At 53.1% G+C, this 57,671-nt stretch carries 56 protein-coding genes and 1 pseudogene (1 of these 57 running past the window's edge); 16 read left to right on the forward strand and 41 right to left on the reverse strand.

Annotated features, from left to right (window positions below; genetic code table 11):
- The 9 genes from tuf to fkpA all read right to left on the reverse strand — a co-directional run.
- A partial coding sequence (gene tuf / locus OGX83_RS12850; protein ID WP_286588197.1) for an elongation factor Tu occupies positions 1 to 1,109 on the reverse strand: 1,109 nt, incomplete at its 3' end.
- A 69-nt stretch (positions 1,110 to 1,178) separates the two neighbouring features.
- Positions 1,179 to 3,293, reverse strand: coding sequence for an elongation factor G (gene fusA, locus OGX83_RS12855; protein WP_003023659.1), 2,115 nt, complete (start codon positions 3,291 to 3,293; stop codon positions 1,179 to 1,181).
- A gap of 96 nt (positions 3,294 to 3,389) precedes the next feature.
- Entirely contained in the window at positions 3,390 to 3,860 is a 471-nt protein-coding gene (gene rpsG / locus OGX83_RS12860; protein ID WP_003023657.1) for a 30S ribosomal protein S7, read from the reverse strand.
- Between the two features lie 95 nt (positions 3,861 to 3,955).
- Positions 3,956 to 4,330 carry a 30S ribosomal protein S12 gene (gene rpsL / locus OGX83_RS12865; RefSeq protein WP_003023654.1) on the reverse strand — a complete coding sequence of 125 codons (375 nt, stop codon included), beginning with the start codon at positions 4,328 to 4,330 and terminating at the stop codon, positions 3,956 to 3,958.
- Between the two features lie 125 nt (positions 4,331 to 4,455).
- A complete protein-coding gene (gene tusB / locus OGX83_RS12870; protein ID WP_008786292.1) occupies positions 4,456 to 4,743 on the reverse strand; it encodes a sulfurtransferase complex subunit TusB in 288 nt (95 codons plus the stop codon).
- Positions 4,744 to 4,750: 7 nt separating this feature from the next.
- Positions 4,751 to 5,110, reverse strand: coding sequence for a sulfurtransferase complex subunit TusC (tusC, locus tag OGX83_RS12875; RefSeq protein ID WP_003827771.1), 360 nt, complete (start codon positions 5,108 to 5,110; stop codon positions 4,751 to 4,753).
- Positions 5,110 to 5,496: a sulfurtransferase complex subunit TusD gene (gene tusD, locus OGX83_RS12880; protein WP_008786293.1), complete on the reverse strand. Its 387-nt coding sequence runs from the start codon at positions 5,494 to 5,496 to the stop codon at positions 5,110 to 5,112. Before tusD ends, tusC begins: the two co-directional genes overlap by 1 nt.
- The gene (locus OGX83_RS12885; protein ID WP_003023643.1) at positions 5,496 to 6,218 is read right to left on the reverse strand and encodes a helix-turn-helix transcriptional regulator; all 723 of its coding nucleotides are present in this window, start codon (positions 6,216 to 6,218) and stop codon (positions 5,496 to 5,498) included. Before OGX83_RS12885 ends, tusD begins: the two co-directional genes overlap by 1 nt.
- Before the next feature lie 167 nt (positions 6,219 to 6,385).
- A complete protein-coding gene (gene fkpA / locus OGX83_RS12890) occupies positions 6,386 to 7,204 on the reverse strand; it encodes an FKBP-type peptidyl-prolyl cis-trans isomerase (protein WP_003827768.1) in 819 nt (272 codons plus the stop codon).
- Positions 7,205 to 7,436: 232 nt separating this feature from the next.
- Between fkpA and OGX83_RS12895 the strand changes: the two genes are divergently transcribed.
- A complete protein-coding gene (locus OGX83_RS12895; RefSeq protein WP_003023639.1) occupies positions 7,437 to 7,655 on the forward strand; it encodes a protein SlyX in 219 nt (72 codons plus the stop codon).
- Positions 7,656 to 7,768: 113 nt separating this feature from the next.
- Here OGX83_RS12895 and slyD read toward each other — a convergent pair whose 3' ends face one another.
- The 4 genes from slyD to kefG form a co-directional block, all read right to left on the reverse strand.
- Positions 7,769 to 8,380 carry a peptidylprolyl isomerase gene (gene slyD, locus OGX83_RS12900; RefSeq protein WP_008786294.1) on the reverse strand — a complete coding sequence of 204 codons (612 nt, stop codon included), beginning with the start codon at positions 8,378 to 8,380 and terminating at the stop codon, positions 7,769 to 7,771.
- Positions 8,381 to 8,474: 94 nt separating this feature from the next.
- Positions 8,475 to 8,675 (reverse strand): YheV family putative zinc ribbon protein, encoded by a 201-nt coding sequence (locus tag OGX83_RS12905; RefSeq protein ID WP_003023632.1) that lies wholly within the window; start codon positions 8,673 to 8,675, stop codon positions 8,475 to 8,477.
- Positions 8,676 to 8,684: 9 nt separating this feature from the next.
- Positions 8,685 to 10,490, reverse strand: coding sequence for a glutathione-regulated potassium-efflux system protein KefB (gene kefB, locus OGX83_RS12910; protein ID WP_003827759.1), 1,806 nt, complete (start codon positions 10,488 to 10,490; stop codon positions 8,685 to 8,687).
- A complete protein-coding gene (gene kefG, locus OGX83_RS12915; RefSeq protein ID WP_286588244.1) occupies positions 10,490 to 11,041 on the reverse strand; it encodes a glutathione-regulated potassium-efflux system ancillary protein KefG in 552 nt (183 codons plus the stop codon). Before kefG ends, kefB begins: the two co-directional genes overlap by 1 nt.
- 132 nt (positions 11,042 to 11,173) lie before the next feature.
- On the opposite strand from kefG, the gene OGX83_RS12920 reads away from it, so the two are divergent.
- Entirely contained in the window at positions 11,174 to 13,075 is a 1,902-nt protein-coding gene (locus tag OGX83_RS12920) for an ABC transporter ATP-binding protein (RefSeq protein ID WP_003827754.1), read from the forward strand.
- Between the two features lie 52 nt (positions 13,076 to 13,127).
- Here the strand turns inward: OGX83_RS12920 and OGX83_RS12925 are convergent, their stop codons facing one another.
- Both OGX83_RS12925 and prs read right to left on the reverse strand, forming a co-directional pair.
- Positions 13,128 to 14,618, reverse strand: coding sequence for a nicotinate phosphoribosyltransferase (locus OGX83_RS12925; protein ID WP_286588199.1), 1,491 nt, complete (start codon positions 14,616 to 14,618; stop codon positions 13,128 to 13,130).
- Positions 14,619 to 14,632: 14 nt separating this feature from the next.
- The gene (gene prs / locus OGX83_RS12930) at positions 14,633 to 15,493 is read right to left on the reverse strand and encodes a ribose-phosphate diphosphokinase (protein ID WP_286588201.1); all 861 of its coding nucleotides are present in this window, start codon (positions 15,491 to 15,493) and stop codon (positions 14,633 to 14,635) included.
- 191 nt (positions 15,494 to 15,684) lie between these two features.
- Between prs and OGX83_RS12935 the strand changes: the two genes are divergently transcribed.
- The 4 genes and pseudogenes from OGX83_RS12935 (at position 15,685) to OGX83_RS12950 (ending at position 18,646) form a co-directional block, all read left to right on the forward strand.
- Positions 15,685 to 16,404, forward strand: coding sequence for an NUDIX domain-containing protein (locus OGX83_RS12935; protein ID WP_008786298.1), 720 nt, complete (start codon positions 15,685 to 15,687; stop codon positions 16,402 to 16,404).
- 35 nt (positions 16,405 to 16,439) lie between these two features.
- A pseudogene (locus tag OGX83_RS12940) lies at positions 16,440 to 17,508 on the forward strand (hydrolase).
- The gene (locus OGX83_RS12945) at positions 17,505 to 17,723 is read left to right on the forward strand and encodes a YheU family protein (RefSeq protein ID WP_003023615.1); all 219 of its coding nucleotides are present in this window, start codon (positions 17,505 to 17,507) and stop codon (positions 17,721 to 17,723) included. The pseudogene OGX83_RS12940 and the gene OGX83_RS12945 overlap by 4 nt, the downstream one beginning before the upstream one ends.
- A gap of 53 nt (positions 17,724 to 17,776) precedes the next feature.
- Positions 17,777 to 18,646, forward strand: coding sequence for a phosphoribulokinase (locus OGX83_RS12950; protein ID WP_008786301.1), 870 nt, complete (start codon positions 17,777 to 17,779; stop codon positions 18,644 to 18,646).
- Positions 18,647 to 18,739: 93 nt separating this feature from the next.
- On the opposite strand, the gene OGX83_RS12955 is transcribed toward OGX83_RS12950, so the two are convergent.
- Positions 18,740 to 19,147 (reverse strand): OsmC family protein, encoded by a 408-nt coding sequence (locus tag OGX83_RS12955; RefSeq protein WP_003827750.1) that lies wholly within the window; start codon positions 19,145 to 19,147, stop codon positions 18,740 to 18,742.
- Between the two features lie 308 nt (positions 19,148 to 19,455).
- Here OGX83_RS12955 and crp point away from each other — a divergent pair, with 308 nt between their 5' ends.
- Complete coding sequence (crp, locus tag OGX83_RS12960; RefSeq protein WP_000242758.1) at positions 19,456 to 20,088, forward strand: cAMP-activated global transcriptional regulator CRP; 633 nt, start codon at positions 19,456 to 19,458, stop codon at positions 20,086 to 20,088.
- 51 nt (positions 20,089 to 20,139) lie between these two features.
- Positions 20,140 to 22,227: a YccS/YhfK family putative transporter gene (locus tag OGX83_RS12965; RefSeq protein WP_008786302.1), complete on the forward strand. Its 2,088-nt coding sequence runs from the start codon at positions 20,140 to 20,142 to the stop codon at positions 22,225 to 22,227.
- A 90-nt stretch (positions 22,228 to 22,317) separates the two neighbouring features.
- Here OGX83_RS12965 and argD read toward each other — a convergent pair whose 3' ends face one another.
- From argD to ppiA, 5 genes are all read right to left on the reverse strand, one after another.
- Positions 22,318 to 23,535, reverse strand: coding sequence for a bifunctional acetylornithine/succinyldiaminopimelate transaminase (gene argD, locus OGX83_RS12970; protein WP_008786303.1), 1,218 nt, complete (start codon positions 23,533 to 23,535; stop codon positions 22,318 to 22,320).
- 85 nt (positions 23,536 to 23,620) lie between these two features.
- Positions 23,621 to 24,184: an aminodeoxychorismate synthase component 2 gene (gene pabA, locus OGX83_RS12975; protein WP_048236932.1), complete on the reverse strand. Its 564-nt coding sequence runs from the start codon at positions 24,182 to 24,184 to the stop codon at positions 23,621 to 23,623.
- A gap of 31 nt (positions 24,185 to 24,215) precedes the next feature.
- The gene (locus OGX83_RS12980; RefSeq protein WP_286588203.1) at positions 24,216 to 24,818 is read right to left on the reverse strand and encodes a putative adenosine monophosphate-protein transferase Fic; all 603 of its coding nucleotides are present in this window, start codon (positions 24,816 to 24,818) and stop codon (positions 24,216 to 24,218) included.
- Positions 24,808 to 24,975: a FicA/YhfG family antitoxin gene (gene ficA / locus OGX83_RS12985; protein ID WP_065772013.1), complete on the reverse strand. Its 168-nt coding sequence runs from the start codon at positions 24,973 to 24,975 to the stop codon at positions 24,808 to 24,810. Before ficA ends, OGX83_RS12980 begins: the two co-directional genes overlap by 11 nt.
- A gap of 106 nt (positions 24,976 to 25,081) precedes the next feature.
- Entirely contained in the window at positions 25,082 to 25,654 is a 573-nt protein-coding gene (gene ppiA / locus OGX83_RS12990; RefSeq protein ID WP_003023595.1) for a peptidylprolyl isomerase A, read from the reverse strand.
- 264 nt (positions 25,655 to 25,918) lie between these two features.
- On the opposite strand from ppiA, the gene tsgA reads away from it, so the two are divergent.
- The 7 genes from tsgA (at position 25,919) to OGX83_RS13025 (ending at position 39,253) form a co-directional block, all read left to right on the forward strand.
- On the forward strand, positions 25,919 to 27,100 hold the full coding sequence (gene tsgA / locus OGX83_RS12995; protein WP_032945197.1) for an MFS transporter TsgA: 1,182 nt from the start codon (positions 25,919 to 25,921) through the stop codon (positions 27,098 to 27,100).
- A 271-nt stretch (positions 27,101 to 27,371) separates the two neighbouring features.
- Complete coding sequence (gene nirB, locus OGX83_RS13000) at positions 27,372 to 29,915, forward strand: NADPH-nitrite reductase large subunit (protein ID WP_008786307.1); 2,544 nt, start codon at positions 27,372 to 27,374, stop codon at positions 29,913 to 29,915.
- Positions 29,912 to 30,238: a nitrite reductase small subunit NirD gene (gene nirD / locus OGX83_RS13005; RefSeq protein WP_003023590.1), complete on the forward strand. Its 327-nt coding sequence runs from the start codon at positions 29,912 to 29,914 to the stop codon at positions 30,236 to 30,238. Before nirB ends, nirD begins: the two co-directional genes overlap by 4 nt.
- A 186-nt stretch (positions 30,239 to 30,424) precedes the next feature.
- On the forward strand, positions 30,425 to 31,234 hold the full coding sequence (gene nirC, locus OGX83_RS13010) for a nitrite transporter NirC (RefSeq protein WP_008786308.1): 810 nt from the start codon (positions 30,425 to 30,427) through the stop codon (positions 31,232 to 31,234).
- 11 nt (positions 31,235 to 31,245) lie between these two features.
- A complete protein-coding gene (gene cysG / locus OGX83_RS13015) occupies positions 31,246 to 32,619 on the forward strand; it encodes a siroheme synthase CysG (protein WP_286588205.1) in 1,374 nt (457 codons plus the stop codon).
- A gap of 318 nt (positions 32,620 to 32,937) precedes the next feature.
- Positions 32,938 to 38,886 carry a pectate lyase-fold domain-containing protein gene (locus OGX83_RS13020; protein ID WP_286588207.1) on the forward strand — a complete coding sequence of 1,983 codons (5,949 nt, stop codon included), beginning with the start codon at positions 32,938 to 32,940 and terminating at the stop codon, positions 38,884 to 38,886.
- A gap of 196 nt (positions 38,887 to 39,082) precedes the next feature.
- On the forward strand, positions 39,083 to 39,253 hold the full coding sequence (locus tag OGX83_RS13025) for a YhfL family protein (RefSeq protein WP_008786311.1): 171 nt from the start codon (positions 39,083 to 39,085) through the stop codon (positions 39,251 to 39,253).
- 67 nt (positions 39,254 to 39,320) lie between these two features.
- Here the strand turns inward: OGX83_RS13025 and OGX83_RS13030 are convergent, their stop codons facing one another.
- The 20 genes from OGX83_RS13030 to OGX83_RS13125 form a co-directional block, all read right to left on the reverse strand.
- Positions 39,321 to 40,415 carry an aminotransferase class I/II-fold pyridoxal phosphate-dependent enzyme gene (locus OGX83_RS13030; RefSeq protein WP_235126378.1) on the reverse strand — a complete coding sequence of 365 codons (1,095 nt, stop codon included), beginning with the start codon at positions 40,413 to 40,415 and terminating at the stop codon, positions 39,321 to 39,323.
- A gap of 13 nt (positions 40,416 to 40,428) precedes the next feature.
- A complete protein-coding gene (locus OGX83_RS13035) occupies positions 40,429 to 41,733 on the reverse strand; it encodes a YhfT family protein (RefSeq protein ID WP_008786313.1) in 1,305 nt (434 codons plus the stop codon).
- 11 nt (positions 41,734 to 41,744) lie between these two features.
- Positions 41,745 to 42,098, reverse strand: coding sequence for a DUF2620 domain-containing protein (locus OGX83_RS13040; RefSeq protein WP_003023576.1), 354 nt, complete (start codon positions 42,096 to 42,098; stop codon positions 41,745 to 41,747).
- 10 nt (positions 42,099 to 42,108) lie between these two features.
- Positions 42,109 to 42,987, reverse strand: coding sequence for a phosphotriesterase-related protein (locus OGX83_RS13045; RefSeq protein ID WP_286588210.1), 879 nt, complete (start codon positions 42,985 to 42,987; stop codon positions 42,109 to 42,111).
- Entirely contained in the window at positions 42,984 to 44,210 is a 1,227-nt protein-coding gene (locus OGX83_RS13050; protein WP_286588212.1) for a phosphopentomutase, read from the reverse strand. Before OGX83_RS13050 ends, OGX83_RS13045 begins: the two co-directional genes overlap by 4 nt.
- Positions 44,210 to 45,373 carry a YhfX family PLP-dependent enzyme gene (locus OGX83_RS13055; protein WP_286588214.1) on the reverse strand — a complete coding sequence of 388 codons (1,164 nt, stop codon included), beginning with the start codon at positions 45,371 to 45,373 and terminating at the stop codon, positions 44,210 to 44,212. The genes OGX83_RS13050 and OGX83_RS13055 overlap by 1 nt, the downstream gene beginning before the upstream one ends.
- Positions 45,374 to 45,456: 83 nt before the next feature.
- Positions 45,457 to 45,819, reverse strand: coding sequence for a hypothetical protein (locus OGX83_RS13060; protein WP_020996077.1), 363 nt, complete (start codon positions 45,817 to 45,819; stop codon positions 45,457 to 45,459).
- Positions 45,820 to 45,834: 15 nt separating this feature from the next.
- The gene (gene yhfZ / locus OGX83_RS13065; protein ID WP_008786319.1) at positions 45,835 to 46,740 is read right to left on the reverse strand and encodes a GntR family transcriptional regulator YhfZ; all 906 of its coding nucleotides are present in this window, start codon (positions 46,738 to 46,740) and stop codon (positions 45,835 to 45,837) included.
- Between the two features lie 165 nt (positions 46,741 to 46,905).
- Positions 46,906 to 47,910: a tryptophan--tRNA ligase gene (gene trpS / locus OGX83_RS13070; protein ID WP_003827687.1), complete on the reverse strand. Its 1,005-nt coding sequence runs from the start codon at positions 47,908 to 47,910 to the stop codon at positions 46,906 to 46,908.
- Entirely contained in the window at positions 47,903 to 48,661 is a 759-nt protein-coding gene (gene gph / locus OGX83_RS13075; protein WP_003837920.1) for a phosphoglycolate phosphatase, read from the reverse strand. Before gph ends, trpS begins: the two co-directional genes overlap by 8 nt.
- Positions 48,654 to 49,331 (reverse strand): ribulose-phosphate 3-epimerase, encoded by a 678-nt coding sequence (gene rpe, locus OGX83_RS13080; protein ID WP_003023561.1) that lies wholly within the window; start codon positions 49,329 to 49,331, stop codon positions 48,654 to 48,656. Before rpe ends, gph begins: the two co-directional genes overlap by 8 nt.
- A 17-nt stretch (positions 49,332 to 49,348) precedes the next feature.
- Positions 49,349 to 50,185, reverse strand: a complete 837-nt coding sequence (gene dam / locus OGX83_RS13085) for an adenine-specific DNA-methyltransferase (protein WP_048215408.1) — start codon at positions 50,183 to 50,185, stop codon at positions 49,349 to 49,351.
- Positions 50,186 to 50,302: 117 nt separating this feature from the next.
- Complete coding sequence (gene damX, locus OGX83_RS13090) at positions 50,303 to 51,607, reverse strand: cell division protein DamX (RefSeq protein WP_286588216.1); 1,305 nt, start codon at positions 51,605 to 51,607, stop codon at positions 50,303 to 50,305.
- A 96-nt stretch (positions 51,608 to 51,703) separates the two neighbouring features.
- The gene (aroB, locus tag OGX83_RS13095) at positions 51,704 to 52,792 is read right to left on the reverse strand and encodes a 3-dehydroquinate synthase (RefSeq protein ID WP_003827681.1); all 1,089 of its coding nucleotides are present in this window, start codon (positions 52,790 to 52,792) and stop codon (positions 51,704 to 51,706) included.
- 57 nt (positions 52,793 to 52,849) lie between these two features.
- Positions 52,850 to 53,371 (reverse strand): shikimate kinase AroK, encoded by a 522-nt coding sequence (gene aroK / locus OGX83_RS13100; RefSeq protein ID WP_003023552.1) that lies wholly within the window; start codon positions 53,369 to 53,371, stop codon positions 52,850 to 52,852.
- A gap of 404 nt (positions 53,372 to 53,775) precedes the next feature.
- Complete coding sequence (gene hofQ / locus OGX83_RS13105) at positions 53,776 to 55,023, reverse strand: DNA uptake porin HofQ (protein WP_186412916.1); 1,248 nt, start codon at positions 55,021 to 55,023, stop codon at positions 53,776 to 53,778.
- On the reverse strand, positions 54,926 to 55,339 hold the full coding sequence (locus OGX83_RS13110; protein WP_186412915.1) for a HofP DNA utilization family protein: 414 nt from the start codon (positions 55,337 to 55,339) through the stop codon (positions 54,926 to 54,928). Before OGX83_RS13110 ends, hofQ begins: the two co-directional genes overlap by 98 nt.
- Positions 55,329 to 55,784 carry a HofO family protein gene (locus OGX83_RS13115; protein ID WP_032945211.1) on the reverse strand — a complete coding sequence of 152 codons (456 nt, stop codon included), beginning with the start codon at positions 55,782 to 55,784 and terminating at the stop codon, positions 55,329 to 55,331. The genes OGX83_RS13110 and OGX83_RS13115 overlap by 11 nt, the downstream gene beginning before the upstream one ends.
- Complete coding sequence (locus OGX83_RS13120; RefSeq protein WP_186412914.1) at positions 55,768 to 56,307, reverse strand: PilN domain-containing protein; 540 nt, start codon at positions 56,305 to 56,307, stop codon at positions 55,768 to 55,770. Before OGX83_RS13120 ends, OGX83_RS13115 begins: the two co-directional genes overlap by 17 nt.
- Entirely contained in the window at positions 56,304 to 57,086 is a 783-nt protein-coding gene (locus OGX83_RS13125; protein WP_286588220.1) for a type IV pilus biogenesis protein PilM, read from the reverse strand. Before OGX83_RS13125 ends, OGX83_RS13120 begins: the two co-directional genes overlap by 4 nt.
- 120 nt (positions 57,087 to 57,206) lie before the next feature.
- Between OGX83_RS13125 and mrcA the strand changes: the two genes are divergently transcribed.
- Positions 57,207 to 57,671, forward strand: partial view of a peptidoglycan glycosyltransferase/peptidoglycan DD-transpeptidase MrcA gene (gene mrcA / locus OGX83_RS13130; RefSeq protein WP_003827669.1) — the start only. Its footprint extends 2,088 nt past the window's final position; only the first 465 of its 2,553 coding nucleotides appear in the window; the start codon lies at positions 57,207 to 57,209; its stop codon lies beyond the right edge, outside the window.

Here is a 57,671-nt window from a genome sequence, read left to right on the forward strand (position 1 = left end):
TCCATCGCGATTGGGTGGATCAGGGTAACAACCATTTTGATGTTGTCGCCCGGCATTACCATCTCTACGCCTTCCGGCAGTTCGATGGTACCAGTCACGTCAGTAGTACGGAAGTAGAACTGCGGACGGTAGCCTTTGAAGAACGGAGTATGACGGCCGCCTTCGTCTTTGGACAGAATGTACACTTCAGATTCGAACTTGGTGTGCGGCTTGATAGAGCCCGGCTTAGCCAGTACCTGACCACGTTCGATTTCTTCACGTTTGATACCACGCAGCAGAACACCAACGTTCTCACCAGCACGGCCTTCGTCCAGCAGTTTGCGGAACATTTCAACGCCAGTACAGGTAGACTTAGCAGTCTCTTTGATACCAACGATTTCAACTTCTTCACCAACTTTGATGATACCGCGCTCTACACGACCGGTAACAACGGTACCACGACCGGAGATGGAGAATACGTCTTCGATAGGCAGCAGGAACGGCTTGTCAATCGCACGCTCTGGTTCTGGGATGTAAGAATCCAGGAAGCCAGCCAGTTCGATGATTTTCGCTTCCCACTCTGCTTCGCCTTCCAGCGCTTTCAGAGCAGAACCACGAACGATCGGAGTGTCGTCGCCCGGGAAATCGTACTGAGACAGAAGTTCACGAACTTCCATTTCTACCAGTTCCAGCAGCTCTTCGTCATCAACCATGTCGCATTTGTTCAGGAACACGATGATGTACGGAACGCCTACCTGACGACCCAGCAGGATGTGCTCACGAGTCTGCGGCATCGGGCCGTCAGTCGCAGCAACAACCAGGATCGCGCCGTCCATCTGCGCAGCACCGGTGATCATGTTTTTAACATAGTCGGCGTGGCCCGGGCAGTCTACGTGTGCGTAGTGGCGAGTCGGGGTGTCATATTCAACGTGAGAAGTGTTGATGGTGATACCACGAGCTTTTTCTTCCGGCGCGTTATCGATCTGGTCGAATGCACGAGCAGCACCGCCGTAGGTTTTAGCCAGTACGGTAGTGATTGCAGCGGTCAGGGTAGTTTTACCGTGGTCAACGTGGCCGATGGTGCCGACGTTAACGTGCGGTTTTGTACGTTCAAATTTTTCTTTAGACACGGCTATATTCCTTACTATAGTGCTCTCCCCTATGGAGAGAGCACGGGACTTAGGTTTTAATCCTGTGGATTATTTACCACGGGCTTCAATAACGGCCTGAGCAACGTTGTTCGGCGCATCGTCGTACTTCAGGAACTCCATGGAGTAAGAAGCACGGCCTTTGGTCAGAGAACGCAGCTGGGTTGCATATCCGAACATTTCAGACAGCGGAACTTCAGCATGGATAACAACGCCAGTGACGTTGGATTCCTGACCACGAAGCATACCACGACGGCGGCTCAAGTCACCGATTACGTCACCGGTGTTCTCTTCCGGAGTCTCTACTTCAACCTTCATGATAGGCTCAAGCAGAACTGGTTTCGCTTTCTTAAAGCCATCTTTGAAGGCGATAGAAGCGGCCAGTTTAAACGCCAGCTCAGAGGAGTCAACGTCATGGTAAGAACCGAAGTGCAGACGCACGCCCAGATCAACAACCGGGTAACCAGCCAGCGGGCCAGATTTCAGCTGTTCCTGGATGCCTTTATCAACGGCCGGGATGTATTCGCCAGGAATTACACCACCTTTGATGTCGTTGATGAACTCGTAGCCTTTCGGGTTTGAACCCGGCTCCAGCGGGTACATGTCGATAACAACATGACCGTACTGACCGCGACCACCAGACTGCTTAGCGTGTTTACCTTCGATATCGGTAACTTTCGCGCGAATCGCTTCGCGGTAAGCAACCTGAGGTTTACCTACGTTCGCTTCAACGTTGAATTCACGCTTCATACGGTCAACGATGATGTCGAGGTGCAGCTCACCCATACCAGCGATAATGGTCTGGTTAGATTCTTCGTCAGTCCATACGCGGAATGACGGGTCTTCTTTAGCCAGACGGCCCAGAGCCAGACCCATTTTTTCCTGGTCAGCTTTGGTTTTCGGTTCTACCGCGATGGAAATTACCGGCTCAGGGAATTCCATACGTTCCAGAATGATCGGGTGATCCGGGTCACACAGAGTGTCACCAGTGGTCACGTCTTTCAGACCGATTGCAGCAGCGATATCGCCCGCGCGAACTTCTTTGATCTCTTCACGTTTGTTAGCGTGCATCTGTACGATACGGCCGAAACGTTCACGTGCAGTTTTCACGGAGTTCAGGATGGTGTCACCGGAGTTAACCACACCAGAGTACACGCGGAAGAAGGTCAGGTTACCCACGAACGGGTCAGTAGCGATTTTGAATGCCAGAGCAGCAAACGGCTCGTCATCGCTAGCATGACGCTCAGCAGGAGTATCTTTACCGTCGTCCAGAATACCGTTGATCGCAGGTACGTCTACTGGGGATGGCAGGTAATCAATTACCGCATCCAGCATCGCCTGAACACCTTTGTTCTTGAACGCAGAACCACAGGTTACCAGGATGATTTCGTTGTTCAGAACGCGCTGACGCAGAGCTTTTTTGATCTCTTCTTCAGTCAGTTCTTCACCACCCAGGTATTTCTCCATCAGCTCTTCTGAAGCTTCTGCAGCGGACTCGATCAGGTTCTGGTGCCATTCTTCAGCCAGTTCCTGCATGTCAGCCGGGATATCTTCATAAGTGAAGGTTACGCCTGCATCTTCTTCGTTCCAGTTGATGGCTTTCATTTTCACCAGGTCAACAACACCGGTGAACGCTTCTTCAGCGCCAATTGCCAGCTGCAGCGGAACAGGGTTCGCGCCCAGACGGGTTTTGATCTGACCAACAACTTTCAGGAAGTTCGCACCCATACGGTCCATTTTGTTAACGAACGCAATGCGCGGAACTTTATATTTGTTTGCCTGACGCCATACGGTTTCAGACTGAGGCTGAACACCACCAACTGCGCAGTAAACCATTACTGCACCATCAAGCACACGCATGGAACGTTCTACTTCGATAGTGAAGTCAACGTGCCCCGGGGTGTCGATGATGTTTACGCGATGCGGTTCATACTGCTTAGCCATACCAGACCAGAATGCAGTAGTCGCTGCGGAGGTGATAGTAATACCACGTTCCTGCTCCTGCTCCATCCAGTCCATGGTGGCTGCGCCGTCATGAACTTCACCGATTTTATGGTTTACACCGGTGTAGAACAGAATACGTTCGGTAGTAGTGGTTTTACCGGCGTCGATGTGCGCACTGATACCGATGTTACGGTAGCGCGCGATGGGTGTTGTACGAGCCATTTGATTCCTCGTTTATCTTTTAGGCGTTCAATTTAAGTAGCCCAAAGCGGGCTGCTTACTAGAAGCGCCCGCCTGGTGACTAAAACTCCGAAGGGATTACCAACGGTAGTGTGCGAACGCCTTGTTGGCTTCTGCCATACGGTGAACGTCTTCACGTTTCTTAACTGCAGTACCTTTGTTTTCTGCAGCATCAGAAAGTTCGTTCGCCAGGCGCAGAGCCATGGATTTATCACCGCGTTTACGAGCAGCTTCAACGATCCAACGCATTGCCAGAGCATTACGACGGACCGGACGGACTTCAACTGGTACCTGATAAGTAGAACCACCAACGCGGCGAGACTTAACTTCGACAGTCGGGCGCACGTTTTCGAGAGCTACTTCGAAAGCTTCCAGTTCGTTTTTACCAGAACGCTGAGCCAGGGTCTCCAGCGCGCTGTATACGATAGTTTCGGCAGTAGATTTTTTACCATCTACCATCAGGATATTTACAAATTTAGCCAGCAGTTCTGATCCGAACTTCGGATCCGGCAGAATTTTACGCTGACCAATGACGCGACGACGTGGCATGGAAATACTCCGTTGTTAATTCAGGATTGTCCAAAACTCTAAGAGTTTAGTTTGACATTAATATAAAACGTTTGGCCTTACTTAACGGAGAACCATTAAGCCTTAGGACGTTTCACGCCATACTTGGAGCGTGATTGCTTACGGTCTTTAACGCCGGAGCAGTCAAGCGCACCACGAACGGTGTGGTAACGAACACCCGGGAGGTCTTTTACACGACCGCCACGGATCAGGATCACGGAGTGCTCCTGCAGGTTGTGACCTTCACCACCGATGTAGGAAGTCACTTCAAAACCGTTAGTCAGACGAACACGGCAAACTTTACGCAGTGCGGAGTTCGGTTTTTTAGGAGTGGTAGTATATACACGAGTACATACGCCACGTTTCTGCGGGCATGCTTCCAGCGCAGGCACGTTGCTTTTTGCAACTTTGCGTGCACGTGGTTTGCGTACCAGCTGGTTAACTGTTGCCATTAAATAGCTCCTGGTTTTAGCTTTTGCTTCGTAAACACGTAATAAAACGACCTCATACAATATGAGGACGCAGAATTTTAGGTCGGTGTCGAAAAGGTGTCAAGAAATATACAACGATCCCACAATTACCAGGACATCTGGCTGGGATGCTTCACCGTAAGTCTGACGAAGTCAGTATAGCTAACCCTGACGACACTGTCTGAAATTTGACCACTCAAACCGCGAGCCTTAATGTCTTCTTCCAGTACATAGACCTTAATGGAGGCATTTTGCAGACTTTCAAGGAAACGGCTGCCTTCGATTGCCGCCGTCACACCATCCTGGAGCAATAAAAGCTCATCGTCTTTATCTACCAGGCGAAGAAGAGAGGAGAAATCGGTAAGCCACGCGGAGCGATGTAGTGTGTGCAGCATGAGAGTCTCAAAACCTTAAAATGACGTCAAAGTTGCCTAACTCACGGCGTAAATCTTCCGGTTCAAGCGCTGTCGCATCGACCACAAAATTAACCCCCTGCTGAAGGCCCCGCTCGCGTAATGAAGCGGCGCACAGCCAACATTGATCGATATCGTACAACCCTAACAGCTTGAAGGTTGCGATATAGTCTCGCGCCAGCACGGCATCCGGTTGTTGTCCCTGGAGGATTTGAAAGACGCCATCGCCGATAAAAAACACGCCGAGGTCTTCCGTTAATGCAGATGTCGCTAGCAATGCATCTAATCCTTCACGGCCAGATGCGCTGCCATGCGGCACGGTAGAAAAGACAAAAGCAACACGTTTCATCAGAACTGCACCACGCGATCGCAGGTCAGGGATGCCTCAGCCAGCGATCCAAGCCCGCTGAGGTTAAAACCTGATTGTAAATTAGCCCCTGCCAGTCCCAGACGCTTTGCCTCAGTTTCATCAACAACGCCGCGACGCAACGCCGCCGCCACGCAGATATTCAGCGTTACACCATGCTGTTGGTTCAGCTGTTGCCAGGCCCGCACCAGATCATATTCATCACTGGCGGGTGAAGTCAGTAAGTTGGCGTTATATACACCTTCTCGATAGAAAAAGACGCTGCATAACTCATGCCCTTCTTCGAGAAGCGCATGAGCAAATTGCAACGCGCTGCTCGCCTGCTGCGTGCCATAAGCAGGCCCTGTCACCATGATGGCAAAACGCATTACTTGTCTTGCCCCTGGAAATCGCCGCTTTTGAACTGACGAATATAGAGGTAGACCGTATGTTTGGAGATGTTCAGCCGATCGGCGACCTGATTGATGGCATCTTTAATATCGAAGATGCCTTTCTCATATAAATTCAGGACGATCTGGCGGTTCTTCGCGTTGTTGGAAACATTGCGATCGGCATTCACTTCTTCGATCGTGAATTCCAGCGTCTGGGTAACCAGATCTTCCACCGAAGAAGCGAAGTTGACGGCAGAGCCCACTTCCGGGGTTTCCGGTGGGATAAAGGTATTCATTATCTGCGAGAAAGGAACATCAAGGTTCATGTTGATGCACAGCAGACCAATCACGCGATGCTCACGGTTGCGAATGGCAATCGTCACCGACTTCATCAAGACACCGCTTTTCGCACGTGTGAAGTAACACTTCGACACGCTGCTATCCGCACCCGTCATATCATGCAGCATACGCAACGCAAGGTCAGTAATCGGTGAGCCAATTTTACGGCCCGTGTGTTCACCGTTAGCAATGCGGATGGCCGAGCATTTCAAATCCTGCAAAGAGTGCAATACGATTTCACAATGGGAACCAATGAGCATCGCCAACCCGTCCACTACCGCTTCGTAGGATTTGAGGATATCGAAGTCGGTTTGATCGAAAGGACGTTGATCCAGCAAATCTAGCTCACTGGTTTCGTTGGTTAAAAGCGACCTGGACATGAAAAAAAGCACTCCTTTTCAGGAGCCTGTCGTTATGTTGTCAGGGCAGGCTCATCACTATTATAGGGGCATCTAAAGTAATACAGCGCACAAGGCGCTTTCCAGTATTAATTATATCCTGTCGATAATAAAAAACCGCCGCCCTGTGGGCGGCGGTTTCTGTTAGCTTATTTTTTGCTGCTGTCGGCAGCTTTATCTGCCGGTGCAGCATCTGGCTGCGCGTCAGCTTTCGGTGCCGGTTTGATGTCTAACAGTTCAACATCAAAGACCAGCGTAGAGTTGGCCGGAATACCCGGGACGCCCGTTTTACCGTAAGCCAGATCCGGTGGGATAACCAGCTGGATTTTGCCGCCTTTCTTGATGTTTTTCAGGCCTTCAGTCCAGCCAGGGATGACACCGTCAAGACGGAAAGACAGCGGCTCACCACGGGTGTAGGAGTTATCAAACTCTTTACCATCGATCAGCGTACCTTTGTAGTTAACTACCACGGTATCGCTGTCTTTCGGTGCAGCGCCAGTACCTTCTTTCTCTACTTTGTAGACCAGGCCAGTAGAAGAGGTTTTAACGCCTTTCTCTTTAGCAAATTTCTCGCGGTAAACTTTACCTTTGGCTTCGTTGTCAGCCGCGTCTTTTTCCATTTTCGCCTGAGCGGAGCTCTTCACGCGCGCTTCAAACGCCTGCAGAGTTTGTTCGATTTCCTGGTCAGACAGTTTGCTCTTGTCTGCAAACGCATCCTGAACACCAGCGATCAGCTGATCTTTATCCAGTTTGATGCCCAGTTTTTCCTGCTCTTTCAGAGAGTTTTCCATATAACGACCCAGGGACGCGCCCAGCGCGTAAGCGGCTTTTTGGTCGTCATTCTTGAATGCTGCTTTGCTGTCAGCAGTAGCGGCTGGTTTCGCAGCATCAGCAGCGAAGGTGATCGGGGCATGCAGAGCAACAGCCATTGTGGTCGCCAGCAGCGTTACTTTAAACAGTGATTTCATCCATATCTCCAGGGCCGGGGCATCTCACCCCAGGGTTAGCTAACATAAAAATGTACTATAAAGCGTTGCAGAACAAATCAACATACAGGCACGCCCTATTATCACCACTTTTCAGACTCTTTTTGTTTAAATTAGTTTCGTTACCGAAGATTGAGTGCTGTGCAAACAAGCAAAGTTAAGTAGAATTCGCCGCAGTCCGCGATCTGCCGGAGAAAAAAGAAAGAGGTGAATCATGCAGGATACAACAATGGAAACTCGCCTGGCTGAACTGGAAAGTCGCCTGGCATTTCAGGAGATCACCATTGAAGAGCTCAACGTGACGGTGACCGCGCATGAACTGGAAATGGCCAAACTGCGCGACCATCTGCGTCTGCTGACGGAAAAGCTCAAAGCAACGCAGCCGTCCCACATTGCATCGCAGTCTGAAGAGACCCCACCGCCACATTATTGAGACGTAAAAAAAGCGGGGATATCCCCGCTTTTTTGTGCCGGATGACGACGTAAACGTCTTATCCGGCCTACGGTAGGCCTGATAAGCGTAGCGCCATCAGGCAATCATACCGATCAGTGGCAACCGCAGCCGCCGCCGTTACCTTTACCGCCACCGCCGCAGCAGCCTTCGCCGCCGTGCTCGTGACCATGGTCGTGACCGTGGCCGTGACCACCGCAGCAACCGTCATGACCGTGGTCATGATCGTGGTCGTGACCGTGCGCACCGTGAACGTGGCCGTGAGCCAGTTCTTCTTCGGTCGCTTCGCGGATAGCAACAACTTCTACGTTGAATTTCAGATTCTGGCCAGCCAGCATGTGGTTACCGTCAACCACAACGTGGTCGTCTTCCACTTCGGTAATTTCTACCGGTACTGGACCCTGGTCAGTTTCAGCCAGGAAACGCATGCCAACCTGCAGTTCGTCAACGCCCATGAAGACGTCTTTAGGAACGCGCTGCACCAGGTTTTCGTCGTACTGACCGTATGCGTCGTTTGCGCCAACAGCAACATCGAATTTGTCGCCAACTTCATGACCGTCCAGCGCTGTTTCCAGGCCAGAAATCAGGGAACCGTGACCATGCAGGTAGTCCAGCGGTGCACTCACCGGAGACTCATCAACCAACACACCGTCTTCTGTACGTACCTGATAGGCCAGGCTGACCACCAGGTCCTTTGCTACTTTCATGATATCTCCTGAGCATGGAAAGAATAGTGGCGCAGATTGTAGCGGAATTCTGCACCCGTGTACCCTCTAGCTTAAAAAAAGCTGCGCCATATCGCTAGTCCGGATGAAAAATCCCGATCACTTGCTCTTCTTTGCGAACGTGCTCGCGCGCCTCTTTATCTGCTTCCCGCATCTGATGACCGCACTTAACACACTCAACAATATCGATATTATTTTCGCGCCACATCGCCAGCGTATCCTGCGACTGGCAGGACGGACATTTTGCACCTGCGATAAAACGTTTACGAATTGCCATGGTTATCCTCTACTCAAATTCATCCCAGCCATCCAGCTGACGTCGCTCTTGCTGCATCTCTCGTTGGAAAATTTCCTCCAGCTCGCGCCGGGCTTCCCTGGCTCGAGAGATTTGTACCGTATCTGTATGCATGGGGATCAGCTCCCGCAGCATGCGCATATCCAGCCGCCGAAAATGAAGCTGAGCGCGCTGAGCCTGGTGCGGATGCATTCCCAGTGTAACCAGCGTCTTACGCCCCAACTCCAGCGCACTGGAGAACGTTTCGCGGGAAAACTGCGTCACACCAGCCTGTAATAACTCATGCGCCTCTACACGTCCGCGCGCTCGCGCAAGAATATGCAAATGCGGAAAATACTGTTGGCACAGTTCCACCAGTTTCATGGTGTCTTCAGGCTCATTACAGGTAATAACAATAGATTGCGCCGCCTCTGCCCCTGCGGAGCGCAACAGTTCCACCTGCGTGGCATCACCGTAATAAACCTTATAGCCATATTTACGCATCAGATTCACCGCGCTGATATCCCGCTCCAAAACGGTAATGCGCATTTTATTGGCCATCAACAGGCGACCAATAACCTGACCAAAACGCCCAAACCCCACCACAATCACCTGCGGTTTATCATCTTCCACCCAGGGTTTTTCGTCTTCCTCATCCGTGCCGTTAAACTGGCGAGAGAGCCATTTATCAATCAACTTCATCACCAGCGGCGTGGTCATCATCGACAGCGTGACGGTCACCAGCAACAACGCCATTTGGTCGCCCTGAAACAGCCGTTGCGAGGATGCCGTTGAAAACAGCACGAAAGCGAATTCACCACCCTGACTTAAAACCCCGGCAAATTGCATCCGTTCAGAGCTTCTCATGCCGTTAAGACGTGCCAGCACATACAGCACCAGCATTTTTACGACCACCAGCACGATCACGCTCGCTGCCACCCACAGAATATGGGTGTAGAGCACACCGAGGTTGAGCGACATGCCAACGGAGATAAAAAACAGCCCGAGCAACAGGCCTTTAAACGGATCGATTGCCGTTTCCAGCTCATGTCGGTATTCGCTTTCCGCCAGCAGCACGCCCGCGATAAACGTTCCCAGCGCCATTGACAGCCCCAGCGCATCCATAAATAAAGCAGAACCCAGCACCAACAGCAGCGTGGCAGCGGTGAACACTTCCCGCACGCCAGAATCCGCAATAAAGCGGAAAACCGGACGCAGCAAATAGCGACCGCCAATCAGCATGCCGGCAAAGGCCAGCACCTTCATTCCCACTTTGATCCAGTCAAAATGTTCGTCAGCAGAACCCGCTAGCAGCGGAACCAGTGCCAGCGCGGGGATCACCGCCAGATCCTGAAACAGCAGCACCGAAAAACCCAGTTGTCCGGATTCACTGCGGTTCATGCCTTTTTCGCGCATTAACTGTAGCGCCATAGCGGTCGATGACATCGCCAGACCAATGCCGCCAACCACTGCCGCCTGCCAGGAGAACGCAGTGAGCATCAATAATCCGGCCAGCACCACCGCGCTCAGCATCACCTGCGCGGCACCGACGCCAAAAATTGAACGCCGCAGTTGCCACAGTTTGGCGGGATTAAGTTCCAGCCCAATGATGAACATCAGAAAGACTACGCCCAGCTCAGAAAAGTGCAGGATTTCATCCACATCGCTGATAAATCCTAATCCCCACGGGCCGATAGCAATACCCGCTAGCAAGTAACCCAGCACCGGACCAATACCCAGCTTTGAGGCCAGGGGAACTGCAGCCACTGCCGCGAAGAGGAACAACACTCCCGCTGTCAATAAATCAGAACCTTCCATCAGCGGCCTCCCACAGGGATCGGATTCGCCAGCCAGTCACCATACGCTTTCGCATGGCTGTCCAGCTCCTGCTTCGTTTGCCGTCTGGCCCAGTAAACGATAATTGGGCTCAGCCAGTGCATGCGGCACATACCGGCCGTTAGCTCGAAAGGACGCAGCACATCGCTCATTGGATAACGGTTTAGCGCGTCATAGCGGTAGGCACTTTCCGGTTCTCCGGTAGTGATAACGCTACGCCAGTACTTTCCCGCCAGTTGATTCCCTCCGGGACCGCTGGCAAATCCGCGGCTCAGTACGCGGTCAAGCCATTCCTTTAACAGCGCCGGACAGCTATAGGTATAGAGTGGGTGCTGAAAAACAATCACATCATGCTCACGCAGCAGCGCCTGTTCATGCGGAATATCGATAAAAAAATCAGGATAGTGCGCGTAAAGGTCGTGCACGGTAACATTGCTGAGCTGCATGGCCGGTTTAAGCAGAACACGGTTCGCGACCGAGTCCTGAGATTCCGGATGGGCATACAGCAGCAAGACTTTCGCTGGCTGGAACATCATCCCCCTCCCGGTTTTGTCTTTTGTCTATTTTCGACGTTTTGGGCTACCATTGCGCCTCGGTGCGGCAAACGGCCCGCACATTACATTATCATAATGATAAATTAACATAGTCTGAACATACGGCGCCTTATGATTGTTTTCTCATCGTTACAAATTCGTCGCGGCGTGCGCGTCTTGCTGGACAATGCCACGGCCACCATTAATCCAGGGCAGAAGGTTGGCCTGGTGGGTAAAAATGGCTGCGGTAAATCTACCCTGCTGGCATTGCTGAAAAATGAACTCAGCGCCGACGCTGGAGGATTTACCTATCCGGGAAACTGGCAGCTCGCGTGGGTGAATCAGGAAACGCCTGCGTTGCCACAGCCCGCGCTGGAGTATGTCATTGACGGCGACCGCGAGTATCGTCAACTGGAAGCGCAGTTGAACGACGCCAACGAACGTAACGATGGACATGCCATTGCCACCGTCCATGGCAAGCTGGATGCCATCGACGCATGGACCGTGCGCTCACGCGCCGCCAGCCTGCTGCATGGCCTCGGCTTCTCCAACGAACAGCTTGAGCGCCCAGTCAGCGACTTCTCCGGTGGCTGGCGTATGCGTCTCAACCTGGCCCAGGCGCTGATTTGCCGTTCAGACCTACTGCTGCTCGATGAACCCACCAACCACCTCGATCTCGACGCGGTGATCTGGCTGGAAAGATGGCTGAAAAGCTATCAGGGCACGCTGATTTTGATCTCCCACGATCGCGACTTCCTCGATCCGGTGGTGGATAAAATTATTCATATCGAACAGCAAACCATGTTCGAGTACACCGGCAACTACAGTGCGTTTGAAATCCAGCGTGCGACCCGCCTCGCACAGCAACAGGCAATGTACGAAAGCCAGCAGGAGCGCGTGGCGCATCTGCAAAGCTATATCGATCGTTTCCGCGCTAAAGCAACGAAAGCAAAACAGGCGCAGAGCCGTATCAAAATGCTGGAACGCATGGAGCTGATTGCCCCAGCGCACGTGGACAACCCGTTCCACTTCAGCTTCCGTGAGCCGGAAAGCCTGCCAAACCCGCTGCTGAAGATGGAAAAGGTTAGCGCTGGCTACGGCGATCGCGTCATTCTCGATTCGATCAAACTGAATCTGGTGCCGGGTTCCCGCATCGGCCTGCTCGGTCGCAACGGCGCGGGTAAATCGACACTGATTAAGCTGCTGGCCGGCGAACTGGCCCCAATCAGCGGTGAGATTGGCCTGGCGAAAGGCATCAAACTGGGCTACTTCGCGCAGCACCAGCTGGAGTTTTTACGCGCCGATGAATCACCCATTCAGCATCTGGCACGCATGGCGCCGCAGGAACTGGAGCAGAAACTGCGTGACTACCTGGGTGGATTCGGCTTCCAGGGCGATAAAGTCAGCGAAGAGACACGCCGCTTCTCCGGTGGCGAAAAAGCGCGTCTGGTACTGGCGTTGATCGTCTGGCAGCGCCCTAACCTGCTGCTGCTCGATGAACCAACCAACCACCTGGACCTGGATATGCGTCAGGCGCTGACCGAGGCGCTGATCGATTTTGAAGGCGCGCTGGTTGTCGTCTCGCACGACCGTCACCTGATCCGCTCCACCACCGACGACCTCTATCTGGTACACGACAAGAAAGTCGAGCCGTTTGATGGCGATCTGGAGGATTATCAGCAGTGGCTGAGCGATGTCCAGAAACAGGAAAACCAGGGCGACGAACCGGCGAAAGAGAGCGTTAACAGCGCCCAGGCGCGTAAAGACCAGAAGCGCCGCGAAGCGGAACTGCGCTCCCTGACGCAGCCGCTGCGTAAAGAGATTACCCGTCTGGAAAAAGAGATGGAGAAACTGCACGCACAGCTGGCGCAGGCGGAAGAAAAACTCGGCGACAGCGAACTGTACGACCAAAGTCGCAAAGCCGAACTTACCGCCTGTTTGCAGCAGCAGGCCAGTGCGAAATCCGGGCTGGAAGAGTGTGAAATGGCCTGGCTGGAGGCTCAGGAACAGCTTGAGCAGATGCTGGCCGAGTAGTCATCATTGCCGGATCCGACGCCAACACGTCTCATCCGGCATTTTTGTTGAATTATCCCTGTGTCGCCAGACGCTGGCGGATTTCTTCGAAATGCTCGCGGTTAAACAGCTTGCCGTTGAGAAAACGAGTTTTCAGCTCCCCTTCCTGCTCTTGCTCCCAGGTCTGTTCGTCATGCAGACGCAGTTCCCCTTGCTCATCACGTGTGACGCGAAGCAGACCACGGGCTGAACGTTTCAGACCATTATCAGTTTTCGGTTCTTTAAAAATCGTCCGGCCTTTGCCGTCGACTTCTCCCCACGTCGCTTTCATCGCAAAACCAAAGGTGTCACGTGTGTTGTATTGATAAGTAAAAGAACCAACGCCAAACACGACGTTTGAACTGGCAAATCCTTTCGCTTCCAGACGACGCAGGATCTCATTCGCTCGCTCAAGGGTGATGGAGTCGCCATAAATCAGTCCGACATGCGGGTCGAGCACCTTGTAACCTTTGGCGTTAATCGTGCCGCCAAAAATCTCCCACAGCACTTCCACGGACCCTTTCTCCTGAGCGGTACGATCGCTGCGGGTATCCTCATCTGCACCAGTACCACACAGGATCTCAACCGGGTTGCCGCTATCCGGACGAAATACCACCCGACCTTCACGCGCCAGAATGATGTTCTTCAGTTCGTGGGTATATTCCGTCAGCACCTGCCAGTAGTCCCAGGTATCAGAGACTATCGATACAAATCCTTGCGGGTAGAGATCGGCAATCAGGCGGCGGAAGGTTTCAATCTCATGCTCGCGCTCACCCATACACATCACGCTGTGTTCGGTAGCCGGAATGCTGGCGCCGATAAAATAGGGCTCGCCGTCGGTGTAGTAATCGCGGGCGTACAGCAGAGATGGAATACTGTCGGTCCCTTTAAAGCTCAACAAATGCCCACTGCCCGCCTGCATGGTGTCCTGTAATCCGGACATACCGCGAAATGAAAAGTCATGGCACTGGAAGTCAAGGTGCGTCAGGTCGCTACAGGTTTTCTCTGCCCAGCGAGCGCAGATTTTGCGGTAGTGGTGGGCTATCGAGGCATTTGTTGACGCCTTCCACAGCTCCGCCGACAGCACGGTCTCCAGATAATTCACCAGCCAGAAAAACTCGGGTTGGGTGTTGATGATAGTTAAAACCGGTACCGCCATCGGGACTTTGCTGCCTTCATCCAGCGCCTTGATGTGCAGCGGCAGATAGCCCAACTGATGCAGTGCACGAATATGGTCCACCGCCACCGCATCTTTGCCCAGATAGCTGTCCATGACCTGTTTGTATTCGCTGACCACCTCGTCTTCCGGACGGGCAAAGAACGCCTCATTAAACAGGTCGACTAAAAACCACTGCATAAAACCCTGCAGGCCGAAGAATACCAGTTTGCCATCCGCCAACGGCGAGGAGAAAAAGCGATCGCTGCGCGGGGTAAAGTTGGAATACACGCGATGGGTACCCTGCGGATACTGTACGCGATGAGAAACTTTGTAGCCGTCGATAGCCAGAATCGGGTTCATTTTCATAATCAGTCTCTCCCTCAGGCGCGGTAAATCGCGTCAATATCGATAAGCTCAAGCTGCGGATGTACCAACGCTGGGGCAGCTAAAGAGGTGGTGGTGTAGATAACGTCAATACCGTTTGCAAACAGGTGATCAACGCCCTTAGAAAAGATACCGTGGGTGACATACAGGCTGACACTGCGGGCGCCAGCATCACGTAATACTTGTGCAGAGCCTATAAACGTACCGCCTGCGTCACACAGATCGTCAACAATCAGTAGATCCCTACCCCTGACGTCTCCGGCCAATAACGCAAATCCCGTCAGGCTGCCGCTTGCCACATCACGTTTTTTGCTCAGGATGGCGTACTGCTCCACACCGGCTACTCTGGCTACAGCATCAATCTTCTTCAGCGATCCCGCATCGGGAGCAACCAGCATCAGCGCGTGTTGCTGAAACAGCCGCGATAATGACGCGCTTTGCATCAGGCAGACCTCCTGGGGGATCGCCACAAAGTTGTCGATTGCCGCCGCCGCCGCATCGCTGTGCGGGTCGAGCACGTTGACCTTGTCAAATTTCAACGTATTGAGCTGACTGGCGAAGACTTTCAGCGCAAAGCTGTCACCCGATACCATATGTCTGTCCTGACGCGCCCACGGCAGCCAGGGGAGGTCGAGATGGCTGATCAGTACATCGGTCTGATGACGTACCGCCTCAACCAGTTGCGCCAGCAGCATAAAATCGTTCATATCGCGCATAGCCGTGGCACGGATGCGCATCAGGCGAGCAAAGGTTGGCAACGCATCGGTGACTTTTAACCAGACAGCACCATCAGGAAAAACACCGCTGGCAACGGCATAGGTCTGGTCGTCCAAAGTTAGTGTCAATTTTATGTTCATCGCGCTCACCCCTCAATTATGTCCCTTCGACACAATTAATAATGTCCCTGTGACACATATTAAGCAAGCATAAAATGAATTATTTTTAAGCCGTGAGCTAATCCACTGATAAGAAATGAGAAAAAACGAACCTTGCCCCCCGGTGTCGGGCTGGTACACTTGTCAGCGTTACAAATCATCGTGAGTACCTTATGACCACCGAAGCCGACTACCTGAATCAGTACGACGCCAGCCGCTTCCCTTCACCTCTGGTGACGGTAGATAGCGTGTTATTTACCCTGCATCAGCAGGCGCTGTGCGTATTACTGGTCGAGCGGGCAAACCAGCCGCAAAAAGGGCGTTGGGGATTACCCGGCGGCTTTATTGATATCGAAAACGATGATTCAACCCGCGCCACCGCGCTGCGCAAACTCACCGAAAAAACAGGCGTTTCGCCTTCGTGGCTGGAACAACTGGATACCTTTTCCGGCCCTGATCGTGACCCGCGCGGCTGGAGCCTGACGGTCACCTGGTTTGCACTAATCGCCTGGGTAGACTGCGCGCCCCATATCGCCAGCGTCAGCAATGCCCGTTGGGTGCCGGTTGATGAACTGAAAAACTATTCACTCGCGTTTGATCACGAGAAAATTATTACCGCGGCGCTACACCGCTTACGGCAAAAAACGATGTACTCGCTCCTGCCCGTATACTGCTTGCCGGAAACATTTACCCATGGGCAACTGCTCGAAGCCACTGAGGTGATCCTCGGCCAGTCGATCCAGCGTAAAAGTCTGATTCGTCGCTTTGAAGCGTCAGGAATGTTTGAAGATACCGGAGAAAGCGTGGCGACAGGGACGCGTAAAGCCCGCCTGTGGCGACGTAAACCCAACGTCGATTTTCATCTTTTCTCGCGTAACCTGCTGACTGACTAGCGACAAAATCACATATTGGCTAACCCGCACGCGCTGTGCGCGGTATAGTTATTCTTTCCGATTATTAATTGCTCCGGTGTTATGGTTGAAATCACGTCCACAGAAATGACCCCACCTACCGACGATTCGCGAGAATTCCGCCCGATGCGCGGTATCAGTAACCGCCATCTGCAGACGATGCTGCCGCGTTTAATTCGCCGCAAGGTGAAGTTCGACGCCCACTGGCAGCGTCTGGAATTGCCTGACGGTGATTTCGTCGATCTGGCGTGGAGCGAAGATCCGCAACAGGCGAAACACAAACCGCGCCTGGTGGTTTTTCACGGTCTGGAAGGCAGTCTGAACAGCCCCTACGCACATGGCCTGATTGAAGCAGCACAAAAGCGCGGCTGGCTGGGTGTGGTAATGCATTTTCGCGGTTGCAGCGGCGAACCCAATCGTCTGAACCGTATTTATCACTCCGGTGAAACAGAAGATGGCACCTGGTTTTTACACTGGCTGGAGCGTGAGTTCGGTCGCGTACCGACCGCGGCGGTAGGTTATTCACTCGGTGGAAACATGCTGGCTTGCCTGCTGGCAAAAGAAGGCAACGATATTCCGATAGATGCGGCGGTTATCGTTTCTGCACCTTTCGTGCTGGAAGCCTGTAGCTACCATATGGACAAGGGCTTCTCCCGGGTCTACCAGCGCTACCTGCTCAATCTGTTGAAAGCCAATGCCTCACGGAAGCTTGAAGCTTATCCAGGTTCGCTGCCGGTGAGTCTGGCCCAGTTGAAATCTTTGCGCCGCATTCGCGATTTTGACGATCTAATCACCGCCAAAATTCACGGTTTCGCCGATGCTATAGACTATTACCGCCAGTGCAGCGCCATGCCGTTGCTCAATCGGATAGCCAAACCAACGCTGATTATCCATGCGAAAGACGATCCGTTTATGGATCATCATGTGATCCCGAAACCGGAAAATCTGCCCTCACAGGTGGAGTACCAGCTTACTGAACACGGCGGCCACGTCGGATTTATAGGTGGCACGGTGCGCCGTCCTGAGATGTGGCTGGAATCAAGAATCCCGGACTGGCTGACAACGTATCTGGAGACGTCATCATGATTATCCCCTGGCAAGATATCTCCCCGGACGCGCTGGACAATTTGATTGAAAGCTTTGTCTTGCGCGAAGGCACCGATTATGGTGAACATGAACGCTCGCTCGAACAAAAAGTCGCCGACGTCAAACGCCAACTACAATCAGGTGAAGCCGTGCTGGTGTGGTCTGAACTGCATGAAACGGTCAACATTATGCCGAGGAAGCAGATTCACGAGTAATCCGTAGCCGCCGGCCGACTTTGCTATAATTACAACCATTTCATGGAGTTGTTATGTCTGCCAAACATCCGGTGATTGCGGTAACAGGATCCAGCGGCGCGGGGACCACCACCACCAGCCTCGCGTTTCGTAAAATTTTCGCGCAGTTAAATCTGCGCGCCGCCGAGGTGGAAGGTGACAGTTTTCATCGCTATACCCGTCCGGAAATGGACATGGCGATTCGCAAAGCGCGCGATGCCGGGCGGCATATCAGCTATTTTGGCCCCGAAGCTAATGACTTCGGCTTGCTGGAACAAACCTTCATCGAATACGGTCAGACGGGCAAAGGCCAGTCGCGAAAATATCTGCACACTTACGATGAGGCCGTACCGTGGAACCAGGTTCCGGGGACATTCACGCCCTGGCAGCCGCTACCTGAACCGACGGATGTACTGTTCTACGAAGGGCTGCACGGCGGTGTCGTCACCCCACAGCAAAACGTGGCCCGGCATGTCGATCTGCTGGTTGGCGTGGTGCCTATCGTAAACCTGGAATGGATCCAGAAGCTGACCCGCGATACCAGCGAGCGTGGACATTCGCGTGAAGCGGTGATGGACTCGGTGGTACGTTCAATGGACGATTACATCAATTACATCACACCGCAGTTTTCCCGGACGCATATTAACTTCCAGCGCGTACCGACCGTCGATACCTCCAATCCCTTTGCCGCTAAGAGCATTCCATCACTGGATGAAAGCTTTGTCGTGATTCATTTTCGTAACCTGGAAGGGATCGATTATCCCTGGTTACTGGCCATGCTGCAGGGCTCATTCATTTCCCATATCAATACGTTAGTCGTACCTGGCGGCAAGATGGGTCTGGCGATGGAATTGATTATGCTGCCGCTGGTACAGCGACTGATGGAAGGTAAGAAGATCGAGTGATGTGGTCTTTTGCCGGATGGCGGTTGATGCCTTATCCGGCCTACGCGTTTATATCCTGTAGGCCTGATAAGTGTAACGCCATCAGGCATGGCATCACGCAGCAGCAACCACTTCATAGGAATGGGTAATATTCACTGCCTTTTCCAGCATCAACGCCACGGAGCAGTATTTTTCCGCTGAAAGATCGACGGCGCGGGAGACAGACGCATCTTTGAGATCGTTACCCGTTACGATGAAATGCAGGTTGATGTGGGTAAACAGGCGCGGCGCTTCATCACGACGCTCTGAAGTCAGCTTCACTTCGCAGTTGGTCACATCCTGACGACCCTTTTGCAGGATCGATACCACATCAATTGCGCTACAACCGCCAGCAGCCATTAATACCATTTCCATCGGGCTCGGCGCTTTATCACCGGAGTTACCGTCCATCAAAATTTGGTGGCCAGAGGCGGACTCACCGAGGAAGGTTAACCCCTCAACCCACTTTACACGCGCTTGCATATTTCGTAACTCCAATGTTTCAATTTTCCTGACAGATTACGCGCACATAACAATTCTCGCAACGGAAGGCGACCTGCGTCATGCTGAAGCGAGACACCAGGAGACACACGGCGAAAGCTATGCTAAAACAGACGGGATGCTACAGTAATACATTGACGTACTGCATGTATGCAGAGGACATCACATTACAGGCTGCAGTATATTTTTGACAGCCCCTTTCCCAGGTAGCGGGAAGCATATTTTTGCAAACCCAGAGGCAGCGTCGTTTTCTGGCTCTGGAGACAGCTTATAACAGAGGATAACCGCGCATGGTGCTTGGCAAACCGCAAACAGACCCGACTCTCGAATGGTTCTTGTCTCATTGCCATATTCATAAGTACCCATCGAAGAGCACGCTGATTCACCAGGGTGAAAAAGCGGAAACGTTGTATTACATCGTTAAAGGCTCCGTGGCAGTGCTGATCAAAGATGAAGAAGGGAAAGAAATGATCCTTTCTTATCTGAATCAGGGCGATTTTATTGGTGAATTAGGCCTCTTCGAAGAAGGTCAGGAACGTAGCGCCTGGGTACGTGCCAAAACCGCATGTGAAGTCGCTGAAATTTCCTACAAAAAATTTCGCCAATTAATCCAGGTCAACCCGGATATTCTGATGCGCCTGTCTTCTCAGATGGCTCGTCGTCTGCAGGTCACGTCTGAAAAAGTGGGCAACCTTGCCTTCCTCGACGTAACCGGTCGTATCGCGCAGACTCTGCTGAATCTGGCGAAACAGCCTGATGCGATGACCCACCCGGACGGCATGCAGATTAAAATCACCCGTCAGGAAATCGGCCAGATCGTTGGCTGCTCCCGTGAGACCGTCGGTCGTATTCTGAAGATGCTGGAAGATCAGAACCTGATCTCCGCACACGGTAAGACCATCGTCGTCTACGGCACGCGTTAACCCCATCGAAGTGGCGCGTTACCCAGTAATGCGCCACTTTTGTTTACTCCGATGTGGCGAAGACTGATATACCACCCAGAGATCAACTACGCACTACGACAAACGCTGGTGCTATGTTTACCTGTGGCTGTTGGTCTGATCATCGGTCAGCTTCATTTGGGGCTTCTCTTTTCCCTCGTCCCTGCCTGCTGCAACATTGCCGGTCTTGATACCCCGCACAAGCGCTTTTTCAAACGCTTAGTCATTGGTGCATCGCTGTTTGCCGGGTGCAGCTTGATCATGCAGCTACTGCTTGCGCAAACTATACCGCTACCATTGATCCTCACCGGCCTGACGCTCATTCTTGGCGTAACCGCCGAGCTAAGCCCCTTGCATGCGCGATTACTGCCAGCCTCGCTTATCGCAGCGATTTTCACGCTCAGCCTGGCCGGGAATATGCCCGTCTGGGAGCCACTGCTGATCTACGCGCTGGGCACGTTATGGTACGGCCTGTTCAACTGGTTCTGGTTCTGGATGTGGCGCGAGCAACCGCTCCGCGAATCGCTCAGCTTGCTGTACCGTGAATTAGCCGATTACTGTGAAGCCAAGTACAGCATGCTGACCCAGCATGCCGACCCAGAAAAAGCGCTGCCTCCCCTGCTGGTTCGCCAACAAAAGGCGGTGGATCTGATTACTCAGTGCTATCAGCAAATGCATATGCTGTCGGCACATCACAACAACGAATACAAACGCCTGCTGCGTGCCTTTCAGGAGGCGCTGGATTTACAGGAGCATATTTCCGTTAGCCTCCACCAGCCAGAAGAAGTGCAAAAACTGGTTGAGCGTAGCCACGCGGAGCAGGTAATTCGCTGGAACGCGCGAACCGTCGCCGAACGCCTTCGGGTACTGGCCGATGATATTTTGTATCACCGCTTGCCGACCCGTTTCTCGATGGAAAAGCAGATTGGCACGCTGGAGAAAATCGCCAGGCAGCATCCGGACAATCCGGTGGGGCAATTTTGCTACTGGCACTTCAGCCGTATTGCCCGCGTGCTACGGACCCAGCGCCCGCTATATGCCCGTGACTTAATGGCTGACAAGCAGCGTCGGTTGCCGCTGATCCCTGCCCTGAAAAACTACCTGTCGTTGAAATCCCCAGCGCTGCGCAATGCCGGACGCATCAGCGTTATGTTGAGTATCGCCAGCCTGATGGGCAGCGCCTTACACCTGCCAAAGCCTTACTGGATTTTGATGACAGTCCTGTTTGTTACGCAAAATGGCTACGGGGCGACCCGGGTGCGCATCTTACACCGTTCCGTAGGTACGCTCGTTGGACTGGTTATTGCCGGCGTCACGTTGCACTTTCATATTCCCGAAGGTTTCACGCTGGCGGCCATGCTGCTGATCACCCTGGTGAGCTATCTGATCATCCGTAAAAACTACGGCTGGGCTACCGTCGGTTTTACGGTAACGGCGGTATACACCCTGCAACTGCTGACGCTGAACGGGGAAGAGTTTATCGTGCCGCGGTTTGTCGATACGGTCATTGGCTGCTTAATCGCCTTTGGCGGCACGCTCTGGCTGTGGCCACAGTGGCAGAGCGGTCTGCTGCGTAAAAACGCCCACGATGCGTTAGAAGCCGACCAGGAGGCCATTCGTCTGATCCTCAGCAACGATCCACAGGCCACGCCGCTGGCGTATCAACGCATGCGCGTCAACCAGACGCAAAACACGCTGTTCAACTCGCTGAACCAGGCAATGCAGGAGCCAGGATTTAACTCGCACTACCTTGCAGATATGAAACTGTGGGTCACGCACAGCCAGTTCATCGTTGAACACATCAACGCGATGACCACGCTGGCAAGGGAACATACGATGCTGACGCCGGATTTGGCGCAGCGGTATCTGGAGTCCTGTGAAATTGCACTCCAGCGCTGTCAGCAGCGGCTGGAATATGATGGGCCGGGAAGCTCGGGAGATGTGAATATTCTCGAAGCGCCAGAGATGCTGTCCCATGGTCCGTTAAGCACCCTTGAGCAGCATCTGCAGCGGGTTCTTGGGCATCTGAACACCATGCATACCATTTCGTCGGTAGCATGGCGTCAGCGACCGCACCACGGGATCTGGCTGAGCCGCCGACTACGGGACATGAAGGGTTAAGAGATTTGCCGGATGCGCTACGCTTATCCGGCCAACGAATCACACCTTACCCTGTAGGCCGGATAAGGCGCGCGCGCCGCCATCCGGCAATCAGCCCACCACCTTCGCTACCGCCTGCGCGAAACGCTGCATCCCTTCATCGATATCCGCCTGCTCCACCACCAGCGACGGCGCGAAACGCATCACGTCCGGCCCGGCGTTCAGCACCATCACCCCTTCGTGCGCGGCGGCATAAAGGAAATCGCGTGCCCGGCCTTTAAACTGCGGCTTCAGCTCAGCGCCAATCAGCAGCCCCATCCCGCGAATATCGCTGAAAATATCGAACTGTTGATCAATCTTGTGCAAATGCTGGACAAACGCCTGACGCCGGGCCTGAATGCCTCCCAGCACGTCCGGCGTGTTGATGATATCAAACGCTGCCCCCGCTACCGCGCAGGCCAGCGGGTTACCGCCGTAGGTGGAGCCGTGCGAACCCACGTGGAACGCGGAGGCAATCTCCTGAGTGGTCAACACCGCGCTTACCGGGAAGCCGCCACCGAGCGCCTTCGCGCTGGTGAGGATATCCGGCGTCACGCCGTAGTGCATATAGGCAAACAAATCGCCGGTACGCCCCATCCCACTCTGCACTTCATCAAATACCAACAGCGCCTGGTGCTGGTCACAAAGTTCACGCAAACCTTGCAGGAATTCCGGCGTAGCCGCAGTGACGCCGCCCTCTCCCTGAATAGGCTCAACGACCACCGCGCAGGTGTGATCGTCCATCACCGCTTTGACCGCATGCAGATCGTTAAACGGAACATGGATGATATCCGCCGGTTTTGGCCCAAAGCCGTCGGAGTATTTCGGCTGCCCACCAACGGACACGGTAAACAGCGAACGGCCGTGAAACGCATTATGGAAGGCAATGATTTTGGTTTTGAACGGACTATGACGCACGCAGGCATAATGGCGCGCCAGCTTAAAGGCGGTTTCGTTGGCTTCAGTACCGGAGTTCATGAACAGCACGCGCTCGGCAAAGGTCGCATCAATGATTTTACGGCCTAAGCGCAACGCCGGTTCGTTGGTAAATACGTTGCTGGTATGCCACAGGGTTTCGCCCTGGGTTTTTAACGCCTCAACCAATGCCGGATGGCAATGCCCTAACGCGGTCACTGCAATGCCGCCCGCGAAATCAACATACTCTTTGCCCTGTTGATCCCACACTCGACTCCCTTTTCCTTTTACCGGGATAAACTCAGCCGGTGCATAAATCGGCAGAATCACTTCATCGAATGTCGCGCGCGTAATTGCAGTTTGTTCAGTTGCCATGTCATTACCACCCTGTTAAGCAGAAACGCCAGTGAAATTATAATCACAAAATATGAATAAAAAATCACTGAATAGCAACTACAAATCAGCGATTGAGAAAATTAGCCAGCAGCTGATGCCCCTGTTCGCTGAGAATACTCTCCGGGTGAAACTGTACCCCTTCCATATCCCACTCGCGGTGACGAATGCCCATAATCTCCTGCGTTTCACTCCAGGCTGTCACCTCAAAGCACTCGGGAAGCGTCTCAGGGGCAACCACCAGAGAGTGGTAGCGCGTCACCGTTAATGGGTTAGCGAGTCCCTGAAAAACACCCTGCCCGGTATGGGTAATCGGCGAGGTTTTACCGTGCATCACTTTAGCCGCCCGAACCACGCTCGCGCCAAAGGCCTGCGCCATCGCCTGGTGACCAAGACAAACACCCAACAAGGGAAGCTTACCGGCGAAATGACGAATAACGTCCAGTGAGATACCGGCGTCATCCGGCGTGCATGGCCCAGGGGAAATCACGATTTTTTGCGGGTTCAGCGCGTCGATTTGCGCCAGCGTCAGCTCGTCGTTGCGCCGGACAAGGACATCAGCGCCCAGTTCGCAGAAGTATTGGTACAGGTTCCAGGTAAAAGAATCATAGTTATCAATAAGCAGGATCATGGCGGCTCCGGTACATAAGAACCGCGCTATTCTACTCAGTTTCCGGGGCTTCGCTTACCACTTTACGAAATATCGCCCGCAGTGCAGACAGGTCACCCATCGCCCCGCTCTGATTAGCCTGATTCCACTCCTCAACCGGAATGCCATCCCAGCTCAGCATATACCCGGCATGAATCGCTAACTGTTCGAAGAAAATACGCTGCACCAGGCCACTGCCAATGCGAAACGGATGCAGCACATTGATTTCGCAATAATAGTGCGCAAGACGATCGACAAACTTGTCTTCCGGTAATCCCACCAGCCAGGACTCATCTTCCAGGTCCTGCATCAGCGCATTGCCCTCTTTCTCGATATAGGCAAAATGGCAAAAGCGAGTATCGCCCTGGTAAATATCGACTTCACGCAGGTGTCCCGCCCAGTCAAAAATATCCCGATACAGCTGGCGATGAATGGCGCACAGGTGCGGTAAGCCCCGTTTAAGCGGCCCCAATTCGATAGTCGCCGCACGCAGCGCTGTCAGTTCATAAGCCGCCTGCGCCAAACGCTGCGCCTGATGAATCCCCAGACGGTTACGCATGACATTCAGGCCCGGATATAAATACGGGTCGCGACCATCACCGAATTTATCGCTCATAGTGCCTCCTCAGCTCTTCAAGACGCGCCTGGGCGTCTTCAGCACTCAGAGTAACCCGTGGAATATCTACGCCTTCCAGCCGTCGGCTGGCCTGGAAATTGGCGTTTCGCCGTTGTTCCCACAGCCTGGACTTTTGTTTATCGGTGAGTTTTTTCACGTGACCTCCCTGAATGAGCCGACACTTGCCACAAGTATAAGCAGCAATTTCGGGTTACGCAGAGAGAGGGGTGAACGCGGGCAAGAACTACCCGCGCAAGATACGATTACGGCAGGACTTTAGCAGAAAGGATAACAATCGGTTTTGACGGGACATTCTGGTATGGACCGACATCATGGGTCTGTACCTGAGAGATCTTATCCGCGACATCCATACCTTTCACAACTTTACCGAAAACAGCGTAGCCAAAGTCGCGCTGGCCGTGATCGAGGAAAGCGTTATCTGCAATGTTGATAAAGAACTGGCTGGTCGCGCTGTCTTTATCCGCTGTACGCGCCATAGCAATCGTGCCGCGAGTGTTACGCAGTCCGTTATCGGCTTCATTCTTGATTGGCGGGTTAGGTTTCTTCTGCTGCATCTGCTCGGTAAAACCGCCGCCCTGCACCATGAAGCCTGGGATCACACGGTGGAACGTGGTGTTGTTATAGAAACCACTGTTGACATAATCGACAAAGTTTTGCACTGAAACCGGGGCTTTCTGACTGTTCAGCTCCAGCTCAATGTTACCAGCAGAGGTTGTCAGCAGAACATGTGGATCACCTTTTGCTGCCAGTGCTGCGGGGGAGAGAGCAGAAAGAGCGAGAACAGCTGCAACAGCCGCCAGAGTCGATTTGAGCATGAGAATTCCTTAACAAGAGCAGAAATGAAGCAAGTGAATTGATTCTAAAGAGCCTTCAAGGACAAGGCCATCCCTTTACTTAATTTTACGTACCTGAAACAAATGTAACCTCATGGCTGCAAGTATCAATGTGATCAAGATCACATAGAAAAATGTAACGCACCAAGTTATTACCGATAAATATTTAAATGCGTCACTAAAGCGCCTAAAATCTGCCCGCTCACGGCGCAGTCAATGCGCCTTACACTTCTATACAGGCCAGTCATGACTAACAGCAATCGCATCAAGCTCACATGGATTAGCTTTCTCTCCTACGCCCTGACAGGTGCGTTGGTAATTGTCACCGGGATGGTGATGGGAAACATCGCAGATTACTTCCATTTGCCCGTTTCCAGCATGAGTAACACCTTCACCTTCCTGAATGCCGGCATTCTGATCTCTATCTTTCTGAATGCATGGTTAATGGAAATCGTGCCACTGAAAACCCAGTTGCGCTTCGGCTTTATCCTGATGGTACTGGCCGTTGCCGGACTGATGTTCAGCCATAGCCTGGCCTTGTTCTCCGCCGCCATGTTTGTATTGGGCCTGGTAAGCGGTATTACCATGTCGATTGGTACGTTCCTGGTAACTCAAATGTACGAAGGTCGCCAGCGCGGTTCCCGCCTGCTGTTTACTGACTCTTTCTTCAGCATGGCCGGCATGATTTTCCCGATGGTTGCCGCGTTCCTGTTAGCGCGCAGCATCGAATGGTATTGGGTCTATGCCTGCATCGGCCTCGTATACGTCGCCATTTTCCTGCTGACCTTCGGTTGTGAATTCCCGGCACTGGGTAAACACGCTCAGCAGTCAGACGCGCCGGTAGTAAAAGAAAAATGGGGGATTGGCGTGCTGTTTCTGGCGATCGCTGCACTGTGCTACATCCTCGGTCAGTTGGGTTTTATCTCCTGGGTCCCGGAGTACGCCAAAAGTCTGGGCATGAGCCTGAACGATGCGGGTAAACTGGTCAGCGACTTCTGGATGTCTTACATGGTTGGCATGTGGGCATTTAGCTTTATTCTGCGTTTCTTCGATTTGCAGCGCATCCTGACCGTACTGGCGGGTCTGGCTACCGTCCTGATGTATCTGTTTATCACCGGTACGCCAGAGCATATGCCGTGGTTTATTATGACGCTGGGCTTCTTCTCCAGTGCGATTTATACCACCATCATTACCCTTGGCTCCCAGCAGACGAAGGTCGCCTCACCCAAACTGGTTAACTTCGTTCTGACCTGCGGCACCATCGGCACTATGCTCACTTTCGTCGTCACCGGCCCTATCGTGGCACACAGCGGCCCGCAAGCGGCATTGCAAACAGCTAACGGATTGTATGCGGTTGTATTCGTGATGTGCTTTATTCTTGGGTTTGTCACGCGCCATCGCCAGCATAACGCCCCAGCAACGCATTAATCTCACTGCCGGATGGTATCCACATCATCCGGCACATTCTCACCCTCCTCTTCTTTCACTGGTCATGTAGGCCAATTCTTACAAAAACCCCTTAATTTGTACGCTATTTATACAAACACGAAAACCCAAATAATTCCGTCACTTATAAAAATGCTGACAAATCAGTTATATACCTCTTAAGGAGTATATAAGGGCGAATTTGATTTGCATCAATAAGCGCGGTTGCTGAATCGTTAAGGTAGGCAGTAATAGAAAAGAAATCGAGGCAAAAATGAGCAAAGTCAGACTCGCTATTATCGGTAATGGTATGGTCGGCCATCGCTTTATTGAGGATCTTCTTGATAAATCCGACGCTGCCAATTTTGATATTACCGTCTTCTGTGAAGAACCCCGCAAAGCGTACGACCGCGTACACCTGTCTTCCTACTTCTCCCACCACACCGCCGAAGAGCTTTCTCTGGTGCGTGAAGGATTCTACGAGAAGCACGGCGTTAAGGTGTTAGTGGGCGAGCGCGCAATTACCATTAACCGCCAGGAGAAGGTGATCCACTCCAGCGCAGGTCGTACGGTTTACTACGATAAGCTGATCATGGCGACGGGCTCTTACCCGTGGATCCCACCGATTAAAGGTTCGGAAACCCAGGACTGCTTCGTTTACCGCACCATCGAAGACCTCAACGCCATTGAGTCTTGCGCGCGCCGCAGCAAACGCGGTGCCGTGGTCGGCGGTGGCCTGCTGGGCCTGGAAGCCGCCGGTGCGCTGAAAAGCCTCGGCGTTGAAACCCACGTGATTGAATTCGCCCCAATGCTGATGGCTGAACAGCTGGATCATATGGGTGGCGAACAGTTACGTCGCAAAATTGAAAGCATGGGCGTGCGTGTGCACACCAGCAAAAACACCAAAGAGATCGTTCAGGAAGGCACCGAAGCGCGCAAAACCATGCGTTTTGCCGACGGTAGCGAACTGGAAGTCGATTTCATCGTCTTCTCTACCGGTATTCGTCCACGCGACAAACTGGCCACCCAGTGCGGTCTGGACGTCGCGCCACGCGGCGGGATCGTCATTAACGACACTTGCCAGACATCTGACCCGGACATCTATGCCATCGGCGAATGCGCCAGCTGGAACAACCGCGTGTATGGTCTGGTCGCTCCAGGCTATAAAATGGCGCAGGTTGCCGTTGACCATATTCTCGAAACTGAAAATGCCTTTGAAGGCGCGGACCTGAGCGCCAAGCTGAAGCTGCTCGGCGTTGACGTCGGTGGTATTGGCGACGCGCATGCGCGCACGCCGGGCGCACGTAGCTACGTCTATCTCGACGAAAGCAAAGAAGTCTACAAACGCCTGATCGTTAGCGAAGATAACAAAACCCTGCTCGGCGCGGTTCTGGTAGGCGACACCAGCGATTACGGCAATCTGCTGCAACTGGTGCTGAACGCCATCGAACTGCCGGAAAACCCGGATTCACTGATTCTGCCAGCACACGCAGGCAGCGGTAAGCCGTCTATCGGTGTCGATAAACTGCCGGACAGCGCGCAGATTTGCTCCTGTTTTGACGTCACCAAAGGCATGCTGGTTGCCGCTATCAACAAGGGCTGCCATACCGTTGCGGCGCTGAAAGCGGAAACCAAAGCCGGTACCGGCTGCGGCGGGTGTATCCCGCTGGTAACGCAGGTCCTGAACGCCGAACTGGCGAAACAGGGTATCGAAGTTAACAACAACCTGTGTGAACACTTCCCGTACTCACGTCAGGAATTGTTCCATCTCATCCGCGTAGAAGGCATCAAAACCTTCGAAGAGCTGCTGGCAAAACACGGGAAAGGTTACGGCTGCGAAGTGTGTAAACCTACCGTAGGTTCCCTGCTGGCTTCCTGCTGGAATGAGTACATCCTCAAACCGCAGCACACGCCGTTGCAGGACACCAACGACAACTTCCTGGCGAACATCCAGAAAGACGGTACTTATTCCGTGATCCCGCGCTCTGCGGGTGGCGAAATTACCCCTGAAGGCCTGGTAGCTGTGGGCCGTATCGCGCGTGAATTTAACCTGTACACCAAAATTACCGGTTCTCAGCGTATCGGCCTGTTCGGCGCGCAGAAAGATGACCTGCCGGAAATCTGGCGTCAGTTGATTGAAGCCGGTTTTGAAACCGGTCACGCGTATGCCAAAGCGCTGCGTATGGCAAAAACCTGCGTAGGCAGCACCTGGTGCCGTTACGGCGTCGGCGATAGCGTGGGCTTCGGCGTGGAGCTGGAAAATCGCTACAAAGGCATTCGTACCCCGCACAAAATGAAGTTCGGCGTCTCCGGCTGTACCCGTGAATGTGCGGAAGCTCAGGGTAAAGACGTGGGTATCATCGCCACTGAGAAAGGCTGGAACCTGTACGTTTGCGGTAACGGCGGGATGAAACCTCGTCATGCAGACCTGCTGGCAGCGGATATCGATCGCGAAACGCTGCTCAAGTACCTTGACCGTTTCATGATGTTCTACATCCGTACTGCCGACAAACTGACCCGTACCGCACCGTGGTTAGACAATCTGGAAGGCGGTATTGAGTATCTGAAGTCCGTCATCATCGACGACAAGTTGGGTCTGAACCAACATCTTGAAGAAGAGATGGCCCGTCTGCGTGAAGCTGTGGTGTGTGAGTGGACAGAAACCGTTAACACCCCATCCGCGCAGGTTCGCTTCAAACACTTTATCAACAGCGAAAAACGCGATCCGAATGTCCAGGTTGTGCCTGAACGTGAACAACATCGTCCGGCCACGCCTTATGAGCGTATCCCGGTGACTCTGGTGGAGGAAAACGCATGAGCCAGTGGAAAAACATCTGCAAAATCGATGACATTCTGCCTGCAACAGGCGTCTGCGCTCTGTTAGGTAACGAGCAGGTTGCGATTTTCCGCCCGTATCACAGCGACCAGGTGTTTGCGATCAGCAACATCGACCCGTTCTTTGAGTCCAGCGTGCTTTCTCGTGGGCTGATTGCTGAACATCAGGGCGAATTGTGGGTTGCCAGCCCGCTGAAAAAACAGCGTTTTCGTTTAAGCGACGGTCTGTGCATGGAAGACGAACAGTTCTCCGTGAAACATTACGAAGCGCGAGTGAAAGACGGCACGGTGCAACTGCGCGGTTAATAAATTTTGGGAGGCGCAACGCCTCCCCTTTTTTGACGTATTTGTAGGTCTTTTATTGGTAGGCCTGATAAGCGTAGCGCCATCAGGCAATTGCACAGGCACATTGCCGGATGGCGGCATAAATGCCTTATCCGGCCTACGGTTACGATTTCTTTTTATTGTTTGTACTTCAAGGATAATCAACACATGTTCACAGACACTATTAATAAGTGTGCGGCTAACGCTGCGCGCATCGCACGCCTGTCGGCTAATAACCCGCTCGGATTCTGGATCAGTTCGGCAATGGCGGGAGCCTATGTGGGTCTCGGCATCATTCTTATTTTCACCCTCGGTAATCTGCTCGACCCGTCCGTTCGTCCTCTGGTGATGGGTGCAACCTTTGGTATCGCCTTAACGCTGGTCATTATTGCCGGTTCGGAACTGTTTACCGGCCACACCATGTTTCTGACGCTCGGCGTCAAAGCAGGCACCATCAGCCACGGTCAGATGTGGGCAATCCTGCCAAAAACATGGCTGGGTAACCTGGTCGGTTCCGTGTTTGTCGCTCTGCTTTACAGCTGGGGTGGCGGTAGCCTGCTGCCGGTCGATACCAGCATCGTCCATTCGGTTGCTCTGGCGAAAACGACCGCGCCTGCAATGGTTTTGTTCTTTAAAGGCGCACTGTGTAACTGGTTGGTTTGTCTGGCAATCTGGATGGCAATCCGTACCGAAGGCGCGGCAAAATTCCTCGCTATCTGGTGGTGTCTGCTGGCGTTTATCGCTTCCGGCTACGAGCACTCCGTTGCCAACATGACGCTGTTTGCCCTCTCCTGGTTCGGCCACCATAGCGAAGCCTATACCCTGTCAGGAATTGGTCATAACCTGTTGTGGGTGACACTCGGTAATACTTTGTCCGGTGTCGTATTCATGGGATTGGGTTATTGGTATGCTACGCCAAAATCGGAGCGTCCGGCTCCGGCAAAAATCAATCAGCCAGAGGCTGCTGCCAATAATTAAGGGGTAATGTCGTGGATCATTTGCCTATATTTTGTCAACTACGTGACCGCGACTGCTTGATCGTCGGCGGTGGTGATGTCGCAGAACGCAAAGCGCGGTTACTGCTGGAAGCGGGCGCTCGTTTAACGGTTAATGCGCTGGCGTTTATTCCGCAGTTCAAAGTATGGGCAGATGAAAACATGCTGACGCTGGTTGAGGGGCCGTTCGATGAGTCCCTGCTCGACACCTGCTGGTTGGCTATTGCCGCCACCGATGACGATACCGTCAACCAAAGCGTCAGCACCGCCTCAGAATCACGTCGTATCTTCTGCAACGTGGTCGATGCGCCAAAAGCAGCCAGTTTTATCATGCCCTCCATTATCGACCGCTCACCGCTGATGGTGGCGGTCTCCTCCGGCGGGACATCGCCAGTGCTGGCCCGTCTGCTGCGTGAAAGGCTTGAATCCGTACTGCCTCAGCATCTGGGCCAGGTCGCGCAGTATGCCGGCAAGTTGCGCTCCCGAGTGAAGCAACAGTTTGCCAGCATGGGTGAACGTCGCCGCTTCTGGGAAAAATTGTTCGTGAATGACCGCCTGGCGCAGTCGTTGGCGAACAATGACCTGAAAGCCGTCGAGGAAACCACTGAGCAAATGCTCAGCGAACCGCTGGATCACCGTGGTGAAGTGGTGCTGGTTGGCGCCGGTCCTGGCGATGCCGGCCTGCTGACGCTGAAAGGGCTACAGCAGATCCAGCAAGCGGATGTCGTGGTCTATGACCGTCTGGTTTCCGACGACATCATGAACCTTGTACGCCGCGATGCAGACCGAGTGTTCGTCGGTAAACGTGCGGGCTATCACTGCGTACCGCAGGAAGAGATTAACCAGATCCTGCTGCGTGAAGCACAACAGGGCAAGCGCGTGGTTCGACTGAAAGGTGGTGACCCGTTCATCTTTGGCCGCGGTGGCGAAGAGCTGGAAACGCTGTGCCATGCCGGTATCCCATTCTCTGTAGTGCCGGGTATTACCGCAGCCTCCGGTTGTTCTGCCTATTCCGGCATTCCACTGACCCATCGTGATTACGCTCAGAGCGTGCGTCTGGTTACCGGACATCTGAAAACCGGCGGAGAGCTGGACTGGGAAAACCTGGCAGCAGAGAAACAAACGCTGGTGTTCTACATGGGGCTAAACCAGGCGGCCACGATCCAGGAAAAATTGATCGAATTTGGCATGCAGCCCGATATGCCCGTCGCCCTGGTAGAAAACGGTACCTCCGTGAAACAGCGTGTCGTCAATGGCAAGCTGACTCAGCTAGGAGAGTTGGCGCAACAGGTTGAAAGCCCAGCGTTAATTATTGTTGGTCGTGTGGTAGGCCTTCGCGATAAGCTGAACTGGTTCTCAAACCATTAATTGAATGCAAATAAATGCCCTGACTCTCAGGGCATTTATTTTCTCGTTTATTATTCATGATTTATTCTCAAACCTGAATTAAGAAAGACTAAACTCATTCACCAACAAAATGAATCTGCGCTCTAATTTATAAAAAACACGTAAAATACCCTATTTATATCCGTACAACCCATAAATCTAATTCACATCCTAAATAACACATGACCATTGAGTAATTTGACGAAGCACGGTCATTCAGTGGCAAAATAATAAATTACCTCGAAATAAATTTATGCCTTCAATGGCATATTTGTGCGTATTTATTTAAGGATGTCGATTATGCAAAGGAAAAAACTCATTGCTGTGGGTATTGCTCTTGCGTTGCAAACTTACTATCTCCCGGCGATAGCCGCAGATAGTAGCGACGATGACAATGATTGCCCTACTGATATATCCGTATTATCAAAAGCCGAACGTAACAAACTCTCCGCACGCTGCCTGGCAGATTATACAGAACAAGACAATCACTGGGGATGGGTCGCGGGTGGTGTCGCTGCGCTAACAGCTGGTGTAGCGATAGGTATCGATAACAATGGCGGCGGCCATTCCCACCATAATGATACTCCGGCAACCCCATCAGATAATGGCGATGTAACGCCCACGCCTCCTGACGACGATAGCGGCGATGTAACGCCCACACCTCCCGACGACGATGGCGGCGATGTAACGCCCACACCTCCCGATGACGATGGCGGTGATGTAACGCCCACACCTCCCGATGACGATGGCGGTGATGTAACGCCCACGCCTCCCGACGACGATGGCGGCGATGTAACACCTACACCACCTGATGATACCTCTGTTATTACCTTCAGTAACGGCGTCACCATCGATAAAGGCCTGAACACACTGACATTTGACGGCATCAAGCTGGATAGCGGCACGGACCTCGGCGGCGCCGTATGGAATTACGTCGAACAGGATGATCGGTGGCAGATCGCATTACAAGACGGTAAAACGCTGCTGGTTTCCGACTGGAAAGTGACCGACGATAATGCCGCCGTCATTGAAGGTACGGTACAAGGAAGCGGCCTGTACTGGAAATATGACAGCCAGGGATATCTGATCGTTGCCGATGACCAGACAACCGTCGTCACTGGCGATGACGCATCAAATACTGCCGATCGCGGGGTTGATACCCGTGGTGAAGGTAAAACTGGCGTCATCATCTCCGGCGATCGGACAAGCAACGCGTTAAGCGGTGATTCCTCCGTCAGCGATGGTGCGGTCGGCATCGTCATTACCGGTGACAACACCACCAATACGATTTCAGGACAAAGCAACGTCGACGGCGCAACCGGCGCGCTGATTTCAGGTAACGGCACCACCACCCGCATTTCCGGTGGCATTGACGTCACAGGTGGCGGCACCGGCATGGTGATCGATGGCAACGAAACCACGGTGGCGAATACCGGCACCTCTAACATCAGCGGTCAAGGTTCAACCGGCTCCATCGTCAATGGCGACAACTCGCACGTTATCAACGATGGCGAACTCTATGTGGCCGACGGCGCTACCGGGGCAAAGATTACCGGTGATGATGTCCTCATCGACAATAAAGGCGATACCACCGCCAGCGGCGCAGGTTCTACCGGGCTATATATTGACGGCGACAACGCAACCATTAACAGCGAAGGGAAGCAGGATATTTCCGGTGGCGCAACGGGCATCCTGATTAACGGCAACAGCGCCACCTTCGATAATATCGGCACCACCGATGTCAGCGGCGCAGGCTCTATCGGTATCAGCATCACCGGCGACAAAACGCGCATTACTAACGATGGCGAATTAAACGTTACCGACGGCGCGACCGGAGCCAAAATGACCGGTGATGGTGCGGTGATTGATAACACCGGCGACTCAACGGTCTCCGGCGCGGGGTCAACCGGGCTGTACATCGCGGGAAATAAGGCGCTGGTTATTGGCGAAGGAGATCAAACCATTGCGCAGGGTGCAACGGGTACCGTCATTGCGGGCGATAATTCCCGAATCGCGAATACGGGTGATATCACCGTGGATGGCGTGGGCTCTATCGCTGCAGTCATTGATGGAAATGATAATAGCCTGACTCAGGCAGGTGACATGCTGGTCACCAACGGCGCGACGGGTATCGTCACTGACGGGGCGGGTAACGAAATCAAAAACACCGGCAACGCGACCGTGCGCGATGCAAACTCCGTGGGTTTTGTGATCGATGGTGAAAGAAATGTCTTTAATAATAAAGGAAATATCGACGTCAGCCTGAATGGTACTGGCGCAAAAATGAGTGGCGACTCGTCACAGGCAACGCTGGATGGTGATATCAATGTGACCGCTGTCGAGGACAGCAACGGCCTATACCGTGGTGCACAGGGCCTCGATATGGCGGGTGATAACAATACGCTGAATATTACCGGCAACGTCACAATCAGCGGTGACTATGACGCAGATAGCCAGATGGCCAGCAACAGCGATACCCTCCAGGGAATCACCGTCAGCGGCACGAACAATCAGGTGGATCTAACCGGCTCACTTAACATCAATGTTAGCGATGTGAGCACGGTAAGTGGACAGTGGCTGGATACATACGGCCTCACGGTCAAAGGTGATGGCAATACCGTCAATCTGATGGGCGGTATTGATATCAACTACGCCGAAAATGGCGATGGCGAAGTATCGTCTGTTACAGGCATAAATATAGACGGAGCTAGCAGTGTCACATTAAGCGGTGAGTCCACATTGAATATCACCACCCTCCCCGGCGGGTCAGTGACACTGGCAAATGTACAAAACGGCGGCAGCTTAACGTTAGACCAAAACTCTGTAATTAAAATCACAGAAACAGTTTTGCCCAGTGAGCATTACACCTACAACGCAATACTAACCGCAAAAGGCCAGGGTTCATCGATCGATAATCAGGGAGCCATCGTTGATGACGGCGCTGTCGCCCTATTATTCGCCCGCAGCGGCGCACAGGCAAAAAACAGTGGCGATATTAGCGCCTATGCCACAAGCGGTCATGACAACCGTAATGCAATCACTGCGGCTACCGATCAAGGATCGATAGTTAGCAACGCAGCGGGAGGATCAATCACGCTGGTATCGTCACTAACCCCAGGCAGCGATGGAGGAATAGGAACCTTCCCGCTGATTTGGTACAGCAATACGCTGTACGCCATGCTGGCGGAAAACTACGGCGAAGTGAGCAACGAGGCAGGCGCCACAATAAATCTCCAGGGGGCGGGGGTCTATGGCGTATCCGCCAGTAAAGGGACGGCCCTCAATGCCGGAGATATTTACCTGGACGGCTTTGTCCCGACGCTGAACGACGATAATACCGTCGCCAGCAAAAGTTACTGGTCACCATCACAACTCTATCTGACCAGCTCGGCAATGGTGGCAGGCACCACCGACGGTGGTTATGGCGATGCAACCGCCACCAATACCGGCACCATTAACGTAAATAACGCCGGGTTCGGTATGATGGCGCTCAATGGCGGCACCGCCATTAACCAGGGCACCATTAATCTCACCGCCGATGAGGGCGTCACACAAACCGAAGAAAACCAACTGGTGGGCATGGCGGCGCTGAATGGAGGCATCGTGATTAACGACACCACCGGCACCATCAATATTGAAGCCGATTACGGCAAGCCTTTCCTGACTGACAGCAAAAGTAACGTGGTTAACTACGGTACGGTCTGTTATGACAGTAACTGCCAGGGCAGCGACGACTACAACCCAACCGACAGCAACGTTTCCCTTACTTTTGCTGATGGCGATGTCATTACCGCCGCAGGCGAAACGCTTACCGGCGAAACCATCATTACCAATCCGGTCGCAACGGAAACCGTACACATTAGCAACGCGGGCACCGTCAGCGGCGGCAAGGTCATCGTTAAAAATTACGGCGATTTAACCAATGCCGACACCGGCAGCATCAGCAGCGTCAGTATTGCAACAGGCGGCACCTATACCAACGAAGGTACAACAGCGGCAGTCTCCGTTGACGGCGGTGTCTTCAACAATACAGGCACAGTGACCGGGAAAACCGGCACCACCGTCGCAGGTTCCATTATCAACAACAGCGGGTCCATGAACACGGTTGAGCAATGGTCCAGCACCATGAACAATACCGGCATCGTGACGGACTGGACCGGCGCATCGGGTGGTGCGGTACTGAACAACAACGCTGGCGGCGAAGTCGATAAACTGACCTTCACCGCGGCGTCAACCGTCAATAATGCGGGCACCGTCAAAAACGGCTCCGTCGATAAAAACGGTACGCTCAATAACCTGGAAGGCGGCGTGATGACGCTGGCGGATAATAGCTTGTGGTCTGGCACCTTCAATAACTGGGGGACAGTGAACAGCGATGCCGATATCGCCACCGGCGGGAGCGGGCACACGCTGTACAACGGCAGCACTGGCGTCATTAACGGGCAGGTCACTACCTCGAAAAATAATGGCGGCAGTAAAGCCATTAACGACGGCACCATCAACATTGATAAAACCAACAATGTGGCGATGTCCGCGCACGGCAGCGCGAAGATGGTCAATAACGGCACCATCAATGTGGGAACCGAAGGTACCACACAAACCGGTATGGTCGGGATGCAGCTGGAATCAGATGCCAAATCCGATGCGGTGATCGAAAATAACGGCACCATCAATATTTACGCCAGCAACTCCTACGCCTTCAGCCAACTGGGCAGTAACGGCCATATCGTCAACAACGGCACGGTCTACATTGATGACAACGTGACTGGCTCCGGCTTTATCAAGCAGGATGGTAAAACCATTGAAGGCAGCGGCGAAAACGGCGACGGTACGGAAGTGCATTATGTTGACTTCACGGCCCCCACGGAACCTGCTATTACCGATGGTACGACAACCGTTACCACCAGCGACAGTGCAGATTCAACGGCCACCAACAACCTGTCGGGCTATGTGGTCGGCACCAGCGCTGATGGCAGCGCCGGTAAGTTGATGGTCAGCAATGCCAGCATGAACGGCGTGGAGATTAACACCGGTTTTACCGCAGGTACTGCCGACACCACCGTCAGCTTTGACAACGTGGTCGAGGGCAGCAACCTGTCCGACGCAGGTGCCATTCAGTCCACCTCCGTGGTGTGGAATGCACAGGGCAGCACCGATGCCAGCGGCAACGTTGACGTCACCATGACCAAAAACGCCTATGCCGATGTGGCGACCGATGGTTCCGTCAGTGACGTGGCGCAGGCGCTCGACGCCGGTTACACCAACAACGAGCTGTACACCAGCCTCAACGTTGGCTCCACCGCTGAACTGAACAACGCGCTTAAGCAGGTGAGCGGCAGTCAGGCTATCACCGCGTTCCGTGAAGCCCGCGTGCTAAGCAACCGCTTTACCATGCTGGCCGATGCCGCGCCGCAAATTAAAGATGGCCTGGCGTTCAACGTCGTAGCGAAAGGCGACCCACGCGCTGAGTTGGGCAACGATACCCAGTACGACATGCTGGCATTACGTCAGTCGTTGGATCTCACCGCCAGCCAGAATCTGACGCTGGAGTACGGCATCGCGCGCTTGGACGGTGACGGTTCGAAGACCGCGGGCGACAACGGCCTGACCGGCGGCTACAGTCAGTTCTTTGGTCTGAAGCACAGCATGGCGTTTAATGAAGGTCTGGCGTGGAAGAACAGCCTGCGTTATGACGTACACAACCTCGACAGCAGCCGTTCTGTCTCTTATGGCGACACCAATAAGGTGGCGGATTCCAACGCACGTCAGCAGTATCTTGAGTTCCGCAGCGAAGGGGCGAAAACCTTCACCATGCTCAACGATACGTTGAAAGTCACGCCGTACGCCGGGGTGAAATTCCGTCATACGCTGGAAGGCAGCTATAAAGAGCGTAGTGCGGGGGACTTTAACCTTTCGATGAACGCAGGCAGCGAAACCGCTGTGGATTCCATTGTCGGAATGAAGTTCGACTATACCGCTGAAAATGGCTGGAGCGCCAGCGCCACGCTGGAAGGCGGTCCGAACCTGAGCTACAGCAAAAGCCAGCGTACTGCGTCACTGCAAGGTGCCGCAGGCCAGTCCTTTAGCGTAGACGACGACCAAAAAGGCGGAGGCATCAACGGCCTGGCGACGGTCGGTGTGAAATACAGCGCCAAAGACGCCAGCCTGAATCTGGACGCTTACCAGTGGAAAGAGGACAACATCAGCGATAAAGGCTTTATGTTGAATTTCAGAAAAACATTTCGCTAATTAATTAAACCCGCAGCCTGGTGTTATTTATTAATACCAGGCTTTTTTATTTAAATTCAATTCACTAATCGTATGTTTTATATATAAAGCGACATGTCCTTTTCTGGACTACTTAAAGTTTATGTTAGTTGATATCTTATCCGGCGAAAAATGGACTTCATCCATTTATAAATAGATATCTAACAAGGATTTTGACATGTTTAAATTTGCAAAAATCACCTTAGTTGCTGGTGTTCTGGCTACGCTGACCGCGTGCACTGGTCATATCGAAAACACAAAAAATAACTGCAGCTACGATTATTTCCTGCATCCAGCAATTTCGATTTCTAAAATTATTGGTGGCTGTGGCCCGGCTGCGAATCAGTAATAGAAGCGATTGCGCAGATACAAAAAAACCGGGAACTTCCCGGTTTTTGCATTTATAGATTAGGTGCTCATTCACATGTTATCGCACTCACGCTCTCGCGCAAAATACGCAGCACCGTTTCTTCTCCACTTCGGTTTGGATTGATTCGAATCGCATAATCGCCCAGCGACGGATTTGCTTCGCGAAACGTCCCCGAAAGACGATAGAACAGTGGAGGGATCTCATACTTTGACTCTGCTCCCACCGGGTATGGCAGCGCACCTCTCTCTTGTGCCGCTTTCAGCACACGAGCGGCAATCGGCTGGTGAAACTCCACGATCAGCACCTTCGACTGAGCATTGGCGATGACGGCTTTTTTCACCTCGGGCAGCACTCCGCTATTGAGCATCGTCAGCAATCGTTCGGAAACGCCAGCCTGTACCGCATGCATCACCGGAGCGAAAACCAGGCCGCGGAGCACCTCCAGCGCCTGCGCTCCCTGAATCTGGCTACCACCGGAATAAAGCGTCGCACGGATTTTAGCGATAGCCTCCGCCTTGCCGACCACCGCCCCTACTCCCTCCGGACCAAAGAGCTTGAAGCAGGAAAAGGTAGACAGCGTCGCCCCACATTCACAGCCGATACCGTCAACCTTCATCACCGCGTAGTTATCGTCGGTTAACGTCGGCACGCCGCACTTTGTTATTTCCGCCAACACCTCGGCTAACACGTAACGATCCTGCGGTTGCTGACGCGTATGCTGCACCAGTGCGGCGTCGGGACGATGCTGCGTAATTGCCTGCGTGATTGCCGGGAGGCAGTTAAAATCCGCCCTGACCAGGGTAATACCCATCTGCTCAACGAGTACCTGCGTTGTGGGATACACCGGAGCATCATGAACCAGCAGACGCTGGCCGGGTTTGAGCAGCGCAGCCAGCCCGGCGCGAATAGCCCCGGTGCCCGCCCCCTGAACCAGCGCTGCGGCCTCAGCATGAAATGCCTCGGCCAGCACCTTTTCCACACGTTGCGTCACCCGAGGCTGATTTAGCCCCGGAGCCAATCCCAAATCACCTCCGGCCAGAAAATCAGCGCCAGGAAAGTGACGGCAAATCGTATCTACCAGCGCAAACTGCTTTTGCTGTGCTTGCGTGAGCGTCAGGCTTTGCAGAGGAAACGTCTTCATGTTTTACGCCTCCTCAGGCCGGAACAAACAGACCAAACCAGTAGAGAATATTCAGTACGATACCCGTGATCATCACCGCCACTACCGGCGCGGCCATCTTCTGTACCGGACGTCCAATCGATTCATTGAGGAAGTAGATCGCTACCGCAATTGAGAAACCGGTGTAGCCTGCCATCTTGATGGCGGCAAAAATCGAACCGATCAACAGTGCCATTTCCATCAGCATATTCATCGCATTACGAATATTGTCCGATGCGTTACGTACTGATGGATAACGCCCCAGCCATTTGCCAATAGAGCGCAGCAGCAGCACTTCCGCTGAAATCACGATAGCGCCAAGGATTGCCGCAATCCACGGATTCGGTGCCAGGTAGCCAACGGAATAAACGAAGGTGAAACCCGCTACCGCGTAAACGCCCGTCGCCAGCGCGGTTGTCGCAATCATCGGTACAAAGCCCAGCCCGCGCATAAACTCCGCCAACGCCGCCTGGTTAACCAGCGTCTGCGACTGCTCCGGCGTAATCCCTGCCGAATAGGCTTTTTCCAGCGTAAAAATTGAGACCTCGCTACCTGCAAAAATTTTCATACTGGCAACGGCGGCAATCAGCGCGCCGACGATGGCAATATACGGCAGGTTTTTAATAATCCGCGAAGTTCGTTCTTCAAAGACCGATAGCCCGCTGGCATCCATCTCCTCATCACCGCGGTGGCGAATATCATGCGTAATGGCGATCGCCAGTAGCATCATCATCCCCACAAAAATCTCAATTGATTCTGGGTTCAGATGCGGGAAGTAACGCACCACCACCACGCGGGTCATCAGTACGACCACCGCCGCGATAATGCTGTGCTTCCAGCCAAACTGGTAGAAAATCGCCACCAGCGGGAAGAGTGCGAATGCGGACACCACTGGAGAACTCAGTTCACCGAGGCTACCCAGCACATCAACCGGCAGCGCCGTGAGCAGATGGTTCACCGGCAGCAGGCAGGTCAGAATCAATACGCCCCAGATAGCGCCCAGACCGAACGCCAGCAGGCTGTTCATCGCCAGCACGCCGAGAATATCCGTCGGCAGGAACAGCAGCCAGGCGTTGAGCAAGCCGGTTTTCAGGGTAAAGGAGATCCCCACCGACGCCACAAAGCCGATACTCAGACCAAACGCGATACTTCCCGCCTCACGGCGATTCATGTACCCCTCGATCAGCTGCGGCAGAATCGGGCGGATGCCGTCATGAAAGACGGCCGCCGAGCGGTGTGCCAGAAGTGACGTCATGCCGGTCAGGCAGGCCACCACCACAATCTGAATATACAGATCCATAGTCATGCCTTTTATTTCAGGTGGTTAACCAGCATCGGAATCGCATGTTCAACATGTTCGACGGAGAGACCAAAAGCCACTTTCCCTTCCGCAACCATTTTTGCGATATGTTCGTCTTTCGCCTTAATACCCGGCTTGGCGATAGTGCAGCTTTTGTTGTAGCCAATCACCGCGATAGCAATCGACAGCGCTGCACCCGCGCCGGTGTTACAAGCGCCGATGTAGTAATCCAGTTGTCCGGATTTCACCTTCATCGCCGCTTCCATATCGTTATGAATGGAGACTTCAAAGCAGCCCGGTGCTGCGGTTTCGATGGTCTTTTTAATCTGCTCACGCTGTAAGCCAGCAACGCCAATCTTTTTCATGATTCTGTCCTTATTGGAAAAATTGTGAGGGGTTATCACGCAACATCGTGTCCACATCGGCCTGGCTGAATCCTGACTGGCGCAACTGTGGGATAAAAGTGGTTAACAGATAGTCATAGCCATTGCCGCCATTGGCTTTTAAATGCGAGCGGCGGGTAATATCCATGGAGAGCATCACGCGATTCAACAACCCGCGATTACGTAGCTCATGCAGCATGCCAATGCGCTTCTCGTCCGGGTAATAGTTGTTTTTACCGATGGTATCGAATTGCACATACGCACCGAGATCGATCATGCGTAAGATATTGTCGAGGTTATCTTTCAGGTCGCAGTGACCAACGGTTACGCGGGAAAGGTCGACGCCGTGCGCCTGTAGCAACACCAGTTGTTCCACCCCCATCGTGCTAAAAGAGGTATGGGTTGAGATGGGGCGTCCGGTTTCGATGTGCGCCCGCGCCGCGGCGATAAACACCTTCTCTTCAAGCGGCGTAATCACACCTTCACTAGAGCCAATTTCCGCGATAATTCCGGCCTTCAATTCAGTACCATCAATACCGATAACTATCTCATCGACCATCTCCTGCGCGAGCTGTTCCACGCTGCGGGCCGCAACATGTTCAGGGAAGAACGCATCCTGGTAATAGCCTGTGCAGGCCACGACGTTGATTCCGGTCTCGCGCATCAGGTCGAGCATGAATTGCGGATTACGCCCCATATAGCGGTTGGTCATCTCAATAATGTTGCTGACGCCTAACGCCCGGAGATCCTTCATTTCCTGACAAATGAGATCGTACTGATCTAACCGGCAGTCGAGGTTATTCTTGAACCCGGAGAGATCGATATACAGATGTTCGTGGACCCAGGTGTAGCCCGTCGGATCAAAGTTCATAAAGTGTCTCCTGTAAGGCGCAATGCCGAGAGAAAAGAACAGCCATTTTGTGGTGCCCCCGCGCCGAAAAATTCACACACCGTAGCGCCAACGTCAGATAACGTCGCCCGGATGCCTAATTGCGCAGGCGCCAGCCCCTGTTGATATACCAATACCGGCACAACTTCCCGGGTATGATGGCTGTGACCAATGGTCGGATCGTTACCGTGATCGGCCATAACCACCAGGCAGTCATTTGGATCCATAGCGGCCAGAAGGCGCGAAAGATTAAGATCGACAAGCTGCAACCGCTCCGCATAACGTGCCACGTCTTCCGCGTGTCCGGCGAGGTCGGTCTCCTGAATGTTGGTACAGATAAATACCGTCGACTCAGCGTTAAATTCGTTAAGCGTGATATCCATGATCTGCTGGCTATCCACCAGGTTTTGCCAGCTGCGCCCGTGCGGATTGCCAACGATGTCCGCCACTTTACCGACCAGCACGGTAGGGATTCCGGCGTCATACAGTTTTTGCGGTACCTGTACCTGCTCATCTACACCAAAACCCATATGCCTGACCTGGAAGCCATTTTCATAGGCGCCGGAGCGTGGGGCGTTAATACCGATAAAGCGTCCCTCTTTGGTCTCGGCGGCATCCAGAATGCGCTGACTGTCTGCAAGCTGACCGCCAAACGTGATCACGCGCCCAACCTGAACCTGCTCACGCACCACCCGGCCTATCTTTAGCACCTCATCAAACGGGATAACGGCAAGATTGGCGGTAATGTTGTAGACCTGACCTAAATCCGCTTCGAGGTTATCGCCCACCGCAACCGCATCATTGACCCAAAGAAACGCCAGGTCGTCGCCGTGGCGTTCCACATGCCAGCCCGCGGCTTTCAGCGCCTGTTCAACTCCATCGATGACGTCGCTAAATGGCATCCGCAGCGGGGCCTGAGGCCGTGTGCCTAAAATCTCCTGATGGCCCATAAAGGTATCTCCCCCTTCATGCTGCAGTTCCGCAACGCCCCAGACTGCTGATGCAGAGGGTTTCATCACGCCCGGGGCAAAGCCCAGAGCGTTAATCAGCCCCAACTTTTCCAGCGTTGGCAGCCGTAACTGCGGGAGTTCGCCCAGGATATGACCACAGGTATTCGCTCCGGCATCCTGCGGCCTGACACGCGCGACGTCTTTCATTGCACCAACGCCAAAACTGTCGATTACTAACACCACGAATCGGGCCATTAGTCCTCCAGAATATTGCCGAGACTGTCGTAACGCGCGACGATTTCAGCTGCACCGTGCTGAATACCCGACACCAGCACCACGTCGCTACGCGTCACGAAGATCTGGGTGCGAAAACAGAAGATCACCGCGCTGCTCACCGGAAACTCCCCAGCAACAGGCAGGTAGTAGTCAATACTGCTGTCATCTACGGGTTTTAGCTTCGCTGCGATCGGCGAGTCACTTTCTGGCGTAAAGACCAGCGCATTTTGCGCATGGCCGCGACGGTAATAACCCCCACCGTAGCAATAACTGTCCCCGCGAAAATTGTGCGATACCTCGCTCAGCCACAGCATCGCGATTCGTTCCGGCTGGTCGCCTTTTTGATTGGAAGGAATAGTGCCTGTCAGTGCATGACCCGGCTCGGCGTGGGTGACGCCATATTCCGCCAGCAGAGGGAGTGACGAACAGCTACTGGCTGACGGCGCATTAAGTTGCTCAATGGCAATCCCGGCTTCCGCCAACTGACGTCGGGCGCTCACCAGCGTGTGCAGATTAGGCGTCGGCATCGTCTGCGCTGATTTTTCATCCCATAACAGGCAGGGGAAATGGGTTAACCCGCACAGACGCAGGCCCGGCAGGCTGCGGATTTCATTGACCACATCCGTCAGATACTTCAGCGGAAATCCGCTTTCCTGCCCCGGATAGAGAAAATCATCCTTGTCATACACCTTCAGCATCACGTTCTGTTCACAGCCGGCCTTCACCGCCGCAGCCGAAACTTCGCGCGCTTTCTCTAGCGAGAACAACGTGATGACCTCAGTGCCTTGCGCCACTGCCTCATTGACCAGTCGCGACGGGATCTGCACAAGATGTCCCTGATGCGCAACCGGTAACCCGGCGCGGCGCATGACGCGGCTCTCCTTGTAATCGACAACCACGATGCCTTCATAGCCAAGCTGTAACAGCTTCTCTGCCAGCCACGGGTTACGTCCTACCTGTTTGGTCATCAGATATAGCGAGATGCCATGTTGCCTCGCGACATCCAGCAGGCGTTTACCATTCTCAATAACCTGGTCAACATCAATAACCCAACTGTCAGGTGCGATCTTTCCCTGCTGCCACAACGCGATAGCAGCCGAGATAAGCGCGGAGTTCTGGCGTTTCAATGCCTCTATAAACATTTCTCTGCCTCGTTTCTAATCCTTCAGCTAAATATTCATTTTTTTGAATATTTAGGGTGCAATAGGCTAATTCTCCATGGGTTTTAGACGCCTTCGTTCGCAGCCATCCACAATCCATACAAGTTCGCCAGCATGTAGCCTTCTTCATTCGCGTGCAGCGTCACCGTGAATTCTTTCAGCAACGCCTGATGTACCAGCAAAATAGTTGGCCAGAGATGAGATTGCGTCAGTTCCTCTAACAGCTCACCATCCAGTGCTTCAATCACTTCGCCCTTGCGGCTACGCATTAACGCGCTCGCCATATGGGTCATCGCCATGGTTCCTTGCTCATTGTGAATCGGCAAACACCACTCTTCATCCAACCGCCTGACTACTTGCAGCATGCCGCTGCAAATATCCTTGTCGATAACGCCTGCTTCGCACAGCAGGTTAAGCCTGTTTTCCATGTCGTTCGCCTTCACTTAATAACTGGGTTCCTGTTCACCGTTCGCCACACGTTGCTGGTGGGCAAGCAGCGCCTCTTTATTAACAACGGCCCGCAGTAGCTGTTGCATCGGATAATCCTCTGCCCGGGTCAGTACCACGGCCTCCGTGGCCTGAAGAAACCGCGGATCGTTGGTAAGCGGCGTGGCTTCTAATCCCAAAACTGCCAGCTCGGCCTCCGCAACCACGTTCCAGATAACCGCGTCCACGTCCCCTTTCGCGATGCGCTGTAAGCTCTCGTGATAAGGCATATCGATCAATTCAACGTCACGGTCGCCAAAACAGGCCTCGGTCATGATTTTCTGATCCGCCGAACGGTTATCCAGACCGACACGTTTTACTGTTGCAGATTCGCCCTTGCGACAAATCAGCTGGTGCTCGCCAACGTAGGTATGCGGCCCCAGCGCCAACGTGATACGCAATCTGTCCTGGGCAAGGTAACTTTCCGCCGCCAGACGAGAAACCACCGCCATGTCGTAGACGCCGTTTAGCAGGCATTCCACGCGAATATCAGCCCCACGCATGTGTGCGTAATAAAATGGGATCCCATCGAACTGCGCCTTCAGCCCACTCGCCAGCCCTTCATATAAACGGGTGTAGGGCAGCGGCATCGCACAAACTACGTTATTAATATCTACATGCTTTAGCAGCGTACGGTTATCCATCTCCACCAGATAGCTACCGTTACGCCCGCGACGCTCAATACGGATCGCCCCTGAGGATTCCAGCGTTTTCAACGCGGCCTGGGTTAACCCTACCGATGAGTGACACTCGGCTGCCAGTTCATCGATAGTTTTCAGTCTGTTACCACACTTCTCACCGAGCAGGTAACGGGCCAGGGTTGTCAGCACAACCCCCTCTTTCTTGATAAATGTCCGACGCATTTTATATTTTCAGTAAATTGAATATTTATATCTTCATTAAAGTGAAGATATAACGCAATGAGGAAATATGCAAACGGCGAGGCGCTTCACATTTTTTGAGGTTCACAAACGAGCAGGCGAAAAAAAACCGGGCGTAACCCGGTTTCTTCAGTATCGCAGGGAGCATTACGGCTTGGCGACAAAACCAATCGCTTCGTAAACGGCTTTCAGCGTAACAGATGCGCGGGCGCTGGCTTTTTCCGCACCTTCTTTCATCACTTTCTGCAGGAAAGCTTCATCGTTACGGAAACGGTGATAGCGCTCCTGAAGCTCAGTCAGCATACCGGAAACGGCCTCTGCGACTTCACCTTTCAGATGACCATACATTTTGCCTTCGAAGTGCTGTTCCAGCTCCGGAATGCTCTTACCGGTGACGGCGGAGAGAATATCCAGCAGGTTGGAAACACCCGCTTTGTTCTGCACGTCGTAGCGTACAACCGGCGGCTCTTCAGAGTCGGTCATCGCACGTTTGATTTTCTTAACCACAGATTTCGGATCTTCCAGCAGACCGATCACGTTGTTGCGGTTGTCATCCGACTTGGACATTTTCTTCGTCGGCTCCAGCAGCGACATCACGCGCGCGCCGGATTTAGGAATGAACGGCTCAGGCACTTTGAAGATGTCGCCATACAGGGCATTAAAGCGCTGGGCGATATCGCGGCTCAGTTCCAGATGCTGTTTCTGATCTTCGCCAACCGGTACCTGGTTGGTCTGATACAACAGGATGTCTGCCGCCATCAGTACCGGATAATCAAACAGACCGGCGTTGATGTTCTCCGCATAGCGCGCGGATTTGTCTTTGAACTGGGTCATACGGCTCAGTTCGCCGAAGTAGGTGTAGCAGTTCAGCGCCCAACCTAACTGTGCATGCTCCGGTACGTGAGACTGCACGAAAATGGTGCTTTTTTCAGGATCGATACCGCATGCCAGATACAGCGCCAGCGTATCGAGCGTTGCTTTACGCAGCTGCTGAGCATCCTGACGAACGGTGATGGCATGTTGGTCAACGATGCAATAGATGCAATGGTAATCATCCTGCATGCTCACCCACTGACGCAGCGCACCCATATAGTTGCCAATGGTCAATTCACCTGAGGGCTGTGCGCCACTAAAAACGATGGGCTTAGTCATTTTTTGATTCCTGATTTTCGCTATGCGGAAGCCCGAGAGCGGGCAGTAGTTCATTAATACGGTCGTAAATAACGTCGGGCTGGCTCAGCGCGATCGACTCGCCGTAGTTGTAGCCATAGGTCAGGCCAACGGACGGACAGCCAGCAGCTTTTGCCGCCTGAATATCATTGCGTGAATCCCCTACGAAGAGCATTTGCTCAGGCTTGATGCCAAGCTTACTTGCCACCAGCAGCAGCGGATCCGGATGCGGTTTTTTATTCTGCACGTCGTCACCACCGATGACCACGCTAAAGTACTTGGCGATATCTAATGCTTCGAGCAATGGCGCGACAAACGGGGTCGGTTTGTTGGTCACCAGACCCAGCGGCAATCCTTTCGCATGCAGCGCGCCCAGCGTGTCGGCAACATCAGGGAACAGGAATGTCCCCTCTTCTGCGACATCGCCGTAGTATCTGTCGAACAGCTTACGCAAAATACGTACCTGCTCCTCGGCGGGAATATCATCATCAACGGGCGGTTTACCCATCGTTTTACGTAATGTTGCGCGCTCCTGACGGGACCACGCCAGCGCGCGCTCCATCAGTACATCTGCACCGTTACCAATCCAGGTGATAACGCGTTCTTCTCCGGCAACCGGCAGTTCCAGCGCATACAGCGCCATGTCCACCGCTGCGGCTAATCCCGGCGCGCTGTCGACCAGCGTGCCGTCGAGGTCAAATGCAGCGCCCCGAATATCCTGAAACTTATCCATGACTTACCTTCGCCAGTTCATTGCGCATTTCATCAATGACTTTTTTGTAATCTGGTTGGTCGAAAATGGCGGAGCCTGCAACAAACATATCTGCGCCTGCCGCGGCAATTTCACCAATGTTATTCACTTTGACGCCACCATCCACTTCGAGGCGGATATCGTAGCCAGATTCATCAATACGACGACGCACTTCGCGCAGCTTATCCAGCGTTTGTGGGATGAAGGACTGTCCGCCAAAGCCTGGGTTAACGGACATCAGCAGGATCACATCGAGCTTATCCATGACGTAGTCCAGATAGCTCAGCGGTGTTGCCGGGTTGAATACCAGGCCCGCTTTACAGCCATGCTCTTTGATCAGCTGTAAAGTGCGATCGACATGCTCGGAGGCTTCCGGATGAAAAGTAATGATGCTGGCGCCAGCGGCGGCGAAGTCCGGGACAATACGATCGACCGGTTTCACCATCAGGTGAACATCAATCGGGGCGGTGATGCCATATTTACGCAGCGATTTCAGTACCATCGGTCCAATGGTCAGGTTCGGTACGTAGTGATTGTCCATGACGTCGAAGTGCACGACATCGGCACCGGCAGTCAGCGCTCTCGCGGTGTCCTCACCCAGGCGGGCAAAATCAGCCGACAGAATTGAGGGGGCGATCAAATACTGTTTCATCCGCTTCTCCTTGAGATTTATTTCTTCGCAGGCGTTACGACTCCTGGTTTATACAGTGCCAGCAGTTCGTTCACCTTTTTACGCGTGCCGCCATTGCTGCTTATGCTGCGCCGCACTTTGACCTGAAAATGTTTCGCCGCTCGGTACCATTCACGGGTATCGGGCGTATCGTGGTTCGAAATTAACACCGGGATCTGCTTACTGACCAGCTTTTCTGCCATCTCGGCCAAATGCGCCTGCTCTTTCGGGCTAAAGCTGTTGGTGTGATACGCAGTGAAATTTGCCGTCGCCGAAAGCGGTGCATAAGGCGGGTCACAATAGACCACAGAGTTGCTATCCGCACGGTCCATGCACTCTTCATAGGAGAGGCAATGGAACTCCGCATTCTGCGCTTTCTCAGCAAAATGGTACAACTCAGCTTCCGGGAAGTAAGGTTTTTTATAACGCCCAAACGGGACGTTAAACTCGCCGCGCAGGTTATAACGGCACAATCCGTTGTAACCAAAGCGGTTCAGATACAAGAACAGTACTGCTCTGCGGAACGGATCCTCGCTGGCATTAAATTCTTCTCTGAACCGATAGTACACCTCAGCCTGATTGGTTTCAGGCATAAACAGCTCACGCGAAGCCTGCACATACTCATCGGTACGCGTCTTCACGATGTTATAGAGACTGATAAGGTCGCTGTTGATATCGGCAAGAATATAACGAGAAAAGTCGGTGTTGAGAAACACCGACCCGGCACCCACAAAAGGTTCAATCAGGCACTCACCCTGAGGTAAATGCCGTTTGATATCATCAAGCAGGGGGTATTTCCCCCCTGCCCATTTCAAAAAAGCGCGATTTTTTTTCATGCTGACTAACTAATTACACCTTCTCCGGCTGTGGAGAAAGCTCCGACAGCATCCTGCGCTTTAGTCTTTGTCCCGCAATTGGGCGAAACATCAAACCATTGCAGAACATATCCTATCTTACTTCAAATCGGCCTGAACCTGATGCAGTGGTTTTGCCCACGGGTTTTTCGCCTGAATATCAGCGGGTAACGTAGACACTGCACGTTTCGCGTCTTCTTTAGACGCATACACGCCTGTCACCAGAACATACCACGGTTGACCGTTACGCGTCGTCTGGTACACCACGTAGTTCTTCAGGTTTTCTTTCTTCGCCCAACCGTTCAGGTTGTCGTAGTTAGAAGAACTGCTGAGCTGCAACGTGTAATGGCTGGACGGCGCAGATTTTAACGCTCCAACATTACCTGCACTTTTCGCTCCGCCAGCAACAGGCGTTGTCGTTGTTGCTGTCGCCGTTGGCGCAGGCGTTGCGGTCTGCGTTGGCGTCGCAGTTGCTTTCGGCTCAGCGGTCGCTTTCGGCGTAGCGGTTACCACAGGTGCTTTAGTTGTGGTGGTCGGCGCGGTAGCAGTTACGGTTGGTTTTGCCTGAGCAACAGGTTTCGGCTCTGTCGGCGTCGCTTTCACCGTAGTTTGCGGTTTGCTCTTCGGCTCAATAACGGCCTGTTTACGTTCCTGGCGCGTAGCAGCAGGACGCTCAGTCGTTTCCGTTTTCGCCGTCTGGCGCGCAGCATTACCATTACGCATCGGCGCAACGGTCGCAGGTTCGGTCGGCAGCGTAGAGTTCACCACGACGTTGTTAACCTGCTCCTGACCCTGCGGTTGTGTCAGAGCATTGTTCAAATCGCCCTGCACTTCAACACGCTGCTGGCCTTCGGTTGCCGCAGGTGCCTGACCTTGAGTCGGGGTAGAGGAAATCGGTGGCAGGGAAACATCCTGCTGGGTATTGCCAGCGGTCTGCTCAGTGCCCGTTGCAGGAGCCGTTGCGCTCGCCTGATCCGTTGCATTGCTGCCAGAAAGATCGATGCTCTTCTCACCAGATGCTGCCTGCTCATTGGAAGAAGATGAGGGGGCTTTCAGCGCAGAACCAATGCCGATAATCAGCAGCAGCAGTACCAGAACACCCACACCCATCATCATATATTGGCGGGAGGCAGGCTTGCTGGCGGCTTTCTTACGCTTGCGCGGACGACGTTCTACACGCTCTTCATCCACGGCATCGTCATCAGATTCATACTCTTCTTCAATGTCCTGCTCTTCTTCACGCTCTTTGCGTGCACGTGCAGGACGGCGATCGTCAGCATCCAGATCAACATCATCAAAATTGATTTGCGGCTCATTATCGCGTTCAGACGATTGACGAGAACGACCAGTACGACGATCGCTGGGATCGGGTTTCAGCTCGTCTTCTGGTTTGAATTCATCCATTTAACACCCCACTCAAAGGTTAATGCTTACGACTTTGCACATAACCTGAAGCTAAAAGACCTACGTTTCGCAACGTAAGCCTGACCTTTCTTGTTGTTACGCCTGCTGGCAATCAGCAATAGCGTTAAGAACCACCTCGTGCGACACTCCGCCGCGCACTTCACTCTTCCCTATCGCTCGCGGAAGCACCAAACGAATCTCTCCCGCTAACACTTTTTTATCTCGCAGCATGTGCGGCAGATAAGCCTCGGTGGACATTTCACGCGGCCCATTCACCGGTAAGCCAGCTCGCTGTAACAGCGTAATGATGCGCTGCGTATCAGCGGAGGTGAACTGACCCAAACGTTCTGACGTACGGGCAGCCATTACCATACCTGCTGCGACTGCTTCACCATGTAACCAATTGCCATAACCCATTTCAGCTTCGATCGCATGGCCAAACGTGTGTCCCAGATTCAGTAAAGCACGTAAGCCCATTTCACGCTCGTCTGCTGCGACAACTTCTGCTTTCAGCTCACAACAACGACGGATACAGTACGCCATTGCCGGACCATCCAGACGCAGTAACGCATCCAGATTGTCTTCCAGCCAGCTGAAAAATTCGCCGTCAAGAATGATGCCGTATTTGATCACTTCCGCCAGCCCCGATGCCAGCTCACGCGCAGGAAGCGTTTTCAGACAATCGAGATCCACCACCACGGAGGCCGGTTGGTAAAACGCGCCAATCATGTTTTTACCGAGGGGATGGTTTACGGCGGTTTTGCCGCCAACGGAGGAGTCGACCTGCGACAACAGAGTTGTCGGGACTTGAATAAAACGAACACCACGTTGATAGCTGGCTGCCGCAAAACCGGTCAGATCGCCAATCACGCCGCCGCCAAGGGCAACTAACGTGGTATCACGACCGTGCGGTTTTTGCAGTAACGCGGTGAAAACCGTATCCAGAACCGTCAGGCTTTTATACTGCTCGCCATCGGGAAGGATAACGCTATCAACGTTAACACCCGCCTGTTCAAGTACGCCGCGAACCTTATCGAGATAAAGGGGAGCCAGGGTTTCGTTGGTCACCAACATAACCTGATCGCCCGATTTCAGCGGTAAGAATGAAGCTGGCTCATTGAACAAACCAGCCGCGATGGTGATAGGGTAACTACGTTCCCCGAGAGTGACTGTGATCCTCTCCATTACGCGACATCCACCTTAGTTACTTGTACCCGCAGACGAGTGTGTATTCAGCCAGAATTAGTTGCTTTCCAACATATGAATAATCTGGTTTGCTACGACTTTTGCGCTCTGATCGTCGGTGCGAATGGTCACGTCAGCAATCTCTTCGTACAGAGGATTGCGTTCGTCAGCCAACGCTTCCAGAACTTCACGAGGCGGTGATTCTACCTGCAGCAGCGGGCGTTTCTTGTCACGTTGAGTACGTGCAAGTTGTTTTTCAATTGTCGTTTCAAGATAGACCACGACGCCACGCGCGGAAAGACGGTTACGTGTTTCACGTGATTTTACAGAGCCACCGCCAGTTGCCAGCACAATACCCTGTTTTTCCGTCAACTCGTTGATGACTTTTTCTTCGCGATCACGGAAGCCGTCTTCACCTTCTACATCGAAGACCCAGCCCACATCAGCTCCGGTTCGTTTCTCAATCTCTTGATCAGAATCGTAAAATTCCATATTGAGTTGTTGAGCTAACTGGCGCCCAATAGTGCTTTTTCCGGCACCCATAGGCCCAACCAGAAAGATATTGCGTTTCTCTGCCATTTTTTCGGTACTACTAAGACTATTCGTTAATGGTAAACCCGCTTCGCAGACACCCAGCGCAGCAGGACATGAACTGAAACCTCATAAGATATTGCGAGAGTCAGACTGAAAATTATCTCAATACTCAAGCGGGTTTGGCAACTGAATAAATCACCAAACCTAACGCATTTCTGGTCGTGGCAGGCATGCTACCCTGCAAACATCAGACCTGGCGACGTATCGCGCAGTCAAATGACACCCAATAAGCCTATGGCACACCACCGGAAAGGCAAAGCGTATTCACTGCCGCATAAGTAAAGAAAAGTACCGACGCTCAAATCGGTACTCCTTGTATGCTAAATACACCCTCACGTCAAATCCCTGAAACGTGTTCAGTGCAAAAACAACGGCTTTTCATGCATAAGTTATTCCGTTGAAACCAGTCTGGGCGTAATAAAGACCACTAATTCGCGCCGTTCGTCTTCTTTACCATCATGGCGAAAAAGAGAGCCAAGCCAGGGAATGTCGCCTAATAGCGGCACGCTGTCGGCTGCGGATTTATTCTTATGTGAAAAAATCCCGCCAAGCGCAATCGTCTCGCCGCTTTTTACCTCGACCTGAGTTTCAATCTCCTGCTTGTCGATAGCCAGCACTTCGCCATCTGCCTGCTGTAGAACCTGTCCGGGAACATTCTGGCTGATATGCAGTTTCAGCCTGATTCTCCCTTTCTGCAACACCGTTGGTGTTACCTCCATCCCCAGTACCGCTTCCTTGAACTCGACGGATGTCGCACCGCTTTCACCGCTGGAGACCTGATAAGGGATCTCACTGCCCTGCTTAATACTGGCAGGTAGCAGATGAGATGCCAGTAATCGTGGGCTGGCGATGATATCCAACTGCTGTTTTTGCTCCAGCGCAGACAACTCCAGTTCCAGTAAACGACCGTTAATGCGGCCAATATTAAATCCCACACGGGATGTGGCGGTGGCTACAGAAAGGTCGCTGGCGAGCGTCGTGACATTCCCAACCGCCCCCGATTGTTGTGCGTCAGCCAGCGACCACTTCACCCCCAGCTCGCGCAAACTTTTTTCATTTATGGTGACGATATGCGCCGCCAGTTCGACCTGGGCAACCGGCAAATCCATTTGCGATACCCACTTTTCCAGGGTGTTAAGCGCAACGCTATTATCACGCAGCAGTAAGCGGTTGGTCCGTTTATCCACCGTCATACTTCCCTTGGCACTGAGCAGCTTTTCTCCTGCTTTTGCCAGCTCGGCAGCATCGGCATAGTGCAAAATAATGCTGCGCTGCTCCAGCGGCATACTGGCCTGAATCCGCGCCTGTTCATTGTCCTGGCGGGCCGCATTTTCACTCTGCCATTGAACAGAATGTACATGCAGGATGTTTCCCTCCTGGCGTAATACCAGTCCGGCACTTTTTACCACCGTCTGCAATGCCTGCTTCCAGGGGACATCCGTCAAATGCAGCGACAGCACACCGCTGACATCTGGCGAAACCACCAGGTTTTTCTGTTCCTGTTCAGCCAGCGCCTGCAATACCTGAGTAACCGGCACATCATCGACCACCAGCGTCACGTTTTGCGGTTTCGTCGCCAGTGCGCTCGTTATCCCGACCGCCAGCGCTATTACTATCCACGCTATCCATCGCTTCATTTACCGCTCCTTGTCGTTGCCACTGCCACCGCGGCGGTTCGCAGTTTCTTTCTGTGTCGAGGGTTATGTTCTGGGCCGTTATCTGCGTAATCGTCCAACCGTTTTTCAGGACGTCATTTGGCTTAACCCGCCGCCATTTTTTCTGGCTATCCTGAACGATGCCAATGGGTCGCGTGCCCTGGCTCACCATGCCCTGAAAACGCCATGTCGACAGCTCAGCAATTTGGCAACGGTCCTCCGGCGGCAGGAAGGGATTACGCATACCGGTGAGCATCAGTACGCTTACGCATATCAACAGCCAGCGTTCAACCGTCATTCAGACGCTCCAGCTGTAGCGTTAGCAGCAGCTCCGTGTCTTCTGCGCTAAGCGAAAATCGGCTGACGTTCATCCCCTGATCCGCCAACTGGACAAACGTCTGCGGGATAGCATCCCAGGCCGATATCAGCGCCATCTCTCCGCCTTGCGCGGAGGGTTGCCAGTGGATAAGACGAGTAAGTGAAGTCTGAAACAGTAGTGGAGAGAACAGGGTCAGTTTCTCTTCCGGCTCTGCTGGTGATGCCGCCAGCAGATAGACATCTCGCCATTGCATCTGAATAGCTGCCCGTTGCTGGACCAGCGTCTCGCGTTGCATCGTCCGCTCCCGCGCTACGGGATAAAGACATAACGTCACCAGTATGAGTAGCCCCAACATCCAGCCGCACCAGCAGATGAGTCGAAAGCGCGGCGACTGCGCTAACCAGACATCACAGAGCGTTATCATGCGCACCGCTCCGTGTCAGTCGATAGTGGAATTGCCAGTGTCCCTGCGCATCCTGCTGCGTTTCACCGGGGCTGCTCAACTGAAATAATGGCTGCTGGCGTAATTGCGTTTCCAGAGTCTTCAGCGCGGCAAAGTTCAGCGTGTTTCCCGTCAGTTCCAGCGTGTCCTGCTGCCAGGTCATTTTTGTTAACCACGCCTGCTCAGGCAGTAATTCCGCCAGCTCTTGCAAAACCGACTGCCAGCTTCGGGTCTGCTCACGCTGTTTGTTCCGTGCCTGCACCTGTTGCCATCGTTGCTGGCGCTGCTGCATACGCGGCTTTAGCGCCATTAAGGCCTCGACACGCGTCTTTTCGGCATCTGTCAGCAACAATTCAGCCCGATTTTCTACACTCAACACGCTGTAATAGCGCAACAACACGCCAATACTAAGCAGTAGCGAAGCGCTAAATAAGATGCCCCAGAAGCGCAGGCAAGCGTAACGCCGAGTCTGACGCCAGGGCAGAAGATTAATGGTCGCTATCATCGGTACGCGCCTCCCATAGCGAGTCCCAGCGCAATGGCGAAGTGATGACTTTGCGTTGGAATGGGCGGCTGGCGTACAGACACGGCGCTCAAAGGATCGAAGCCGCCAGGGGAGCATTGCGCAATGGCTGTCGTGGGCAGAGATAATGTCGTGGCAAGCTCATCGATACTGCCAATATCGCCCGTTGATTTACGTCCCCATGCCGAACGGGTCGCCCATAACCACTGGGCGTCATCACGCCATACCAGACACTGCTGATGCTCTGGCAAGAAGGGAATAAATCGCTGTAACGCGCTGGCATCCGGTGTAATCGCCGTAACCTGCACCTTCAGGGTTTGGATAAGCGTCAGAAGCGCTGAAATCTCTTTGCTTTGCGCAGCAGTGACGTTAAACGCCGGGCTCAACGTGTCTTCGCTATAATCAAAATGCAGCGCATCCGGCGCCATATCCAGTTCACGCGCCATCGAACCAGACAACCATGCGGTTTGCTCAGGCTCGCGTAACGTCATTGTCGGACGAGGAAACTTTTTTTGTAACGTCCTGTTGGCGGGAAAAGAGAGATGAATATGGTGTCGGCGAGGAAGCTCCCGGCTCCACGGCAGCAGCGCGGAGACCAGCTGTTCAGGCTCGCGAATGTGGCCATCGACGATAGCCTGAGGCGTCAGCGGTATACGCCACCAGCGTTGCAGATACCAACCTGATGCTTCGCGAACGATAGCGACAGCCAGCGCTTCATGTTGCTGAATATGCAGACCAATTTTCCAGATATTGAAAGCCATTGCTGATGATCTCCTTATCACCCGTCGCTTTAACGGGTATATCAATGCGTCTGGCTTGCCTTTATACTACCGCGCGTTTGTTTATAAACTGCCCAAATGCCACTAAATGGGAAATCTCCAGTGAAGTTCGTAAAGTATTTATTAATCCTTGCAGTATGTTGCATCCTGCTGGGAGCAGGCTCGATTTATGGCCTCTATCGCTATATTGAGCCGCAATTGCCTGACGTCGCGACGCTCAAAGATGTGCGTTTACAGATCCCGATGCAGGTTTACAGCGCTGACGGCGAGCTAATCGCGCAATATGGCGAGAAACGTCGAATCCCGGTCACGCTGGATCAGATGCCGCCGGTAATGGTTAAAGCCTTTATCGCCACAGAAGACAGCCGCTTTTATGAGCACCATGGGGTAGACCCGGTGGGGATCTTCCGTGCGGCCAGCGTCGCATTGTTCTCTGGTCACGCGTCGCAAGGGGCGAGTACCATTACCCAACAGTTGGCGAGAAACTTCTTCCTGAGCCCGGAACGTACGCTGATGCGTAAGATCAAAGAAGTGTTTCTGGCGATCCGCATTGAACAACTGCTGAGT

Source organism: Citrobacter sp. Cpo074, assembly GCF_030332745.1.
GTDB lineage: Bacteria > Pseudomonadota > Gammaproteobacteria > Enterobacterales > Enterobacteriaceae > Citrobacter > Citrobacter portucalensis.

Bases quoted from the DNA above. Each gene is read 5' to 3' on its own strand.
- rpsG (WP_003023657.1), bottom strand. From the start codon at position 3,860: ATGCCACGTCGTCGCGTCATTGGTCAGCGTAAAATTCTGCCGGATCCG.
- prs (WP_286588201.1), bottom strand. From the start codon at position 15,493: ATGAACATAAAATTGACACTAACTTTGGACGACCAGACCTATGCCGTT.
- hofQ (WP_186412916.1), bottom strand. From the start codon at position 55,023: ATGAAGCGATGGATAGCGTGGATAGTAATAGCGCTGGCGGTCGGGATA.
- dam (WP_048215408.1), bottom strand. From the start codon at position 50,185: ATGAAAAAAAATCGCGCTTTTTTGAAATGGGCAGGGGGGAAATACCCC.
- nirC (WP_008786308.1), top strand. From the start codon at position 30,425: ATGTTCACAGACACTATTAATAAGTGTGCGGCTAACGCTGCGCGCATC.
- OGX83_RS13110 (WP_186412915.1), bottom strand. From the start codon at position 55,339: ATGACGGTTGAACGCTGGCTGTTGATATGCGTAAGCGTACTGATGCTC.
- OGX83_RS12905 (WP_003023632.1), bottom strand. From the start codon at position 8,675: ATGGCAATTCGTAAACGTTTTATCGCAGGTGCAAAATGTCCGTCCTGC.
- OGX83_RS13045 (WP_286588210.1), bottom strand. From the start codon at position 42,987: ATGAACTTTGATCCGACGGGCTACACCTGGGTCCACGAACATCTGTAT.
- OGX83_RS12955 (WP_003827750.1), bottom strand. From the start codon at position 19,147: ATGCAAGCGCGTGTAAAGTGGGTTGAGGGGTTAACCTTCCTCGGTGAG.
- OGX83_RS13025 (WP_008786311.1), top strand. From the start codon at position 39,083: ATGTTTAAATTTGCAAAAATCACCTTAGTTGCTGGTGTTCTGGCTACG.
- argD (WP_008786303.1), bottom strand. From the start codon at position 23,535: ATGGCAACTGAACAAACTGCAATTACGCGCGCGACATTCGATGAAGTG.
- kefG (WP_286588244.1), bottom strand. From the start codon at position 11,041: ATGTTCCAGCCAGCGAAAGTCTTGCTGCTGTATGCCCATCCGGAATCT.
- OGX83_RS12950 (WP_008786301.1), top strand. From the start codon at position 17,777: ATGTCTGCCAAACATCCGGTGATTGCGGTAACAGGATCCAGCGGCGCG.
- tusB (WP_008786292.1), bottom strand. From the start codon at position 4,743: ATGCTGCACACACTACATCGCTCCGCGTGGCTTACCGATTTCTCCTCT.
- crp (WP_000242758.1), top strand. From the start codon at position 19,456: ATGGTGCTTGGCAAACCGCAAACAGACCCGACTCTCGAATGGTTCTTG.
- damX (WP_286588216.1), bottom strand. From the start codon at position 51,607: ATGGATGAATTCAAACCAGAAGACGAGCTGAAACCCGATCCCAGCGAT.
- OGX83_RS12895 (WP_003023639.1), top strand. From the start codon at position 7,437: ATGCAGGATACAACAATGGAAACTCGCCTGGCTGAACTGGAAAGTCGC.
- OGX83_RS12920 (WP_003827754.1), top strand. From the start codon at position 11,174: ATGATTGTTTTCTCATCGTTACAAATTCGTCGCGGCGTGCGCGTCTTG.
- tusD (WP_008786293.1), bottom strand. From the start codon at position 5,496: ATGCGTTTTGCCATCATGGTGACAGGGCCTGCTTATGGCACGCAGCAG.
- gph (WP_003837920.1), bottom strand. From the start codon at position 48,661: ATGGATAAGTTTCAGGATATTCGGGGCGCTGCATTTGACCTCGACGGC.
- OGX83_RS13055 (WP_286588214.1), bottom strand. From the start codon at position 45,373: ATGTTTATAGAGGCATTGAAACGCCAGAACTCCGCGCTTATCTCGGCT.
- tsgA (WP_032945197.1), top strand. From the start codon at position 25,919: ATGACTAACAGCAATCGCATCAAGCTCACATGGATTAGCTTTCTCTCC.
- OGX83_RS13040 (WP_003023576.1), bottom strand. From the start codon at position 42,098: ATGAAAAAGATTGGCGTTGCTGGCTTACAGCGTGAGCAGATTAAAAAG.
- trpS (WP_003827687.1), bottom strand. From the start codon at position 47,910: ATGACTAAGCCCATCGTTTTTAGTGGCGCACAGCCCTCAGGTGAATTG.
- ppiA (WP_003023595.1), bottom strand. From the start codon at position 25,654: ATGCTCAAATCGACTCTGGCGGCTGTTGCAGCTGTTCTCGCTCTTTCT.
- OGX83_RS12980 (WP_286588203.1), bottom strand. From the start codon at position 24,818: ATGAGCGATAAATTCGGTGATGGTCGCGACCCGTATTTATATCCGGGC.
- OGX83_RS12965 (WP_008786302.1), top strand. From the start codon at position 20,140: ATGTGGCGAAGACTGATATACCACCCAGAGATCAACTACGCACTACGA.
- OGX83_RS12935 (WP_008786298.1), top strand. From the start codon at position 15,685: ATGACCACCGAAGCCGACTACCTGAATCAGTACGACGCCAGCCGCTTC.
- kefB (WP_003827759.1), bottom strand. From the start codon at position 10,490: ATGGAAGGTTCTGATTTATTGACAGCGGGAGTGTTGTTCCTCTTCGCG.
- OGX83_RS13115 (WP_032945211.1), bottom strand. From the start codon at position 55,784: ATGATAACGCTCTGTGATGTCTGGTTAGCGCAGTCGCCGCGCTTTCGA.
- pabA (WP_048236932.1), bottom strand. From the start codon at position 24,184: ATGATCCTGCTTATTGATAACTATGATTCTTTTACCTGGAACCTGTAC.
- OGX83_RS13125 (WP_286588220.1), bottom strand. From the start codon at position 57,086: ATGGCTTTCAATATCTGGAAAATTGGTCTGCATATTCAGCAACATGAA.
- rpsL (WP_003023654.1), bottom strand. From the start codon at position 4,330: ATGGCAACAGTTAACCAGCTGGTACGCAAACCACGTGCACGCAAAGTT.
- OGX83_RS13020 (WP_286588207.1), top strand. From the start codon at position 32,938: ATGCAAAGGAAAAAACTCATTGCTGTGGGTATTGCTCTTGCGTTGCAA.
- OGX83_RS12885 (WP_003023643.1), bottom strand. From the start codon at position 6,218: ATGTCCAGGTCGCTTTTAACCAACGAAACCAGTGAGCTAGATTTGCTG.
- OGX83_RS13050 (WP_286588212.1), bottom strand. From the start codon at position 44,210: ATGGCCCGATTCGTGGTGTTAGTAATCGACAGTTTTGGCGTTGGTGCA.
- yhfZ (WP_008786319.1), bottom strand. From the start codon at position 46,740: ATGCGTCGGACATTTATCAAGAAAGAGGGGGTTGTGCTGACAACCCTG.
- OGX83_RS13060 (WP_020996077.1), bottom strand. From the start codon at position 45,819: ATGGAAAACAGGCTTAACCTGCTGTGCGAAGCAGGCGTTATCGACAAG.
- fusA (WP_003023659.1), bottom strand. From the start codon at position 3,293: ATGGCTCGTACAACACCCATCGCGCGCTACCGTAACATCGGTATCAGT.
- aroK (WP_003023552.1), bottom strand. From the start codon at position 53,371: ATGGCAGAGAAACGCAATATCTTTCTGGTTGGGCCTATGGGTGCCGGA.
- nirB (WP_008786307.1), top strand. From the start codon at position 27,372: ATGAGCAAAGTCAGACTCGCTATTATCGGTAATGGTATGGTCGGCCAT.
- OGX83_RS12925 (WP_286588199.1), bottom strand. From the start codon at position 14,618: ATGAAAATGAACCCGATTCTGGCTATCGACGGCTACAAAGTTTCTCAT.
- OGX83_RS13035 (WP_008786313.1), bottom strand. From the start codon at position 41,733: ATGGATCTGTATATTCAGATTGTGGTGGTGGCCTGCCTGACCGGCATG.
- fkpA (WP_003827768.1), bottom strand. From the start codon at position 7,204: ATGAAATCACTGTTTAAAGTAACGCTGCTGGCGACCACAATGGCTGTT.
- OGX83_RS13030 (WP_235126378.1), bottom strand. From the start codon at position 40,415: ATGAAGACGTTTCCTCTGCAAAGCCTGACGCTCACGCAAGCACAGCAA.
- OGX83_RS12945 (WP_003023615.1), top strand. From the start codon at position 17,505: ATGATTATCCCCTGGCAAGATATCTCCCCGGACGCGCTGGACAATTTG.
- nirD (WP_003023590.1), top strand. From the start codon at position 29,912: ATGAGCCAGTGGAAAAACATCTGCAAAATCGATGACATTCTGCCTGCA.
- OGX83_RS13120 (WP_186412914.1), bottom strand. From the start codon at position 56,307: ATGATAGCGACCATTAATCTTCTGCCCTGGCGTCAGACTCGGCGTTAC.
- tusC (WP_003827771.1), bottom strand. From the start codon at position 5,110: ATGAAACGTGTTGCTTTTGTCTTTTCTACCGTGCCGCATGGCAGCGCA.
- rpe (WP_003023561.1), bottom strand. From the start codon at position 49,331: ATGAAACAGTATTTGATCGCCCCCTCAATTCTGTCGGCTGATTTTGCC.
- aroB (WP_003827681.1), bottom strand. From the start codon at position 52,792: ATGGAGAGGATCACAGTCACTCTCGGGGAACGTAGTTACCCTATCACC.
- slyD (WP_008786294.1), bottom strand. From the start codon at position 8,380: ATGAAAGTAGCAAAGGACCTGGTGGTCAGCCTGGCCTATCAGGTACGT.